Source organism: Glycomyces tenuis DSM 44171 (assembly GCF_000427885.1).
GTDB classification, from domain to species: domain Bacteria; phylum Actinomycetota; class Actinomycetes; order Mycobacteriales; family Micromonosporaceae; genus Glycomyces; species Glycomyces tenuis.
This window is the reverse complement of record NZ_ATYW01000004.1, coordinates 225216-280470: the sequence shown is the minus strand read 5'-3', so window position 1 is coordinate 280470 and position 55255 is coordinate 225216. Positions and strand designations below refer to the sequence as shown.

At 72.7% G+C, this 55255-nt stretch carries 51 protein-coding genes and 1 pseudogene (2 of these 52 only partly in view); 18 read left to right on the top strand and 34 right to left on the bottom strand.

The genetic code is table 11. The annotated features are described in order from the left end of the window. Positions 1–165, bottom strand: the start of a protein-coding gene (locus YWW_RS0108410) for an acyl-CoA dehydrogenase family protein (protein WP_035696361.1). The gene continues 1008 nt to the left of window position 1, outside the view; the window shows 165 of its 1173 coding nt (coding positions 1–165); the start codon lies at positions 163–165; its stop codon lies off the left edge, out of view. Between the two features lie 140 nt (positions 166–305). Between YWW_RS0108410 and YWW_RS0108405 the strand changes: the two genes are divergently transcribed. Next, entirely contained in the window at positions 306–731 is a 426-nt protein-coding gene (locus YWW_RS0108405; protein WP_026929782.1) for an acyl-CoA thioesterase, read from the top strand. Here the strand turns inward: YWW_RS0108405 and YWW_RS0108400 are convergent. The 12 genes and pseudogenes from YWW_RS0108400 to YWW_RS0108345 form a co-directional block, all read right to left on the bottom strand. Then, on the bottom strand, positions 721–2307 hold the full coding sequence (locus YWW_RS0108400; RefSeq protein ID WP_026929781.1) for an AMP-binding protein: 1587 nt from the start codon (positions 2305–2307) through the stop codon (positions 721–723). The two genes, YWW_RS0108405 and YWW_RS0108400, sit on opposite strands and share 11 nt — an antisense overlap. 23 nt (positions 2308–2330) lie before the next feature. Then, complete coding sequence (locus tag YWW_RS0108395; protein WP_026929780.1) at positions 2331–3539, bottom strand: acyl-CoA dehydrogenase family protein; 1209 nt, start codon at positions 3537–3539, stop codon at positions 2331–2333. Beyond that, a complete protein-coding gene (locus tag YWW_RS0108390) occupies positions 3539–4600 on the bottom strand; it encodes a phosphotransferase family protein (RefSeq protein ID WP_026929779.1) in 1062 nt (353 codons plus the stop codon). The genes YWW_RS0108395 and YWW_RS0108390 overlap by 1 nt, the downstream gene beginning before the upstream one ends. Positions 4601–4781: 181 nt before the next feature. Further along, positions 4782–5924 (bottom strand): annotated as a pseudogene (locus YWW_RS37955) (ABC transporter substrate-binding protein); the annotation flags it as partial. A 5-nt stretch (positions 5925–5929) separates the two neighbouring features. Next, positions 5930–6970, bottom strand: coding sequence for a branched-chain amino acid ABC transporter permease (locus YWW_RS29070; protein ID WP_035704198.1), 1041 nt, complete (start codon positions 6968–6970; stop codon positions 5930–5932). Continuing rightward, a complete protein-coding gene (locus tag YWW_RS0108375; protein WP_026929778.1) occupies positions 6967–7845 on the bottom strand; it encodes a branched-chain amino acid ABC transporter permease in 879 nt (292 codons plus the stop codon). The genes YWW_RS29070 and YWW_RS0108375 overlap by 4 nt, the downstream gene beginning before the upstream one ends. A gap of 10 nt (positions 7846–7855) precedes the next feature. Next, positions 7856–8572 carry an ABC transporter ATP-binding protein gene (locus tag YWW_RS0108370; protein ID WP_026929777.1) on the bottom strand — a complete coding sequence of 239 codons (717 nt, stop codon included), beginning with the start codon at positions 8570–8572 and terminating at the stop codon, positions 7856–7858. Beyond that, positions 8569–9318, bottom strand: coding sequence for an ABC transporter ATP-binding protein (locus tag YWW_RS0108365; protein ID WP_035696366.1), 750 nt, complete (start codon positions 9316–9318; stop codon positions 8569–8571). Before YWW_RS0108365 ends, YWW_RS0108370 begins: the two co-directional genes overlap by 4 nt. Before the next feature lie 112 nt (positions 9319–9430). Further along, positions 9431–10156, bottom strand: coding sequence for a glucose 1-dehydrogenase (locus YWW_RS0108360; RefSeq protein WP_026929775.1), 726 nt, complete (start codon positions 10154–10156; stop codon positions 9431–9433). Between the two features lie 60 nt (positions 10157–10216). Then, positions 10217–11188 carry a zinc-binding dehydrogenase gene (locus tag YWW_RS0108355; RefSeq protein ID WP_026929774.1) on the bottom strand — a complete coding sequence of 324 codons (972 nt, stop codon included), beginning with the start codon at positions 11186–11188 and terminating at the stop codon, positions 10217–10219. Between the two features lie 4 nt (positions 11189–11192). After that, complete coding sequence (locus YWW_RS0108350; RefSeq protein ID WP_026929773.1) at positions 11193–11780, bottom strand: TetR/AcrR family transcriptional regulator; 588 nt, start codon at positions 11778–11780, stop codon at positions 11193–11195. A gap of 12 nt (positions 11781–11792) precedes the next feature. Then, positions 11793–12533, bottom strand: a complete 741-nt coding sequence (locus YWW_RS0108345; protein WP_035696368.1) for an SDR family oxidoreductase — start codon at positions 12531–12533, stop codon at positions 11793–11795. Positions 12534–12647: 114 nt separating this feature from the next. Between YWW_RS0108345 and YWW_RS0108340 the strand changes: the two genes are divergently transcribed. Together YWW_RS0108340 and YWW_RS0108335 are read left to right on the top strand one after the other, a co-directional pair. Next, the gene (locus tag YWW_RS0108340; RefSeq protein WP_035696370.1) at positions 12648–13409 is read left to right on the top strand and encodes a Sir2 family NAD-dependent protein deacetylase; all 762 of its coding nucleotides are present in this window, start codon (positions 12648–12650) and stop codon (positions 13407–13409) included. An 83-nt stretch (positions 13410–13492) separates the two neighbouring features. Continuing rightward, positions 13493–14062 carry a dihydrofolate reductase family protein gene (locus YWW_RS0108335; protein WP_026929770.1) on the top strand — a complete coding sequence of 190 codons (570 nt, stop codon included), beginning with the start codon at positions 13493–13495 and terminating at the stop codon, positions 14060–14062. Between the two features lie 18 nt (positions 14063–14080). Here the strand turns inward: YWW_RS0108335 and YWW_RS29065 are convergent, their stop codons facing one another. Next, on the bottom strand, positions 14081–17272 hold the full coding sequence (locus tag YWW_RS29065; RefSeq protein ID WP_051325526.1) for an AfsR/SARP family transcriptional regulator: 3192 nt from the start codon (positions 17270–17272) through the stop codon (positions 14081–14083). A gap of 132 nt (positions 17273–17404) precedes the next feature. On the opposite strand from YWW_RS29065, the gene YWW_RS33890 reads away from it, so the two are divergent. Continuing rightward, positions 17405–18253 (top strand): hypothetical protein, encoded by an 849-nt coding sequence (locus YWW_RS33890; protein ID WP_155830020.1) that lies wholly within the window; start codon positions 17405–17407, stop codon positions 18251–18253. Between the two features lie 86 nt (positions 18254–18339). Here the strand turns inward: YWW_RS33890 and YWW_RS0108320 are convergent, their stop codons facing one another. Then, entirely contained in the window at positions 18340–18918 is a 579-nt protein-coding gene (locus YWW_RS0108320) for a hypothetical protein (protein ID WP_026929769.1), read from the bottom strand. Continuing rightward, positions 18915–19358 (bottom strand): hypothetical protein, encoded by a 444-nt coding sequence (locus tag YWW_RS0108315; protein ID WP_026929768.1) that lies wholly within the window; start codon positions 19356–19358, stop codon positions 18915–18917. Before YWW_RS0108315 ends, YWW_RS0108320 begins: the two co-directional genes overlap by 4 nt. 187 nt (positions 19359–19545) lie before the next feature. Here YWW_RS0108315 and YWW_RS0108310 point away from each other — a divergent pair, with 187 nt between their 5' ends. The 3 genes from YWW_RS0108310 (at position 19546) to YWW_RS29055 (ending at position 23038) form a co-directional block, all read left to right on the top strand. Then, entirely contained in the window at positions 19546–20775 is a 1230-nt protein-coding gene (locus tag YWW_RS0108310; RefSeq protein WP_026929767.1) for a sensor histidine kinase, read from the top strand. Continuing rightward, on the top strand, positions 20772–21374 hold the full coding sequence (locus YWW_RS0108305) for a response regulator transcription factor (RefSeq protein ID WP_026929766.1): 603 nt from the start codon (positions 20772–20774) through the stop codon (positions 21372–21374). Before YWW_RS0108310 ends, YWW_RS0108305 begins: the two co-directional genes overlap by 4 nt. 95 nt (positions 21375–21469) lie before the next feature. Continuing rightward, the gene (locus YWW_RS29055; RefSeq protein ID WP_051325524.1) at positions 21470–23038 is read left to right on the top strand and encodes a carboxylesterase/lipase family protein; all 1569 of its coding nucleotides are present in this window, start codon (positions 21470–21472) and stop codon (positions 23036–23038) included. Between the two features lie 57 nt (positions 23039–23095). Here YWW_RS29055 and YWW_RS0108295 read toward each other — a convergent pair whose 3' ends face one another. The 3 genes from YWW_RS0108295 to YWW_RS36830 all read right to left on the bottom strand — a co-directional run bounded on the left by YWW_RS0108295 (position 23096) and on the right by YWW_RS36830 (position 25055). Beyond that, the gene (locus YWW_RS0108295) at positions 23096–23641 is read right to left on the bottom strand and encodes a DoxX family membrane protein (RefSeq protein ID WP_026929765.1); all 546 of its coding nucleotides are present in this window, start codon (positions 23639–23641) and stop codon (positions 23096–23098) included. 236 nt (positions 23642–23877) lie between these two features. After that, positions 23878–24630, bottom strand: coding sequence for an RNA-guided endonuclease InsQ/TnpB family protein (locus tag YWW_RS36835; protein WP_245595381.1), 753 nt, complete (start codon positions 24628–24630; stop codon positions 23878–23880). Next, positions 24570–25055 carry a hypothetical protein gene (locus YWW_RS36830; protein ID WP_162181554.1) on the bottom strand — a complete coding sequence of 162 codons (486 nt, stop codon included), beginning with the start codon at positions 25053–25055 and terminating at the stop codon, positions 24570–24572. The genes YWW_RS36835 and YWW_RS36830 overlap by 61 nt, the downstream gene beginning before the upstream one ends. A 316-nt stretch (positions 25056–25371) precedes the next feature. On the opposite strand from YWW_RS36830, the gene YWW_RS33885 reads away from it, so the two are divergent. Beyond that, the gene (locus YWW_RS33885) at positions 25372–26853 is read left to right on the top strand and encodes an RICIN domain-containing protein (RefSeq protein WP_051325523.1); all 1482 of its coding nucleotides are present in this window, start codon (positions 25372–25374) and stop codon (positions 26851–26853) included. 67 nt (positions 26854–26920) lie between these two features. Here YWW_RS33885 and YWW_RS0108280 read toward each other — a convergent pair whose 3' ends face one another. Then, complete coding sequence (locus YWW_RS0108280) at positions 26921–27442, bottom strand: gluconokinase (RefSeq protein WP_026929764.1); 522 nt, start codon at positions 27440–27442, stop codon at positions 26921–26923. Positions 27443–27590: 148 nt separating this feature from the next. On the opposite strand from YWW_RS0108280, the gene YWW_RS0108275 reads away from it, so the two are divergent. The 5 genes from YWW_RS0108275 to YWW_RS29035 all read left to right on the top strand — a co-directional run bounded on the left by YWW_RS0108275 (position 27591) and on the right by YWW_RS29035 (position 34112). Then, entirely contained in the window at positions 27591–28607 is a 1017-nt protein-coding gene (locus YWW_RS0108275; RefSeq protein WP_211228481.1) for a hypothetical protein, read from the top strand. 3 nt (positions 28608–28610) lie between these two features. After that, the gene (locus YWW_RS0108270) at positions 28611–29096 is read left to right on the top strand and encodes a cupin domain-containing protein (RefSeq protein WP_026929762.1); all 486 of its coding nucleotides are present in this window, start codon (positions 28611–28613) and stop codon (positions 29094–29096) included. A 191-nt stretch (positions 29097–29287) separates the two neighbouring features. Further along, positions 29288–31243, top strand: a complete 1956-nt coding sequence (locus YWW_RS0108265) for a hypothetical protein (protein WP_026929761.1) — start codon at positions 29288–29290, stop codon at positions 31241–31243. 23 nt (positions 31244–31266) lie between these two features. After that, positions 31267–31617 (top strand): hypothetical protein, encoded by a 351-nt coding sequence (locus YWW_RS33880; protein WP_051325521.1) that lies wholly within the window; start codon positions 31267–31269, stop codon positions 31615–31617. Beyond that, positions 31614–34112, top strand: coding sequence for an Hsp70 family protein (locus tag YWW_RS29035; protein WP_051325520.1), 2499 nt, complete (start codon positions 31614–31616; stop codon positions 34110–34112). Before YWW_RS33880 ends, YWW_RS29035 begins: the two co-directional genes overlap by 4 nt. Before the next feature lie 123 nt (positions 34113–34235). On the opposite strand, the gene aceB is transcribed toward YWW_RS29035, so the two are convergent. Together aceB and aceA are read right to left on the bottom strand one after the other, a co-directional pair. Further along, positions 34236–35852, bottom strand: a complete 1617-nt coding sequence (gene aceB, locus YWW_RS0108250) for a malate synthase A (protein WP_026929760.1) — start codon at positions 35850–35852, stop codon at positions 34236–34238. A 37-nt stretch (positions 35853–35889) separates the two neighbouring features. Further along, positions 35890–37191: an isocitrate lyase gene (gene aceA / locus YWW_RS0108245; RefSeq protein ID WP_026929759.1), complete on the bottom strand. Its 1302-nt coding sequence runs from the start codon at positions 37189–37191 to the stop codon at positions 35890–35892. A gap of 137 nt (positions 37192–37328) precedes the next feature. Between aceA and YWW_RS0108240 the strand changes: the two genes are divergently transcribed. The 3 genes from YWW_RS0108240 (at position 37329) to YWW_RS0108230 (ending at position 40858) form a co-directional block, all read left to right on the top strand. Next, positions 37329–38852 carry a helix-turn-helix transcriptional regulator gene (locus YWW_RS0108240; protein WP_026929758.1) on the top strand — a complete coding sequence of 508 codons (1524 nt, stop codon included), beginning with the start codon at positions 37329–37331 and terminating at the stop codon, positions 38850–38852. 97 nt (positions 38853–38949) lie between these two features. After that, entirely contained in the window at positions 38950–39951 is a 1002-nt protein-coding gene (locus YWW_RS0108235) for an SDR family oxidoreductase (RefSeq protein WP_026929757.1), read from the top strand. Positions 39952–40015: 64 nt separating this feature from the next. Beyond that, positions 40016–40858, top strand: a complete 843-nt coding sequence (locus YWW_RS0108230) for an alpha/beta fold hydrolase (protein ID WP_026929756.1) — start codon at positions 40016–40018, stop codon at positions 40856–40858. Positions 40859–40864: 6 nt separating this feature from the next. On the opposite strand, the gene YWW_RS0108225 is transcribed toward YWW_RS0108230, so the two are convergent. Then, positions 40865–41233, bottom strand: coding sequence for a DUF6188 family protein (locus YWW_RS0108225; RefSeq protein WP_051325519.1), 369 nt, complete (start codon positions 41231–41233; stop codon positions 40865–40867). A 1-nt stretch (position 41234) separates the two neighbouring features. After that, positions 41235–41837: a hypothetical protein gene (locus tag YWW_RS0108220; RefSeq protein ID WP_026929754.1), complete on the bottom strand. Its 603-nt coding sequence runs from the start codon at positions 41835–41837 to the stop codon at positions 41235–41237. A gap of 719 nt (positions 41838–42556) precedes the next feature. On the opposite strand from YWW_RS0108220, the gene YWW_RS0108215 reads away from it, so the two are divergent. After that, the gene (locus tag YWW_RS0108215; RefSeq protein ID WP_026929753.1) at positions 42557–43558 is read left to right on the top strand and encodes a hypothetical protein; all 1002 of its coding nucleotides are present in this window, start codon (positions 42557–42559) and stop codon (positions 43556–43558) included. Between the two features lie 182 nt (positions 43559–43740). Here the strand turns inward: YWW_RS0108215 and YWW_RS0108210 are convergent, their stop codons facing one another. The 10 genes from YWW_RS0108210 to YWW_RS0108165 form a co-directional block, all read right to left on the bottom strand. After that, the gene (locus tag YWW_RS0108210) at positions 43741–44691 is read right to left on the bottom strand and encodes an acyl-CoA desaturase (protein WP_035696378.1); all 951 of its coding nucleotides are present in this window, start codon (positions 44689–44691) and stop codon (positions 43741–43743) included. A 125-nt stretch (positions 44692–44816) separates the two neighbouring features. Next, the gene (locus tag YWW_RS0108205) at positions 44817–45458 is read right to left on the bottom strand and encodes a LuxR C-terminal-related transcriptional regulator (protein ID WP_026929751.1); all 642 of its coding nucleotides are present in this window, start codon (positions 45456–45458) and stop codon (positions 44817–44819) included. A 26-nt stretch (positions 45459–45484) separates the two neighbouring features. Next, positions 45485–46777 (bottom strand): sensor histidine kinase, encoded by a 1293-nt coding sequence (locus YWW_RS29030; RefSeq protein ID WP_162145925.1) that lies wholly within the window; start codon positions 46775–46777, stop codon positions 45485–45487. A 67-nt stretch (positions 46778–46844) separates the two neighbouring features. Further along, positions 46845–47783 (bottom strand): glycosyltransferase family 9 protein, encoded by a 939-nt coding sequence (locus YWW_RS0108195; RefSeq protein ID WP_035696380.1) that lies wholly within the window; start codon positions 47781–47783, stop codon positions 46845–46847. Then, positions 47780–48463, bottom strand: coding sequence for an SDR family oxidoreductase (locus tag YWW_RS0108190; RefSeq protein ID WP_026929749.1), 684 nt, complete (start codon positions 48461–48463; stop codon positions 47780–47782). Before YWW_RS0108190 ends, YWW_RS0108195 begins: the two co-directional genes overlap by 4 nt. Positions 48464–48479: 16 nt before the next feature. Beyond that, positions 48480–49856, bottom strand: a complete 1377-nt coding sequence (locus tag YWW_RS0108185) for a PfkB family carbohydrate kinase (RefSeq protein ID WP_026929748.1) — start codon at positions 49854–49856, stop codon at positions 48480–48482. Further along, entirely contained in the window at positions 49853–50392 is a 540-nt protein-coding gene (locus YWW_RS0108180) for a D-sedoheptulose-7-phosphate isomerase (protein WP_342673568.1), read from the bottom strand. Before YWW_RS0108180 ends, YWW_RS0108185 begins: the two co-directional genes overlap by 4 nt. Positions 50393–50477: 85 nt before the next feature. Further along, positions 50478–51500, bottom strand: coding sequence for a glycosyltransferase family 9 protein (locus YWW_RS0108175; protein WP_026929746.1), 1023 nt, complete (start codon positions 51498–51500; stop codon positions 50478–50480). Then, positions 51497–52975: an HAD-IIIA family hydrolase gene (locus YWW_RS0108170; RefSeq protein ID WP_026929745.1), complete on the bottom strand. Its 1479-nt coding sequence runs from the start codon at positions 52973–52975 to the stop codon at positions 51497–51499. Before YWW_RS0108170 ends, YWW_RS0108175 begins: the two co-directional genes overlap by 4 nt. Further along, positions 52972–54609: a carbamoyltransferase family protein gene (locus tag YWW_RS0108165; protein ID WP_026929744.1), complete on the bottom strand. Its 1638-nt coding sequence runs from the start codon at positions 54607–54609 to the stop codon at positions 52972–52974. Before YWW_RS0108165 ends, YWW_RS0108170 begins: the two co-directional genes overlap by 4 nt. 153 nt (positions 54610–54762) lie before the next feature. Here YWW_RS0108165 and YWW_RS0108160 point away from each other — a divergent pair, with 153 nt between their 5' ends. Further along, a protein-coding gene (locus YWW_RS0108160; protein ID WP_026929743.1) for a glycosyltransferase family 2 protein crosses the window boundary here: on the top strand, positions 54763–55255 show its 5' portion. 398 nt of this gene lie beyond the right edge of the window; the window shows 493 of its 891 coding nt (coding positions 1–493); it begins with the start codon at positions 54763–54765; its stop codon lies beyond the right edge, outside the window.

The following is a 55255-nucleotide window of genomic DNA, read 5'->3' as shown; positions in this document are numbered from 1 at the left end:
GATGCCGGGGATGAGGTGGTGCGGGAACTCGGCGCGGTCCCAGTACTCGTCCGCGACGGGGCGGACCTCGCGCTCCATGAACTCGCGCAGCGCCAGCGCGGCCTCCCGTTCCACGGGCGTGAGCAGGTCCTGGAAGGCGTAGCAGTCGGCGTCCAGCAGCGTCATCGTCTCTCCGTTCCTCGCCGAGCCGGGCCGCACATTCCGACCGGTCGGTCTGTGTCTAGTATGCAACATTATCCGCATCGTCGGACCCAGCGTAGAGCGGGTCCGCGCCAATCGGGCACCGCCGCCCCGAAGGAGCTGCCATGACCGGCTACCGCCATCCGTTCCCGCTGCGCTGGAACGACAACGACCAGTACGGCCACATGAACAACACCGTGTACTACGAAGCGATGGACACGGCGGTGAACACCTGGATGATCCGCCACGCCGGCCTGGAGGTGTCAGGCCCGGTGATCGGGGTGGCGCGGGCGTCCTCGTGCGAGTTCCTCGCCTCGGCCTCGTTCCCCGAGGTCCTCGAGGTGGACGTGGCCGTCGCCCGGCTCGGGGGCACCTCGATCACCTGGGACCTGGCGATCCTGCGCCGCGGCGCGCCGGACCGGAGCGGGGCGCTGGCCCGCGGCACGTTCACGCACGTGTTCGTGGGCCGAGAGGACCGCCGCCCGGTCCCGGTCCCCGAGCCGATCCGCTCGGCGGTGACCGAGCGGCTCGAGGTCCACGCTAGGAAGTGAACCGGGCGACGAGCTCCCGCTTGAGAACCTTGCCGCTCGGACCCAGCGGGAGCTCGTCCACGACGTGCACCACCCGCGGGTACTTGTAGGCCGCGACCTTCTCCTTCATGTGGGCCACCACCGCCGCCGGGTCCACGGACGCCCCTTCGGCGGGGACGACGGCGGCGTGCACCTCCTGCCCGTGCGTCTCGTGCGGCAGCCCGAACACCGCGGCGAGCGCCACGCCGGGGTACGCGGCGAGCACGGCCTCCACTTCGGAGGGGTACACGTTGTAGCCGTTGCGGATGATCATGTCCTTCTTGCGGTCGACGATCGTGACGATGCCGTCGGCGTCGACGGTGCCGAGGTCGCCGGTGCGGAACCAGCCGTCCACGACGGCGGCCTCGGAGGCGTCGGGGCGGCCGAGGTAGCCCTTCATGAGGTTGTGCCCGCGCACGACGATCTCGCCGAGCGTGTCCGGCTCGGCGATCAGCTCGATCCGCCCTTCGGTCTTCGCCTCGGCGACGGCGACGTCCACGCCCCACATGGGACGGCCCACGGTGCCGGGCCGGATCGGCTCGAAGACGGTGTTGAAGGTGCACGAGGGCGAGGTCTCGGTCAGACCGTAGCCCTCGTGGACCTCGGCGCCGTAGGCCTCCTGGAACGCCTCCAGCAGCGCCGGGGGCAGCGCCGCGCCGCCGGAGACGGCGTACCGCAGCGGCGGGCGCTCGGGGTTGCGCGCGGCGGCGGCGACCATGCCGGCGAAGTTCGTCGGGACGGCCGTGAACGCGGTCGCCCCGTGCCGCACCAGGAGCTCCAGCGCCTCGTCGGGATCGAACTTCGGCAGCAGGATGATCGAGGCGCCGACGCGGAAGGCGATGTTGAGCACGGCCATCTGCCCGAAGGAGTGGAAGAACGGCAGGCCGCCGTAGACGATGTCGTCGGCTCGCATGTCGAAGGAGTCGATGAGGGAGCAGTGCACCTGCTCGATCATCGCCAGGTGCGAGCCGACGGCGCCTTTCGGCGTGCCGGTGGTGCCCGAGGTGTACAGGATCGTCGCGGCGGCGAGCGGGTTCATCGGGGTGTGGCGGACGATCGGGGTCGCCGCCTCCGCCTCGGCCTCCAGGCGCGCGACGGGCGCGCCGCCGAGCTCGAGCCCGTCAGGGGCCAGGACCGTCGCCAGCGGGACGCCCGCCCGCGCGGCGGCGGGGGCGGCCTCGGCGAGCATGGGCGCCGCGGCCACGACGAGGTCGGCCTCGGCGTCGGCGAGGACGAACGCGATCTCATCGGCCTTGAACAGCAGGTGGATCGGGACCACGACGGCGCCGAGGGACAGGGCGGCGTAGTAGACGCGCGGGAAGTCGGGCACGTTCGGGACGATCATCGCCACGCGCGAGCCGGGGCCGATCCCCCGCGCGGCGAGCGCGCCCGCGTAGGCGCGGGTCTGGTCCCACAGGGCGCCGTAGGGGATGGTGCGGCCCATGAAGTGCAGGGCGGGCCTCTCGGGGGCGCGGCGGGCGGTCTCGGCGAGGATGCTCGCGATCGAGAGGGTGCCGTAGCCGGGGCCGTCGACGGCGGTGTCGGTTCGGTGCGTCATGCTTTCCTCCAAAAGGGAGTCTTTCAGGATTGCCGCCGCAGCTCGGCCCTGCCGAGCGCGGCCAGGTGGACCTCGTCGGGGCCGTCGGCGAGGCGCATGGCGCGCGCGGCGGCGAACATCGCGGCCAGGGGCCGGTCGCCGGACAGCCCGGCGGCGCCGAACAGCTGGATCGCCCGGTCGAGGATGCGCTGCACGGCGCGGGGGACGGCGATCTTGATGGCCTGGATCTCTGTCATGGCGCGCTGGTTGCCGACGGTGTCCATGAGCCAGGCGGTCTTGAGCACGAGGAGGCGCAGGGCCTCGATCTCGATGCGGGCCTCGGCGGCCCAGGCGCGGACGGCGCCCTTGTCGGCGAGCGGCCCACCGAAGGCGACGCGCTCGGCCGCGCGGGCGCGGACGAGGTCCAGGGCGCGTTCGGCCATGCCGAGCGCCCGCATGCAGTGGTGGACGCGCCCGGGGCCCAGGCGCGCCTGCGCGATCGCGAAGCCGCCGCCCTCCTCGCCGAGGAGGTTCGACGCGGGCACGCGGACGCCGTCGAAGGCGATCTCGGCGTGGCCGCCGTGGTCGCGGTCGTCGTAGCCGAAGACGGTCAAGGGCCGCACCACGGTCACGCCCGGCGTCCCGCGCGGGACCAGGACCATCGACTGCTGCCGGTGCCGCGGCCCCGCCGGGTCGGTCTTGCCCATGACGATGAGCAGGGCGCAGTCGGGGTTCATGGCGCCGGTGGCGAACCACTTGCGGCCGTCGATGACGAACGCATCGCCGTCGCGGCGGATGCGGGTGGCGATCCGCGAGGCGTCCGAGGAGGCCACGGCGGGTTCGGTCATGCAGAACGCCGAGCGGATCCGCGCGTCCAGCAGGGGCTCGAGCCATTCGGACCGCTGCTCGGGCGTGCCGAAGTGGGCCAGCAGCTCCATGTTCCCCGTGTCCGGTGCGGCGCAGTTCATCGCGGCCGGGGCGAGCCTGGGGCTGCGCCCGGACAGCTCGGCGACGGGCGCGTACTGGAGGTTCGTGAGCCCGGCGCCGTGCTCCCCGGGCAGGAACAGGTTCCACAGCCCGCGTTCGCGGGCCTCTCGCCGGAGGGAGCGGACGGCGGGGCGAGTCGACCAGTCGTCCGCGGCGGCCTCCACTTCGGCCTCGAACACCGGCTCGGCGGGGAGCACGAGCTCGTCGACGAAGGCGCGCGTCCGCTCGGTCAACTCGGCGGTGCGCGCGTCGGGGGCGAAGTCCATCAGGCGTCCTTTCCGGCCGACGCGCGCGCCAGCCCCTCCTCGGCCAGCGGCGCGACGAGCGCGCCGATCCTGTCGAAGCCCTCGCCGACGGTCTGGCCGCCGGTGTAGCGGTAGTGGATGCCCTCGAGGATCACCGCGAGCTTGTAGCAGGCGAAGGCGCGGTACCAGGACAGATCGGGGACGGCCGTCCCGGAACGGGCGGCGTAGGCGTCCACGACCTCGTCGAACTCGGGGTAGCCCGCGCCGGGCGCGATCGCGCTCGAGGCGACCGGGCCGCCGGGCAGTTCGCGGATGTGCCAGTACATGCCGAGCATGCCGAGGTCCACCAGCGGGTCGCCGAGCGTGGCCATCTCCCAGTCGAGGACGGCGGCGACGCGCGGCGCGTCCGGCTCCCCGGCGACGATGAGGTTGTCGAGCCGGTAGTCGCCGTGGACGACGCCCGAGCGCCTCCCGCTCTCGGGCACCGAGCGCGCGAGGCGGTCCTGGAGCGCGTCGAGGGCGGGCAGTTCGCGCGAGCGGGAGGCGTCGTACTGCCGCCGCCAGGTCGCCATCTGCCGGTCGAGGTAGCCGCTGGGGCGGCCGAAGTCGCCCAAGCCGACCGCCTCGGGGTCGGCGGCGTGGAGCTCGGCCAGCACCTCGGCCAGTTCGAGGCCGAGCCGCCGCAGGCCGGAGGCCGTCCACTCCCGGTTCTGCGCGGGATCGGACAGCACCCGGCCGGCAACGTGCTCCATGACGAAGAAGTCCGTGCCGGTCACCTCGCCCGCCTCGGCGTCGTCGACGAGGTCGACGGTGGACGGCACGGGGACGACGCCCCGCAGCGCCGAGATGACCCGGTGCTCGCGGCGCATGTCGTGCGCCGTCGACAGGACGTGGCCCAGCGGCGGGCGGCGCAGCACGAGCGGCACGGCCGCGCCGTCCACCCGGTAGGTGAGGTTGCTGCGTCCGCCGCCGATGAGCGCGGCCGTCAGCGGGCGGCCGCGGGCCAGTTCCGGGTGCTCCCGAGTCAGCCACCGGCCCAGGCCGTCCACGTCGAGCCCGGGCGCCGCGGTCGACTTCGCCATGCGGTTTCCTTTCCAGTCGTGCGCCCCGGCGCTGCGCCGGGGCGCGGGTCACTCGCCGGAGTCCTCCGGCGGGGACGCCCTCGTTCTCGAGCGGCACCGGTTCGGCTTCGACGGGCGTCACCCGGCCCGCGTCGACGCTGTAGACGGCGTCCACGTAGTCCTGCACGCCCTCGTTCACGGCCGTGATGCCGACGCTGCGGTACGCGGCGTGGTCGTCCTCGCCGTAGGAGAGCGGCACGATGCCGTTGCCGAGCAGCTCGCCGGACTCGACGGCGGCGACGAGGGACTCGCGCGTGGGGTCCTCCCCGGCGGCGGCGAGCGCCTCGGCGAACAGGTAGCCCACGCTCATGCCGAAGACGGTGTTGCCGGTGAACGGCGCGCCGTCGTTGTACTCGTCGTTGATCTGCCGGAACAGCTCGACCCACGGGTCGTCGGCGCTGAAGGGCAGGTAGTTGACGCTGACCATGCCCTGGAGGAGCTGGGGTGCGAGGTCGTCGCCGAGGTAGCCGACGAGCGTGGGGTAGTCGCCGCCGGAGGAGGAGACGTACCACTGCGGGAACCAGTCGAGCTCGGCGGCGGTGCCGACGGCGAGCGCGGTGAAGCCGTTGATGGTGCCGAGCACGTTGACCTCGCAGCCGGCCTCCATCATGGCGCCGATCTGCGCGGAGACGTCCTCGTTGGAGGTGGAGTAGGTCTGGATCTCGGCGATCTGGTTGCCGCCGACGACGGCCTCGACGCCTTCGAGGATGCCCTCGCCGTAGTCGTCGTCCTGGCCGAGCACGCAGATCGCCGCGTCGGGGTGCTGCTCCATCGCGTACTGGGCGAGGGCGGCGCCCTCGGTGACGTAGTCGGCGTTGAAGGCGAAGGTGTTCGGGTAGACGCCGGGCTGGTTCCAGTTGAGGGAGCCGGAGGAGACGAACAGGTCGGGCACGCCCTGCTCGTCGAGGTAGTCGAGCACGGTGGTGTGGGTGGGGGTGCCGAGGCCGTTGACGATGGCGAGGACCTCGTCCTCGGTGACGAGCTCGCGCACGACATCCTGGGTGTTCGCGGGGTCGTAGGCGTCGTCCTTGACGATGTACTCGATGTCGCGGCCGTGGATGCCGCCGTTGTCGTTGACGTAGGCGAAGTAGGCCTCGGTGGCCGCCGAGATCGTGGAGTATCCGGCCGCGGCCGGGCCGGTGAGGGGCTGGTGGGTGCCGATGGTCACCGTGTCGTCGGTGACGCCGGGGGTCTCGTCCTCGTCGGGGGTGCTGCATGCGGCGGCGCCGAGGAGCGCCGCGGTCGCCAGGGCCGCGAGGGCCGCCCTGCTCTCGGGGGTGTGCATTCCGATCACCTCTCTGTGTTCGTGGAAAGCGCTGCGTCTTCGGAAGGGATTCGGTCCTTGATGGGTTTTCCGGTTCGGGTCCGGCCGGTGAGGAGGCTCGCGATGCCGCCGGGCCGGGCGAGGGTCACCGCGATGACGACCGCGCCGAAGAGGAGGACGGCGAGGTTCCCGGTGAGCCGCTGCCCGAGGTCGGCGGGGACGGCCTCGGCGGCGGTGTCGACCAGCCACGGCAGTGCGACGACGAGGACGGAGCCGATCGCGGCGCCGCCGATGCTGCCGAGCCCGCCGATGACGGCGGCGACCACGAGCAGCAGGGAGAAGGCGAGTCCGTAGCCGCCGGGCGCGACCTGCTGGGTGGCGATCGCCAGCACCGCGCCGCCGAGTCCGGCGGGGATCGCGCTCGCGAGGAACGCGCCCGTCTTGACCAGCGCCGGGTCCACTCCGGAGAGCCGGGCGGCGGTCTCGTCGCCGAGCACGGCCCGCATGCGCAGGCCCGCCCGCCCGCTTCGGAGGGCGACGAGCGGGGTCACGGCCGCCGCGCTGACGGCGATCGCGAGCCAGGCGTGCCACTGCTCGACCGCGATGAGGGCCGAGAGCGCCTCCGGCACCGGGAAGAACGGCGCGGGGCGGCCCTGCTCGCCGCCGAGCGGCAGGACGTTCGCCGCCGAGGGCAGGGCGATGACCAGGGCGAGGGTGAGCCCGGCGAGATAGGGGCCGCGGAGGCGCGCCGCGGCCAAGCCGAGCAGGAGTCCCAGGACGCCGGAGGCGGCCGCGGCGCCGCCGAGCCCGGTGAGGAGGACGAGCGGCCAGGGGGCGGTCTCCTCGACGGCGGTGGCCGCCGCGGCGTAGCCGTAGCCGCCCGCGGCCATGAGGACCGCGTGGCCGAGGGAGAGCTGGCCGGTGAGTCCGACCAGGACGGTCAGGCCGGCGACGGCGGCGAAGACGCCCGCGGCGGTGGCGAGCTGGTAGTTGCGGAAGGGGTCGAGTCCGAAGGTCGCGGCGATCGCGGCGAGGGTGATGAGCGCGGCGCGCAGGGTGAGTCTCATGCCCGCCTGGCCTCCTTCGGCGCGAAGAGGCCGCCGGGCCGCAGCAGGAGCACGACCATCAGCAGCGCGAGCACGGCCAGCGGGGCGGCCGAGGCCGAGACGTACCCGGTGACGAGGCCGGAGAGCACGCCGACGCCGATCCCGGCCGCGAGCGCCCCGAGCGGCGAGTCGAGCCCGCCGACCACGGCCACGGCGAAGGCGTTGACGAAGAGCAGGTCGGCGGCGTGCGGGTTGAGCCCGAGTTCGGTGGGCACCAGCAGGAGTGCGGCCAGGGCGGCCGTCGCCACCGAGAGCGTCCAGCCGAGGGTGACCATCCGCGGCACGCGCACCCCCAGGAGCCGGGAGGTCTCGGGGGCGAAGGCCGCGGCCCGCAGCCGCAGGCCCAGCGAGGTCCGGGTGAACAGCAGCGCGAGCGCGCCCATGACGGCCGCGGCGGTGACGAGGACGAACAGCTCGTAGGGGGAGAGCACGGGGACGCCGCCGATGACGAAGGGGCGCTCGGAGAACGGCGGGCGCATCGGCCGGTGCTCGGGCCCGAAGGCGATCGCGAGCCCGGACTGGAGCACCATCACCAGTCCGATCGCGACGATCATGCCGGGCAGCGGCGTCAGGTGCGGCAGTCGCCGCATGAGGCCGCGTTCGACGGCCGCGCCGAGGAGCGCGCCGATGGCGAGCCCGCCCGCGAGCCCGAGCCAGTACGAGCCGGAGGCGGCGGTCAGGGCGAAGGCGGCGTACACGGCGACCACCGCCATGGCGGCCTGCGCGAAGTTCACCACCCTGGCCGCGCGCCACACGATGACCAGGGACAGGGCGAAGAGCGCCAGGACGGCGCCGCGCGCCAGTCCGGTCGAGAGGAGGAAGACGAAGCGGTCCACTGGGCTCCTTTCAGAATCCGAGGTAGGCGTGCCGGAGGGCGGGGTCGGCGGCGAGGGAGGCGGCGGGCCGGTCGGCCACCGCCTCGCCGAGGGACAGGACCACGCCGCGGTCGGCGACGGACAGGGCGCCGGTGACGTTCTGCTCGGCGAGGAGCACGGTCAGGCCGGTGCGTTCGGCGGTGTCGCGCAGGACCCCGAGGAGCTGGGAGACCACGAGCGGGGCGAGCCCGAGCGAGGGCTCGTCGAGCAGGAGCACGGTGGGGTCGGCGACGAGCGCGCGGGCCAGGGCGAGCATCTGGCGCTCGCCGCCGGAGAGGGTGTGCCCGGCCGCGCCGCGGCGGCGGGCGAGCGGTTCGAACAGCTCGTAGGCGGCCTCGACGGCGCGGGTGCGGGCGGGGCCGCGGTGGCGCCACAGGGCGCCGAGGCGGAGGTTCTCCTCGACGGTGAGCTCGGCGACGACGCTGCGTCCTTCGGGGACGAGCGCGAGGCCGCGCCGCACCCGGTCCTCGGTGGACAGTCCGCTCAGGTCTTCCCCGTCGAGCAGGACCCGGCCGCCGCGGGCGGGCACGAGGCCGCAGGCGGCGCGCAGGAGGGTGGTCTTCCCGGCGCCGTTCGCGCCCAGCAGGGCGACGACGGCGCCGTCGGGGATCTCGAGGCTCAAACCGGCGATGACCGGGGCGCCGTCGCCGTAGCCGACGGTCAGCTCGTGGAAGGCGAAGGTGCTCATGGGGCGGCCTCCAGGCCGAGGTAGGCCTCTTCGACGGCGGGGTCCGATCGGACCTCGTCCGGTTCGCCGGAGGCGATGACCTTCCCGAAGTCGAGGACGACCACGCGGTCGGCGACGTCCATGACGAAGTCGACGTGGTGCTCCACGAGCAGGACGGCGCATCCGGCGCCCGCCACGGCGCGGACGGTCGCGGCGAGGGCGGCGATGTCGGCCTCGCCGAGGCCGCCGGCGGGCTCGTCGAGCAGGAGGAGGCTGGGTTCGGTGACGAGGGCGCGCGCGAGCGCGAGGCGTTTGCGCTCGGGGTACGGGAGCGTCCCGGCGGGGCGGTCGGCGGCCTCGGCGAGACCGAGCTCGGCGAGGGCGGCAAGGGCCCGCTCTGTCCGGCGGGCGGCGGGGCCGCCCAGGCTCGACAGCGGGACGAGGACGTTCTCGAGGACGGTCATCCGCTCGAAGAGGCCGAGCCCCTGGAGGGTGCGGGCGACGCCCGCGGCGAGGAGGCGGGTGGGCCGCGGCGGCGCCGAGCGGCCCGCGATCCGCACGCTCCCGGCCCGGGGGCGCACCAGGGCGCACACGGCGTTGAAGACGGTGGTCTTGCCCGCGCCGTTCGGTCCGATGAGGGCGACGGTCTCGCCGTCGCCGACGGCGAAGGAGACGCCGTCGAGGGCCGTCAGGCCGCCGAAGGCCACTTCGAGGCCGGTGACCTCGAGTCGGGGCACCGCGCTGCGGGGAGGGGTCGTGGTCGTCATCGTCGGGTTCGGCACCTCTTCGTGTCGGGGGGTAATGTCTGTCACTCTACATGAAATACCGACCGGACGGTATGTCACTGGCGCAGGGAATTCACCTCGCCGCGCCGACAACTCAGCGGTGCGGGACGCCCGCGGTCATGCCGCCGTCGACCACGAGCTCGGTGCCGGTGAGGTACGCCGAGGCCTCGCTCGCGAGGAACAGGACCGCCCCGGCCAGGTCGGCGGGGACGCCCGGGCGGGACAGCGGGATGACCAGCGCTTCGGGGTCGATCCGCGTCGTCATGTCCGTGGCGATGAAGCCGGGGTGGATCGAGTTCACCCTGATGCCCGAGGGCCCGAGCTCGACGGCGAGGGACTTGGTCAGCCCGCGCACCGCGAACTTCGAGGCCGTGTACCCGTGCAGGCGGGCACTGCCGCGCAGCCCCTCCACTGAGGAGACGTTGACGATCGAGCCGCGCCCGGCGGCCTTCATCGCGGGCACGACGGCCCGGCAGCCGAGGAAGGTGCCGGTGAGGTTCACCCCGATCACGGCGTGCCACTTCTCCAGCGAGAAGTGCTCGATCGGCGCGGCGTTGGCGATCCCGGCGTTGTTCACCAGCGCGTCGACGGCGCCGAAGGACTCGACGGTCTCCGCGACGACGCGGGCCCAGGCGTCCTCGTCGGTCACGTCGAGTTCGGCGAAGCGGGCGCCCTCCCCCAGCTCGGCGGCCAGCGCCTTGCCCTCGGCGGCGAGGACGTCGGCTATGACGACGCGCGCCCCGGCCTCGTGCAGGGCCCGAACGTAAGTCTCGCCGATGCCGCGCGATCCGCCGGTCACGACCGCGACGCGCCCGCTCATGTCCGCCACTGCCGCTCCTTCACCGCACCGTCGACGCGCATATATCCACAGTTGACATACTCATGACGCGACCCGCACCACGAGCCGCCCGGTCGTCGTCCCGCCCGCGAGCCGCTGGACCGCCGACGCCGCCGCTTCGAACGGCACGACCTCGCTCACCGCCGGGCGGACGACGCCCTCCTCGGCCAGATGCGTGAACTCCTCGTGCGCCCGGTCGACGAGCTCGGGGCGCCGCTGCTGGTACAGGGCCCAGTGCAGGCCGAGCACGCTGTAGTTCTTCACCAGGGCGTGGCCCGCGGGGACCGTCGGCATCTCGCCGCTCGCGAAGCCGACCACGACGATGCGGCCCTCGAAGGCGACGCAGCGCGTCGAGCCCTCGAACGCCGCGCCGCCCACGGGATCGAAGACGACGTCGGCGCCCCCGTGGTCGCGTTTGACCGCGGCCGCCCAGTCGTCCTCGCGCAGCAGGACCTTCCCGGCGCCCGCGGCCCGGGCGACCTCGGCCTTGGCCTCGTCGCCGACCACGCCGACCACCTCGGCGCCCGCCGCGGCGCCGAGCGCGCAGGCCGCCGTGCCGACGCCTCCGGCGGCGGCGTGCACGAGGAGGGTCTCGCCGCGGCGGATCGCGGCGCGGCGGTGCAGGCCGAACCAGGCCGTCTGGTAGGCGATGGTCAGCGCGGCGGCGGCCGCGTCGTCGAGCGAGGCGGGGGCGGGGCGGACCGCCCGGGCGGGCACCGTCGCGTACTCGGCCATCACGCCGATCTTCGATCCGACGACGCGCTGCCCTTCCGCCAGGCCGGTGACGCCCTCGCCGAGCGCGGCGACCTCGCCGCACAGCTCGATGCCGGGGGTGAACGGCAGTTCGGGGCGCTCCTGGTACCGGCCGCGGGCCAAGAGCACGTCGGGGAAGTTCACGGCCACGGCGCGGACCCGGACGAGGACCTCCCCCGGACCGGGCCTCGGCGCCTCGACCTCCCGGAGCGCCATCACCCGCTCGGGCTCGCCGTGCGCGGTGACGTGCCAGGCCCGCATCGTCTCAGCCATCGGTCCTCCTGATGCCGCGCAGGAACAGCTCGGTGAGCTGCTGGGCGACCTCGGTCTTGTCCTCGGGGCCCTCGGGCGAGTACCAGTGCGATAGGTAGTGGACGTCGGAGAAGAAGTGCGCGATGAGCACCGAGACCGGGACGTCGTCGCGGAGGGCGCCCTCGGCCTGGCCGCGGGCGATGAGCTCGGCGAACTCGTCGTGGTACTCGCGCCTGCGGCGCTTGACCTCGCGCTGCCGCTCGGGGGTGAGCATGTGCTGGCTGCGGAAGAAGACGGTGCCCTCGGGCAGGAAGTCGATGGAGGTGACGACGACGTCCTCGCACACGGCCCGCAGCACGTCCACGGCGGTGTCGCCGCCCTGCTCGATGATCTCGTCGAGCCGTCGCTTCTGGAGCGAGAGCATCCGCTCGTAGATCGCGAAGAGCAGGTCGTCCTTGGACGTGAAGTAGTGGTACATGGCGCCCTTGGTGACGCCCGCGGCCTTCACGATCTGCTGCACGCTGGTATTGGCGTACCCCTGGGCGGCGAACAGTTCGAGGGCGGCGCGGAGCACGTCGTCGGCGACGTTCGTGGTCTTCATGGTTCCCATCCTTCACCCCACCGGCCTGATGCTCGCGCCGCCGTCGACCTTCAGGGTCTGGCCGGTGACCCACGCGGCGTCGTCGGACAGGAGGAACGCGGCGGGCCCGGCCACGTCCTCGGGCACGCCGAGGCGGCCCAGCGGGTAGGCTCGGGCGACCCGCTCCTCGCGGCCCTCGTAGAGGGCCCTGGAGAGCTTGGTCTTCACGACGGCGGGCGCGAGGGCGTTGACGCGGACGGCGGGCGCGAGCTCCTCGGCGAGCTGGGCGGTCAGGTTGATCAGCCCGGCCTTGGAGACGCCGTAGAAGCCGATGTTGTCGCTGGCGGCGGTGCCCGCGATCGAGGCCGTGTTCAATACGGACCTGAGGTTCCCGGCGGCGAGGGCCTCGCGCGTCCACTCCAGTGCCGCGAGGACGTTGACCTCGAAGATCTTGCGGGCGACGTTCGCGTCGAGCTCCGCGAGCGGCCCCCAGGCGGGGTTGACACCCGCGTTGTTGACCAGGTGGTCGAGTCCACCGAAGCGCTCGACGGCGTGGGCGATGGCGGCGGCGCGGTGCGCGGCGTCGTCGGCCCGTCCGGCGACGCCGGAGGCGCGCGCTTCGCCGAGGCCGGCGACCGCCTCCTTCAGGGCGTCCTCGTCGCGTCCGGTGACGACCACCGAGGCCCCTTCGGACACCAGGCGCCGGGCGACGGCGAGGCCGATGCCCCGGCTCGCTCCGGTGATCAGGGCGACTCTGCCCGCGAATCGATCCATGCACAACTCCGTACCGTCTGGTCGGTTTGTAGATGACCTTATCACGTGCCCCGCGCCCGAGGGGCCGCCCGGCCCGCCGGGCCGAAGCGGTACCTTCGTGGAGTGACCGCCCCCATGACCCCCGAGGCGGAGGCCGCCCGCTGGCTCGAGAAGGCCGCCGCCGTCGCCGTGCTGACCGGCGCCGGGATCTCCACCGACTCCGGCATCCCCGACTTCCGCGGCCCCCAGGGCGTGTGGACGAAGAACCCGGCCGCGCAGTCCCTGTTCACCATCGAGAACTACCTGGCCGACCCCGAGGTGCGGCGCCAGGCGTGGCGGGCCCGGCTGGCCAGCCCCGTCTGGGAGGCCGAGCCCAACGCCGCCCACCGGGCCCTCGTCGAGCTCGAGGCGGACGGGCGCCTGACGGCGATCCTCACCCAGAACATCGACGGCCTGCACCAGCGGGCCGGCTCGGCGGCCGAGCGGGTCGTCGAGCTCCACGGCACCGCCCGATGGGCGGCATGCCTCGACTGCGGCGACCGCGCCCCCATGCCCGAGGTGCTCCCCAGGATCGAGGCGGGCGAGGACGACCCGTCCTGCCTGCGGTGCGGCGGGATCCTCAAATCGGCCACGATCTCCTTCGGCCAGCGGCTGGACCAGGACGTGATCGCCTCGGCCGTCAAGGCCGCCACCGAATGCGAGCTGTTCATCGCGATCGGCACCTCGCTGACCGTCCACCCCGCGGCCGGGCTGTGCGACTGCGCGCTCGAGGTCGGGGCCCGGCTGGTCATCGTGAACGCCGAGCCCACCCCGTACGACCGCTACGCGCACGCGGTGCTGCGCGAGCCGATCGGCGAGGTCCTCCCCCGCCTGGTGGCGGCAGTCAGGCGATCGTAAGAAAACCGTAAGGGCCGGGCGGCACGATGGTCTCATCAGGTCGACGGCACCGGGCCGCCGACGGGAACGCAAGGGGAACCGCCATGCGCAAGCTCATCGAATCCACGTTCGTGTCACTGGACGGCGTCATCAGCGACACCGACCCCTCCACGGCCTCCCGGGCCGAACCGCAGCACTGGGGCCAGCCGTACTGGGACGAGGACCACAACAACTACGCCGGGAAGCTGCTGGGCTCGGCCGGCGCCTTCCTGCTGGGCCGGGTCACCGGCGAGGCGTTCGCCGAGGCCTGGTCCACCAGGGAGGGACCCGAGGCGGAGGTCTTCAACAACACGCCGAAGTACATCGCCTCGCGGACCATCACCGAGATCGACTGGAACGAGGCCACCGTCCTCCAAGGCGACGTGGCCGAGGCGGTCGCGGAGCTCAAGGAGCAGCCGGGCAAGGACATCCTCAAGTGGGGCACCGGCGAGCTGGACCGCGCGCTCGTCGAGCACGGCCTGATCGACGAGTTCCACTTCTGGTACTTCCCGGTCGTCGTCGGCGCCGGCAGGCACCTGTTCGAAGGCGCCGGCTTCGACACCACCCACCTCAAGCTGGCCGACATCGAGCGCTTCGACTCCGGCATCGCCGTGCACGTCTACGTTCCCAAGTAGACCTCCGCCGCACGAGACTCAGGCCCGGTCCCCCTCCGCGAGGGACCGGGCCTCGTCGGCTCCGAGCCCGGTGCCGCTCGCGAACAGCTCGTCGAAGCGCGGCTCGGCGGCGCGGACGGCGGCGGTGATCCGCTCGACCTCGGCCCGGTCCATGTCGGACAGCGGCACCTCGGAGGCGCTCCGCATGGCCTCGGCGGCGCCCAGCAGCCGCGCGGCCGCCTCGGAGCGGCCGCCCAGCGCGAGCGCCTCGGCCATGCCCGTCAGCACCAGCGCCGCCTCGCGGCCCGAGCCCTGCCCGCGGGCCACGTCCCAGCTCCGGCCGTGCCATGCCAGGGCCGCGTCCGGATCGCCTCGCCGCGCGGCGAGGTGCCCCAGTTCGACCAGGACGATCGTCAGGTACATCGGGTGGCCGCCGTCGGTCCGCTGCTCGTCGGCGCGCTCGAGCAGCCACCGCAGATGCTCCTCCGCCAGGTCGAGCCTGCCGTCGCGCCGGGCGGCGAAGGCAAGGGTGATGGTGGCGAAGACCTCCACGGCCAGCGGCCCCTGCTCGGCCGTCAGCCGCTTCGCCTGCTCGGCGTGCTCGGCGGCGGCATGGAGGTCGCCGACCTGGAACGAGAGCCATGCCAGCCAGGAGAGCTGCCCGGCCACATCGGACCACAGGCCGAGGTCCTGGGCGAGGTCGAGGCCCTGGCGGGCGATCCGCACGCCCCCGGCGTAGTCGCCGGTCAGATCGGCCAGGCCGATCAGCCAGTCGCCGGCCTGGAGAGCGCCCCAGTCGTCGCCGAGCTCGCCGAAGAGTTCGGCGCTGCGGCGGGCGTCGCGTTCCAGGGCGGCCAGGTCGCCGTGGAAGTGCCCGAGCATGGCGCGGGTGCTCAGCGCCGCGGCCTCGCCCCAGCGGTCGCCTCGGGACCGCGACATGCGCAGCGCCGGCTCCAGCAGCTCCATCGTGACGGCCTCGTCGCCGAAGTCGATGACGGCGTTCGCCAGGAACCACGCGAGGCGGGTGTGCCCGTCCGGGTCCTCCGAGCCGTCGAGCTCGCGCGCCGCCGCCACCGCGAGCGCGGCCTCAGCCCGTCCCTGGAGGGCCGCGAAGGCGGTGTGCCAGGCCCCGGCGATGGCGCGGAGCGGTTCGGGCGCCTTGCCTTCGACGGCGAGCGCGGTCTCCAGGGCCCGGCGCGCCTCGGTGAGGCGGCCGCGCAGGTGCCAGTGCCAGACCAGGGCCACGGCGAGCCGCAGGGCGTGCTCGGCGGCGCCCTCGCGGCGGAAGGTCTCCAGGGCGGCGCGCAGGTTCGCGGCCTCGGCGTCGAGGCGGTGGAGCCACTGTCGCTGCTCGGGTCCGCGCAGGAGCGGGTCGGCGCGCTCGGCGAGGGCCAGGTAGTGCTCGGCGTGGCGGCGCCGCAGCGCGGCCTCCTCTCCGGCCTCGCGGAGGCGTCCCTGGCAGTAGGCGCCGACCGATTCCAGCAGCCGGAGGCGGCCATCGTCGCCGCGGGCCACCAGGGAGCGGTCCACCAGTCCCGCGACGAGGTCGAGCACCTCGGCCTCGGCGACGCCCTCCCCGGCGCACACCGCCTCGGCGGCGGCGAGGACGCACCCGCCGACGTGGACGGACAGGCGGCGCAGCACGGCGCGTTCGGCGTCGGTGAGCAGGTGCCAGCTCCAGTCGATGACGGCGGCGAGGGTGCGCTGCCGGTCGGGCGCGTCGCGCGGTCCGGTGCCGAGCAGGCCGAAGCGGTCCTGCGGCACGCGCAGGCGGGCGGCCAGCTCGTCGACGCCGAGCGCCGGGGCGCGGGTGGCGGCCAGTTCGAGCGCGAGGGGGATGCCGTCGAGGCGGCGGCAGACCTCGGCCGCGGCGGCGACGGTCCGCGGCTCGGCCCCGAGTCCGGCGCGGGCGAGGAAGAGCCGCACGGCCGGCGCGTTCGCGAGGCGCTCGGGGTCGTCGGTGTCGGGGAGTTCGAGCGGCGGCAGCTCGAAGCGGGCCTCGCCGCGCAGCCGGAGCGGTTCCCGGCTGGTGGCGAGCACGCGCAGTCCGGGAGCGGCGGCGAGCAGTTCGGCGACCAGGTCCGCGACGGGCTCGGCGACGTGCTCGCAGTTGTCGAGCACCAGCAGGGTCCGCCGGTGCCGCAGGGCCGCGGCGAGCCGTTCGCGCTCCGTCTCGGCGCTGCCCGGCGCGTCTGGGATGGACAGTGCGGACAGGACCGGCCCGGCCGCCTCGCCCGCCCCGTCCCACGCGGTCAGGTCGACCATCCACACGCCCTCGGGGCAGGCCTCGATCTGGGCTCTGGCGGCGGCGACGGCGGCGCTGGTCTTGCCGACGCCGCCCGGCCCGGTGAGGGTGACCAGCCGGCCGGCAGCGAGCAGTTCCCTGATGCGCCTGAGGGCGTGGTCCCTGCCGATCAGCTCGGTGACCGGGGCGGGCACGTTCGCGGCGGGGCCGACGGCGCGCGGCGGGGGCGCGGGCGGGTCCTCGGCGGGATCCGCGGCGAGGACGGCCCGGTGCAGGGCCGCCAGCTCGGGGCCGGGGTCCAGGCCCAGTTCATCGGCGAGGAGGCGGCGCAGTTCCGCGTAGCCGTCCAGGGCCTCACCGGTCCGCCCCGAGCGGTGGAGGGCCCGCATGTGGGCGGCGCGCAGCCGCTCCCGGTAGGGGTGCGCCGCCACGGCCTCGGCGAGCTCGCCGGTCAGTTCGCGGTGCTCGCCCAGTTCGAGCCGGGCTTCGGCGGAGGATTCGAGGGCGGAGAGCCGCTGCTCCTCCCATCTGGCGACGGTCGTGCGGGCGAAGGCCTCGTCGGCGAAGTCGGCGAGGGCGGGGCCGCGCCACAGGCCGAGGGCCTCGCCGAGCAGCGCGGCGCGCGTCTTCGGCTCGGCGGCCCGCCGGGCCCGGTCGGTCAGGGCGGCGAAGCGCAGGGCGTCCACCGCCTCGGGGGCGGTGCGCAGTGCGTAGCCGGGGGCCTGGGAGACGACGAGTTCGCGGCCTCCGGCCTCGGCCCCGGCCAGGGCGCGACGCAGCTGCGAGACGCGGACGTGGAGCGCCGCGGCCGGGTCGGCGGGCGCGGCCTCGCCCCACAGGTCCTCGACGAGGCGGTCGGCCGAGACGGGGCGGCCCTCGTGGAGGAGCAGGTCGGCCAGGAGCGCCCGGACCTTGCGGCCGGGGATCGCGACCGGTTCGCCGCGGTCGTTCCACACGGTCAGCGGCCCGAGAATTCCGAATTGCACGATCCCAGGCTACGAGCCCGCTCCGGCGGCGAAAAAGGGGGCGGATATGCGTCGCAAGCTGGCAATTTGTCGTACATAGGAACTAAAATTGGGGATAAGGGTGTACTCGAGGGGAAGAGGAGTTGCCTGCACATGGTTCAGATCGATTCTCGCGCGCCGGTGCCCGAGCCGGTCCGCGCACGCGCGTCCGCCGAGGCGGAGAGCGCCCTCCCGGCCGATCACGCCGACGCCGCCGACAAGGTCGGCGCGCTGGTGTTCCTGTCCGACGACGTCCACGTCACCACTGAGCGGGTGGCGCGGTTCTACGAGGTGCCGGTCGAGGACGTCCGGGGCCTCATCCGGCAGCACCGCAGGGAGCTCCAGGCCGCCGGGCTCACCGCTCTCCGCGGCGAGCGCCTGCGGGCGTTCAAGGGGCGGCACGCGGGCCGCCTGTCCGAGCACGACCTCCGGTCCTCGCAGCTGACGGTGTGGTCCCGCGGGGCCGTGCTCGCCGCCGGCCAGCTGCTGCCCGACTCCCCCGTGGCCGCTCAGGTGCGGCGGTTCCTGCTGTCGGCCGAGGAGTCGGCCGCCGTCGACCGCCGCCTGGAGACGGCGCGGTTCACGCGGTTCCAGGAGCGGGCCGACTACCGGGGCGTCCTGCACTCGCTGAAGCTGGGCGGCGCCGTCTCGGAGGACTACCGCCTGATCCAGAACACGCTCTACGCCGGGCTGTTCGGGATGACGGCGGCCGTCATCCGGGAGAGCCGCGTCCAGCGGGACGGCGACCGCAAACGCGACGGCTCGTTCACGGCCGCCTCGGCGCGGATCGCGAAGAACTACCTCACGGAGAACGAGCTGGAGCTGCTCGACAACGTGACGGTGACCATCAACGCCCAGTTGAACATCAAGTACCCGCGCGGCGCCACGGTCGACCAGATGCTCGGCGTCGTCTACAACGCCGTCGCCCTGTTCCGCCCCCGGATCCTGAGGGCCACCGCCTAGCGGCTCCCCGGGCGCGGCCCGGACGGCTCCGCTGCGGAGCCGTCCGGGTCGCCGACCCGCGGGCGGAACGGCGGCGGGTCGCACGGCTACGCCAGGAACACGAGCCCGGCCGCGACGATGACGTCGATGACGGCGCACGCCTCGGCGTAGGAGCGCGAGACGACCTTGTCGAGCCGGTGGTGGACGAAGTCCCAGACACCATGGGCCAGCCACGCCGCGGCGACGACGTACCGGGCCGCCTCCGAGTCGAGCGCCAGGGCGAGCAGCGTGAGCGCGCCGAACGCGACCATGCCGACGGCCTGGAGGCGGACCATGCCGTCCTTGAACAGCCGCCCGTCGACCGCGCCCCAGACCAGCACGACCGCGGCGAGGGCGCCGAAGACCAGCGAGGGCCGGACCAGGCCGATGAACTGGATCGCGGTCATGACGGCCGAGAGCGCCACGACCACCGGCCACGACCACCGGCGCAGGCCGAACTTCGCGATGAGCAGGTACTCGAGGGCCAGGAGCGGGATGAGCTCGCCGAAGGCCGTCACCATCTCGGCGTCGATCGCGCCGGAGCCGAAGATCAGCGCGCCGAACGCGAGGGCGATCGCGGTGGGCCAGCGCCGCAGGAGCCAGCGGCCCCGGCCGGCGCGTTCGCTTTGCGTCGCAGTGGTGCTCATGACGGCCGCCCGCCGTACTCGCCGCGGCGGCGCAGCATGGCCAGGAACATGAGCGGGAACATCGCGAGGTGCTCCAGGAGCATCGCGGTGTCCGCGCCGAGGGCGCCGAGCCGCACGAACGGGACGAGGACGAGCGCCGGGGCGATCATCACCGCGGCCATCTCCAGCGTGCCGGCCCAGCCGTGGCCGCGGACGCGCATCCAGACGACCATGCCGATCGACATGTCCAGGGCCATCTCCAGGATGGTCAGCTCGGGGTGGGTGGCCATGCCGTACTCGACGCCGGCCAGGGCCACGACGCCGCGGACGAGGCCGCCGAGGACGAACATCCCGGCGAGCATCGCGACGACCATCTCGACGTAGTGTATCAGGAAGCGCCGTTTGCCTTGGGCTCCATGGTGGTGCGTGTGGTGCGCCGGGCGGCGCTCAGTGGTCTGCATGGGAAACTCCTTCGTACGGGGGCGGGGTATCCGCCCGTTGCATCCACGGTCGCAGCCGCGCGGCGCCGCCAGTAGTGCCGAAAGCCGACGACTCGGCGTGGGCCGGTCACGGCGCCGGATGACATCTGTCATGCCCGCGTCGGGATCGGCCTGTCGCCTCCGGCGGTGAGCTGCGACAATGACTCGCGTGCAGGACACCGCGAGCGACCGGGCGACGGAGCTGACGGGCCTCCGCCGCTACACGTGGTGGATGGTCCCCGGCACCACCGCGTTCTTCCTGGTGTTCTTCGGCGCGGGCTGGGTCATGGACGAGAGCGTGCCGGTCTGGCTCCGGGCCGTCCGCGTGGCGGCCCTCGCCGCGGCCACCTGGGCGAGCGTGGTCCTGCTCAACCGGCGCATGGCGCTCAGGCCGAGGCCGCCGCTCGACCGCTCGACCATGTGGTGGCTGGTCACCGCGAACGCCGGATCGGCGGTCATCGGCGTGGTCTCGCTGGCCCTGCGCGACTACGGCATCTGGGCGGTCGTGCCCGCGACGACCGTGGCCATCACCGCGACGTTCCTGCGCCCCCGGCCGCGGCTGGTCCTGCTCGCCGCGGCGGCCGTCGTCGCCCCGCTCCCCGGCTGGATCATCAGCGTGGGCTCCGGCGACGACGGAGTGGTCCACGCGGCGCTGATGCCCCTGGGGCTGCTCCTGTTCATCGCCGTCATGGTGCTCGGCCCGCTGTGGGCCTGGGACATCGCCAGGCGGCTGAACGAGACGCAGCAGCTGGCCGCCGAGCTCGCCGTCAAGAACGAGCGGCTGCGCTTCGCGGCCGATCTGCACGACATCCAGGGCCACCACCTCCAGGTCATCGCGCTCAAGAGCGAGCTGGCGGCCCGCTTGGCGGAGGCCGACGCCGACCGTGCCGCCGCCGAGATGAAGGAGGTCCAGCGACTGGCCGTCGACGCGCTCGAGGACACCAGGGCGGTCGTGCGCGGCTACCGGCGCACCGCCCTCGACGACGAGTTCGCCAACGCCACCAAGGTCCTGGCCGCCGCCGACATCGACGCCGAGATGCACCTCGAGCCCGCGGCCGCAGCGGGCATCGACCGGCTCCCGCCCACCGCCCGGCACCTGCTGGGCCTGGTCATGCGGGAGGCCACCACGAACGTGCTGCGGCACAGCCGCGCCGCGCACGCCGAGGTCGACTACCGGATCGAGGACGGCGCCGCCCGGCTGCGGATCGCGAACGACGGCGCGGGCGAGGCGGACGGCGACGGCTCGGGCACCGGCCTGCGGGCCCTGGCCGAACGCCTGGCGGCCGCGGGCGGCGAGCTGACGTGGGAGCACGAGGGCGGCCGCTTCGCCGTCACCGCTTCGCTCCCGCTCGGCAGGACTCCCGGCAACACAGCGGACGATGCAATGGAGGCAAGGTGATACGGATCCTGCTGGCCGACGACGAGGACCTGCTCAGGGGCGCCCTGGCCTCGCTCCTGGCCCTCGAGGCGGACCTCGACGTCGTCGCCGAGGCCTCCACCTCGACCGACGCGGTGCGCCTGGCCGAACAGCACCGGCCCGACATCGCGGTGCTGGACCTGGAGATGCCGCCGGCCGACGGGCTCCGCGCCGCCGAGGAGATCCGCGCCGCGCTCCCCACCCGGATCGTCCTGGTCACCAGGCACGCCCGGCCGGGGGTGCTGCGCCGCGCCCTGGCCGCGGGCGTCAGCGGATTCGTGCCGAAGACGACGCCCGCCTCGCGCCTGGCCGAGATCATCCGCGACATCGCCGCCGGGAAGCGCTATGTGGACCCCGACATCGCCGCGTCGGCGCTGAGCGAGGACGACTGCCCGCTCTCCGAGCGGGAGCTGGAGGTGCTGCGGGAGACCAGGACCGGCGCCTCGGTCGGCGAGATCGCCGCGCGGGTGCACCTGGCGCCGGGCACCGTCCGCAACTACCTGTCGTCGGCGATGACCAAGCTCGGCGTCTCCTCCAGGCACGCGGCCGCGCACCGCGCCTGGGAGGAGGGCTGGATCTGAGGCCGCGGCGGAGCGGCGCCTACGCACAGCGGCGTAGCGCGGATACGCGCGCCCGCTGACGCCGCGAGCGGCCTTCGGCCGCAACCGTGGAGGGCATGAAGAGATCAACACCGTTCAAAGTCCTGGCGGTCCTCGCGGCCGCAATCGCAACGATCACGGTAGCCGGTGCCCCCTCCTACGCGGACGACCCGTCGCTCGTCGAGACCCCGAGCGGACTGCTCCAGGGCACCGTCGAGGAGGGCCACCGCACCTTCCTCGGGATCCCCTACGCGGCCCCGCCGGTCGGCGATCTGCGCTGGCGCGCCACCGAAGCGGTCGAGCCGTGGACCGGGGTGCGCGACGCGACCCGGCCGGGATCGCCGTGCCTCCAGGAAGGCTGGGAGGAAGGCGAGCCCGTCGGCGGCAGCGAGGACTGCCTGTACCTCAACGTGGACGCGCCGCTCGACGCCGACGGGCCGCTGCCGGTCATGGTGTTCCTGCACGGCGGCGGCCTCAACAGCGGCCAGGGAGTGCTGTACGACCCGGCCCGCATCGTCGAGCGCTCCGACGTCATCGTCGTGACGCCCAACTACCGGCTCGGCGCGTACGGCTTCCTGTCGCACCCCGACATGGACGACCCCTACGCGGGGAACTTCGCGCTCGCCGACCAGCAGGAGGCGCTGCGCTGGGTCGAGGAGAACATCGCGGCCTTCGGCGGCGACCCCGGCAACGTCACGCTGTGGGGCCAGTCCGGCGGCGGCTACGCCGTGTGCGCCCAGCTCGCCGCCCCGGGAGCGGAGGGCCTGTTCGACAAGGCGATCGTGCAGAGCGCCAGCTGCGCCAACCAGGTGCTGACCGAGGACGAGGCCGGGGCGAGGGGCGAGGACCTGGCCGAGGCGGTCGGCTGCGGCGACGCCGAGGACGCCATGGCGTGCCTGGCCGAGACCGACCCGGCCGAGCTGGTGCTGTGGCGCGCCGACGAGATCGCCCACGTCACGCGGCACCGCTCGGACTACCCGTGGTTCCCGGTGGCCGGCACCGAGGCGCTGCCGAGGCAGCCGATCGTGGCGCTGAGCCGCGGCGAGGCCGCCGACATACCGCTCATCCACGGCTCCACCAAGGACGAGGCGCGCATCGCCGTCGCCAAGACCTACGAGTGGCCGGGCACGCCGGTGACCGCCGAGCAGTACCCCGGCATCGTCGAGGACCTGTTCGGGCGCAGGGACGCGCGGACCATCCTGAACCTGTACCCGCTGGGCGATCACGAGACGCCGAGCCTGGCGCTGGCGACGCTGCTGACCGACTACGGCGGCCTGGCGGGCACCTGCTCGCAGGTGCCGGCGCTGGAGGCGGCCTCGTGGCACGCCCCCGTGTACTCCTACGAGTTCGCCGAGCCGACCGGCGAGGTCGCGGGAGACTTCCCGCTGGGGGCCAGGCACGGCGCCGACGACAGGTACTTCTTCGGCAACCGCTTCGCTCCGAACCCGCTGACCGGCGAGCGGCTGGAACTGGCCGACACGCTGACCGACCACTGGGGCGAGTTCGCCCGCACCGGCGACCCGGGCGGCGGGTGGGAGCAGTACCACCGAGGGAACGCGATGTCGTTCTCCACCGAGGCGATCGAATCGATCAGCATCGCCGAAGGGCACCACTGCGGGTTCTGGATCCCGCGCCTGTGGTGGTGACCGCCTGACACGGCGACGCCCCGCGCCGGGAGGCGCGGGGCGTCGTCTCGCGTCGCGTCAGCGCAGGATCGGGAGGCGGCGGACCAGCCCGAGGTCCTTCCACCAGCGTCCGAGGCCCCACCGGTCCCCGGCGCTCGTGATCGCCAGCGCGATCATCGCGACCATGTAGAAGACGTGGACGTCGACGATCGGATTGTCCTTGAGCGGCAGCATCGACATCCACATGCTCGCCATGAGCACCGTGCCGCCGATGGCGGCCAGGCGCAGGCCGATGCCGAGCGTGAGGGCGATGCCGAGCCCGGCCATGCCGCCCATGAAGAGCCACTCGGACCAGGCCTGATCGGACATGTTGCGGAACAGCTCGCCGAAGGAGCCGTCGCGGCTGGCGAGGAAGCCGGCCGTGGGGCTGGCGCCGTCGATCCAGGCCTGCCCGTCGGGTGTGGAGTATCCGAGGCCGAAGGTCTTGTCCAGGAAGGACCACAGGAAGACCCAGCCGAGGACGATCCTGACGACCGCGAGCGAGCGCGGGGGGAGGGCGGGCGCGGGAGCGTCCGGCTCGCGCAGCGCGGCGGTGGGAGTTGATGTTGAAGCGGTTGAAGCCATATGAAATCCCCTCGGGGTGCGGGACGACAGCGGGGATCACGGCGGCGGGCACCCCCTGTGGTGCCGACGCCTAGGGTTGGCCGTCGTCGGAACATGCCGTAGAAGCGCTCCCACTCTAACATAGAGAGACATCAATATCAAGTCCTGAGCCCCGACGGCGCACAAGAGCGCCGTTCTGGACGCCCTCCCAGAACGCCCGGAGACTATGCACGGCCTCGTCGGAGGCTTACAGTCGACTACTCCGGTCTGAAGATCCGGGGTTTGTCGCTCGTGTCCGCCGCTGGCCGCGGCGTGTCGGCGACAATAGGCTGGTTGACAACAGCCCAGGTCATACGTGCGCGGTCTCTGACGTTGACCGCGGCTACCTGGTCGGCGGCTCCAGCGAGCCCACACCGCCGACAGGCGAAATCATCACGGATCGGCCGGTTGGCCTTGGCGGTGTGCCCGCACCGCGGGCACCGCCGCGAAGTGTTCGCCGCATCGACGACCACGACCGGCACCCCGGCGCGTCTCGCCTTGTAACGAATGAACGCCTGGAGCTGATAGAAGGACCACGCGTTGAGCTCGCCTCGCTGGGCGGCTGGGAGCCGTACCCGGTCACGGATACCGGCAAGGTCTTCCATGCCGATGCCGCGTCCGGTGCGTTCAGCCTGTGCGACGAGCTGCTTCGATATTCGATGGTTGACGTCTTTGACCGCGCGAGCCTCCCGGCGGGCGCGGGCCTTGAGTTTCTTCTTGGCCGACTTGGTGGCCTTGACCTGCAACTCGGATCGGACCTTCGCCATGCGCTGGCGGTAGCGGCGCAGCCCGGCCCCTTCGTAGTTGTCGCCGTCGGATGCCGTGGCGATGTTGACGATGCCCATGTCGACACCGAGGAAGTCGGCCGGGTCCGTGTTCATCTCGGCATCGGGGACCTCGACCGTGGCGATCAGGTACCACTTGCCGCCGCGGAAAACCAGGTCCGACTCGCCCTTGCGGTACCGCTCCAGGGTCTTGAGCTGGTCGGGGTGACCGGCGAAGCGAATTCCGCGCTCCCGGCGCGGGCGTCCATCTGCCAGGAGAGGCACCGGTCGTCGAACGCCTGCGCCGCCTCGGGCCGGAATACCACCGGTTTCGCCGTCGCTTTCACGGCCCGCTTGCCTTGCAGCCGACCAGCCTTGATCAAACCGGCGATGGTCGCGTAGGCGTGGCAGGTTTTCTTGATGACCAGTTGCGCGATCTGCGAGCCGAGCCCGCGCTCCTTCAACTCGCTGTAGGTGTGCTGGCGCAGCGCGTACTCCCGTGGCAGGCCACGCGCAAAGGCCACAGTCGAGACCCAACTCGCCGCCTCGTTGGCCGCACGCAGGGTCCGCTCCAGCGCCGCCGCCTGCTCCGGCGACGGCAGCAGCTTCACGGCCACCACCTGCTTGCCCACGACCACAACAGTAACGACCAGGTACGACACGAGCAGCGCACAGAAGCCGACCAATGAATATGATCGCCATCACTACCCGTTCGCAGTCCCGCTCCGCAGGACCGCGAGCGAGGCGATCACCTCAGGTCCTCCCAGGACTGGAACCCCGGGAGCCGCCAGGAAACCTCTGAACCCTTAGCATAAGCATTGATATTTCTATGTGTATTGATATAACGGCGATCGAGGGCACCACCCGGCACGCCCGCGCGAGCGCCGCCGGTGCCCGCCCGGGCACCGACCTCATTGTCCCCACCCGAACGCACGCCTGGGAGCGAACATGCGACCGCGAACCCGACCACGACCGCACCGCCTCGCCGCCGCGCTGGCGCTGGCACTGGCCTCGGTCTTCCTCATCAGCCCGCCCGCCGGCGCCGCCGTCGACACCGGCACCTGGTACGTCCTGGAGTCCCGCAGCTCCGGTCTGGCGCTCGACATCGACGGCGCCTCCACCGAGCCCGGCGCCGGACTCATCCAATGGAACCGCACCGGCGCGGCCAACCAGCAGTTCCGCTTCATCGACGCCGGCGGCGGCTACTACCGCATCCAGGCCGGGCACTCGGGCCACGTGCTCGACGTCTACGACTGGGACACCGCGAACGGCGCCGAGGTCGTCCAGTGGAACGACCTGAACAACACCAACCAGCAGTGGCGCGTCACCGAGAACGCCGACGGCTACGCCACCTTCGTCAACCGCTTCTCCGGCAAGGCCCTCGACGTGTGGCAGCAGTCGGCCTCGGCCGGGGCCCGCGTCTCCCAGTACACGCCCACCGGCGCGGCCAACCAGCAGTGGCGGCTCGTGCCGGTCGACGACGGCTCCGGCAGCGCCGAGGACCCGTACGGCTACCTCTTCGCCTACATGAACGGCGAGGGCGGCGCGAACGGCGAGCAGGTCTACTTCGCGCTCAGCCGCGGGAACGACCCCCTCGCCTACGACGCGCTCAACGGCGGGCAGCCGGTCATGACCTCCGATGTGGGCGAACAGGGGGCGAGGGACCCGTTCATCGTCCGCTCGCCGCAGGACGGCAAGTACTACATGATCGCCACGGACCTGAAGATCCACGGCAACGGCGACTGGGACCGCGCGCAGCGCCACGGGAGCCTGTCACTGGTGGTGTGGGAGTCGACCGACCTGGTGAACTGGAGCTCGGCCCGCCTGGAGCGGGTCTCGCCGTCGTCGGCGGGCAACACCTGGGCGCCCGAGGCCTACTGGGACCCGACGCGGAACGCCTTCGTCGTCTACTGGGCCTCGAAGCTCTACAGCACCTCGGACCACTCGGACGACACCCATCACCGGATGATGTACGCGACCACCACCGACTTCCGGGACTTCAGCGAGGCGAGCGTGTGGGTGGACAAGGGCTACTCCACCATCGACTCGACCGTCGCCGAGCACGAGGGGACGTACTACCGCTACACCAAGGACGAGCGCAGCGGCACCTCGTGCGGCAAGTTCATCCTCTCGGAGACCTCGACGTCCCTGACGAACACGGACTGGTCCTTCCAGACCGAGTGCATCGGCTCGGGCGCGATCAGCCACGGCGAGGGCCCGCTGATCTTCAAGTCCAACACCGAGGACCGCTGGTACATGTTCATCGACGAGTACGGCGGCCGCGGCTACATCCCCTTCGAGACCACCGATCTCTCGAGCGGGCAGTGGACGCCCGTCTCGGGCTACAGCCTGCCCGGACGGCCGCGGCACGGCAGCGTCCTGCCGCTGACCTACGAGGAGTACCAGGCGGTCCAGAGCGCCTGGAGTTGAGCGGCGCCGCTCCGGGCGTCCCCCTGCTGTCGCGGCGGGGCGCCCGGGCGGCCCGCCGGAGCACGGCTCAGGCGGTCCCTTCGGGGGCGAGCCGCAGCTCCTTGAGGACCTCGTCGGTGATGTGCTCGGGCGAGTCGGCGACGTCGACGGTGATCCCCGGTTCGTCCTCGGCGAGCGGCTCGAGGTCGCCGAACTGGGAGTCGAGCAGCCGCGGAGGCATGAAGTGCCCCGTGCGCTCGCTGAGACGGGAGGCGATGACCTCGGCGGAGGCGCTGAGGTGGACGAAGAGGACGCGCGCGGAGGTCCGGCGGAGCATGTCGCGATAGGAGCGCTTGAGCGCCGAGCAGGTGACGACGGTGTTCCGGCCCGCCGCGTCCTGCTCGCCGATCCAGTCGCGGATGTTCCGCAGCCACGGCATCCGGTCCTGATCGGTGAGCGGCGTCCCCGCCTCCATCTTCGCGATGTTCTCCTCCGAGTGGTACTCGTCGCCCTCGGCCATGGCCCAGCCGAGCCGGTCGGCGAGCCGCTTCGCGATGGTGCTCTTGCCGACACCGGACACGCCCATCACCACCAGGCAGGTCGTCGTCATACGCCCCTCCTTGTCACCCTCTAGCGCGAAAAGGTATCACCAATCGCCCGGCACGGCGCCGTCGAACCGGTGGCGGCCGGCGCGGGGCCGGACGCGGCCGAGGCGGGTCCCCGGCGGCTCGCCGGGCCACGTTACGCTGTCCGGCGACGTGCCCGCCACCCGACCGGATCGGACCGCCATGCCCAACCACGACCCGGTGCCGCTGCCGCACTACGACGGCGCCGACCCGACGTCGGTCATCGCGGGCATCGAGACATGGACCGCCTCGAAGCCCATGCGCGAACTCCTCGACGAGTTCGGCGGCGAGGCGCCCGACGGCGTCGCGGCGAGGCTCGACTACCTCGACGCCTTCTCCGCGCGGCACTGGGACTTCCGGGCCGGACGCGAACGGTACGAGACCGACGCCGAGCGCCTCGACCCGGTCAAGGAGCGCACCGTCGTCGAAGCGGCGACCGCCCTGGGCCTCGGCGGCGTCACGGTGCCGCCCCGCGGGCGCTACACGCACCTGCTCGTCCTCGGCGGCCTGGTCAGCTCCTGCCTGTTCCGCACCAGGTTCGCGGCCGAGCTGCTCGCAGAGGGCACTGCGGCAGAGCGCGTCACCGGCGTCGGCGGCTTCCGGCCGCTCGGCGCGGCCGACGCCCGCCTCGCCGAGCTCGCCGGGTACACCGGCGGCGAGTACGAGGTCGACGCGATGGAGGAGGGCCTCCGGCGCGCCTTCGGCCTCACCGGCGCGCCCGCGGTCGAGCGGGAGGGCGATCCGGCCGCAGACCCCGGCCGCGCCTGGAAGGTCGCCGCCTACACCGCCGGCCCGCTCGCGGTCCAGGCCGTCGCCGCCCCGTCCTCCGACCCCGACCGCCGCCGGGCCGACACCGTCGACACCTGCCGGTTCTGGGCCGACCACGTCGCCGAGCTCGCCCCCGGCGACAGCGTCCTGGTCGTCACCTCGGCGCTGTTCGTGCCCTTCCAGCACTGCGACGCGGTCGCGCACCTGGGACTGCCCTACGGCGCCGCCGTCGACACTGTCGGCGTCGACACGGGGTCTCTTCCCGAGGCGCACTTCCGACGGGAGTACACCTCCAGCGGCTATCTCCAGGAGATCCGCTCGGCGATACGCTCTATGCGGCGCCTGCACGAGGCGGCGCTGAGGGCGAGCGAACGGAGCTGATCGATGTCGTATCCGGAGCCGAAGTACTTCGGCGAGACCGGGGAGGTCAGCGCGGTCATGCGGGCCGCCGACCACCCCGCGGAGCTGCTGTTCCGCAACGGCGGATCAGCCGACTACCTCGCCACCGGGGCCTCCACCGGCGGCAAGTTCGGCCTGTACCAGTGGAACATGGGCCCGGGCCGGTCCGGACCCGACCCGCACTTCCACAAGACGATCTCGGAGTCGTTCTACATCCTGTCGGGCACGGTGAGCCTGTACAACGGCGAGACGTGGATCGACGCGACCCCCGGCGACTTCCTGTACGTGCCCGAGGGCGGCGTCCACGGCTTCCGGAACGTCTCGGGCGAGCCGGCCTCGATGCTGCTGCTGTTCGCGCCGGGCGCGCCCCGCGAGGGCTACTTCGAAGGGCTCGCCACCCTCGGCGAGCTCAGCGAGGAGGAGCGGAAGGCGTTCTTCGAGTACCACGACAACTACTGGGTCGACGAATAGCCCTGCGCGTCGCTCACGAACGGCGCCGAGGTGACGGCCAGGACGCCCTCGCCGGGGCACGGCCCCGCACCGCTCCGCCACTGAGGACTGGCGCACGATTCCTATCCTGAACGCCTCGGGACCGGTCCCGCAGTGGCCGTGGGAGTCTCGAGACTCGCCGCCGTTACCGTCGCAGCAGAGCGGAGCCGGGCATGCAGGAGAGTCGGCGCCTTGACCACACTGGAATCGACCTGACCTCGATCGCGAGCGTCGACCTCTACCGGCGCAACGCCTTCCGGCTCAGCGGCCTGCCGGTGGACGCCGCGCCTCGGCAGATCCGCCGCCGCGCGAACGAGATCGAGGCCGCCGAGCGCCTCGGCGGCGAGCCCCCGCGGATCGAGGACATGCTGATGCGGGCCTCGCCCAAGCCGTCCGCCGCCGAGGTCCTCGCGGCCCTGCGGCGGCTGCGCGACCCGACGGTCCGCATCCTCGACGAGTTCTTCTGGCTGTGGCCCGAACCCGACCGGGAGCGGCCCGCGACCCTGACCGGCGCCAGGAACCTGTGGCACCGGATGCTCGGGGGCGACGACGCGCTCGACGCCGCCGTCGGCGCCCACAACCTGGCGATCGCCGATCATCTCCGCGCCGTCGAGGGCCGGTACGGGACCGAGCACATCGCCGCACGCTGGCAGACCGCCTACAAGCGCTGGCGGCGGGTGCTGGCCGAAGAGGAGTGCTGGAACTGGCTGGCGCGGCGCGTCGAGGCGACCGGCGACCCGCAGCTCAAGGCCGGGGCCGTCGCCGCGATCCGCGCGGGCCTGCCCGACGCGCTGCTCGGCGCCCACGCGCAGCTGGCCGTCTCGTCGGGGAGCACGGCCCGCACCGGCAAGCTCGTCGCCGCGGCGCGCAAGTCCCGGCTCGGTGACGACGCGATCGACCGCGCTCTGACCGCGGCCGTCCAGCCCGAGATCGCGCGCCTCAGGTCGCTCGCCGAGCAGGCGACCGAGGCGGCCGGGGTCCGCGAGGACTACTGGGAGGTCTGCGGCCCCGTGCTCGACGGCGCGAAGACCGGCCTGACGACGCTGCGGGCCGTCCTCGGCGACGACCATCCGACCGTCTCCGGCGTGGCCGACAAGCTCGCCACCGGGATCCGCCACTGCGTGGTCGCCGCCGTCAACCGCCTCGGCTCGGACGAGTCCACCGAGCGGCGCGACGACCTGCGGCGGGCGATCGACTGGCTCGAACGCGCCGCGAAGCTCGGCGGCGGGGTCGCGACCGATCGGATCGACGCGGACACGGCCACGATCACCTACAACCTCGTGATCGCCTGCTGCAACGCCGCGCTGCGCAAGCCCGCGCGGGCCCACTACCACGACCCGGCCGCGCAGCGGCGGCTCATCGAGGAGACCCGGGAGCCGCTGAAGCGCCTCAGGCGCCTGGAGGCCGACGCGCACGCTCGGTTGTGCGACGAGGTCGCCGGCACGTCGCTGGTGATCCTGGTCGACTTCGCCAACGGGCGGATCAGGTCCGGGGCGGACGCCTCGACGGTGCTCCCGGCGCTGCGCGGGGCGCTCGAACTCGCGAACGACCGGCAGCTGCGCGACCAGATCACGAAGGCGATCCGCGACATCGAGGCCGTCTCGCGGCCGGCCCCGGAGCCGTTCCCGCGCCACAGCGCCGACCCGTTCGCGCACCTGCGCGGCACCGAGCACGGACGCCTGCTCGAGGAGCTGGGCCTGGCGGACCGATTCGGTCAAGACCCTTATGGACAGTCGGTGCCGCGGTCCCCGCACTGCGTGCTGTGCGGCGCCGTCGCCCGCCACACCAGGGAGGTCCTGATGGCCAGGCTCGTGCCGGGCGCGCCCCGGCCCGACGTGCACCAGCTCGCCGTGCCGTGCTGCCACCGGTGCCTGCGCAAGCGCCTCGGCGTGACCCTCCTGCGGATCGTGAAGGGGCTGCTCTTCACAGCCGCGTTCACGCTGCTCGCGCTCGTGATGTTCATGTCCTCGCTGGCGCTGTCGGACGTCTCGTGGTGGATGTTCGGCATGGGCGTCGCGATCCTGCTGATCCAGTTCGTCCAGGAGCACCGCCAGTCGCGGCGCTCGCGCCTCGCGGAGGACCCCGAGGTGAACGTCATGCTGGCCGGCGGCTGGCTGATCGTCCGATGACCATCCACCAAGGAGGTTCCACCATGCCGGTCCCGATCGATGAGCGGTCGCTCGCCGAGGTCGCCACCGCGGTGTGGCGGCTGGGGAACAAGGTTCCCGACGGGCCGCTCCACCGGTACGTCCTCGGCGTCAGCGACGCGCTCGCCGCCGCCGGGGTCGAGGCCCGCGGCTACGACGGCGTCGCCTACGACTCGGGGATGCGGTTGCGCGTCCTCGCGTTCCAGCCGACCCCCGGCCTCGACGGCGAGCGGGTCCTGGAGACCGTCAGCCCCGCGGTCTTCGTCCGGGGCGAGCCGATCCGCCTCGGGGAGGTCATCGTCGGCATCCCCGAGACCGAGCCCGACCCCCCGGCCGACAAGGAGCAGGACGAATGAGCAGGACCACCATCGACTTCGGGATCGACCTGGGCACCACCAACAGCGCCATCGCCGTGCTGCGCGACGTGGGCACCGAGGTCCTCAAGAACAACGACGGCGACGAGACCACGCCCTCGGCGGTGTGGGCCGACCGGCGCGGGCGGCTCCACATCGGCCGCGCCGCGCGCGAGCGCAGCGAGTCCGATCCCGAGCACACCTGCGTCGAGTTCAAGCTGCGCATGGGCAAGGTCGACCCGGTCAAGACCCTCGCAGGGACGCCGATGACCCCCGAGATGCTGTCCGCCGAGGTCCTCAAGTCACTGCGCGCCACCGCCGCGAGCCGTCTCGGCGAGGAGGTGCGCTCCGCCGTCATCACCGTGCCCGCCGCGTTCGACCTCAGCGCCTGCGACGCCACCAGGCGCGCCGCCGAACTCGCCGGGCTCCGGTCCTCGCCGCTCCTGCCCGAGCCGGCCGCCGCGGCGCACAGCTACGGCTTCCAGTCCACCGACGAGAACGCCATGTGGCTGGTCTACGACCTCGGCGGCGGCACCTTCGACGCGGCGGTGATCCGGCTGCGCGACGGCGAGTTCTCGGTGGTGCGCCACGCCGGAGACAACTTCCTGGGCGGCAAGGTCATCGACTGGAAGATCGTCGACGAGCTGCTCATCCCCGAGGCCGTCCGGCAGGTCCCGGCGCTGAGCGGGCTCTCGCGGGGCGACGCCCGCTGGGCGGGCGCGGTCGGCAAGCTCAAGCGCAACGCCGAGATCGCCAAGATCGAATTGTCCATGCTGGAGAGCACGTGGCTCGAGCTCGAACTGGAGGACCGGCGCGGGCGGCGCCACGAGTTCGAATGCGAGCTGCGCCGCGCCGACGTGGAACGGCTCGCCGAGCCGGTCGTGGCCAAGTCCGTCAACCTGTGCAGGGACGCCCTGGCGGGGCTCGGCGTGGGGCCCGGCGACATCGAGAAGGTCATCATGGTCGGCGGCCAGACCGCCATGCCGTACCTGCGCGAGCGCGTCGCCGACCCCGTCGCCGGCCTCGGCATCCCGCTCGAGTTCGATCAGGACCCGATGACGGTGGTGGCCAGGGGCGCGGCGATCTTCGCGGGCGCGCAGCCGCTGGAGGCCGGACCCGAGGACGCGCCCGCGCCGGGCGGGTACACCGTCGAGCTCGAATACCCCAGGGTCAGTCCCGACCTCGACCCGGTCGTCATGGGCCGGGTATCCGGCGAGGACGGATCGCCGGCGGCGGGGCTCACCGTCGAACTGGTCGACCGCGAAGCCGACCCGGCCTGGCGCAGCGGCAAGATCAGGCTCACCGACCGCGGCCACTTCTCGACGAGCCTGTGGGCCACCAGGGGGCGGAGGCACACCTACGCGATCGAGCTGGCCGACGCCGACGGGACGCTCCTGCCGGTCAGTCCCGACCGGCTCACGTACACCGTCGGCGGCGTCGAGGAGAGCCAGACGCTCGGCACCACGATCGGCGTCGGGCTCGACGGGAATCGCATGAAGACGCTCATCCCGCAGGGCACGCCGCTGCCGACCAGGCAGGTGATCCCGCTGCGCACCACGGTGACCCTCCACCGGGGCGAGAGCGGCGGCATGATCCCGATCCCGGTCCTCGAGGGCGAGCACGCGCGCGGCGACCGCAACAGGCGCATCGGCAGGATCGAGATCCACGCCGGGCAGGTCTCCCGCACCGTCCCGGTCGGGAGCGAGGTCAAGCTGACCGTCGACGTGGACGCCTCCAGGATCGTCCGCGCCAGCATCGAGGTCCCGCTGCTCGACCAGGTCTTCGAGCACACGATCAACCTGAACACCGAGTCCGCGCCGAGCCACGCCGAGCTCGAGGAGCTGTCGGGCGTGGAGCTGGCGAGGCTCGCGGTGGTCCGCGACCGCCAGCGGGCGGTCGACAGCCCGCTGGCCGAGATCCACCTGGCGCGCATCGACGACGAGCGGTTGGCCGACGACGTCGTCACGCTCGTGGGGGCGGCCCGGGCGAGCCAGGACGAGGCGCTGGCCGCGCACAAGCGGATCATCGACCTGCGGATCGCGATCGACGCGGTCGAGGACGAGCTGCGCTGGCCGGAGCTGGTGGAGGAGGCCGAGGCCGTCACGGCGGAGGCGCGGGACCTCATCACCGCCCACGGCAGCGAGAGCGACCGGGAGAACCTGCCGCTGTACGAGCGGCGGATCGCGGAGGCGGTCGATTCGCGGGACCCGGATCTGCTGCGGCAGCGGATCGCCGAGCTCCAGGAGCACGTGATGCGCGTCCTCGACCGGGGTCCGGTGCTCCAGACGATGCTCTTCGCCGATCTGGCGCAGCGCCGTTCGGACATGCGCAGCCCGGCCCAGGCCGACCGCCTGTTCGAAGAGGGGCGCAAGGCGATCGACCGGGGCGAGCCGGAGCGGCTGCGCACGATCAATATGCAGTTGGGCGGTCTGCTGGACGATCCGGGCAGCGCCGCGGCCGGCATGCCGTGGAGCAGCGTCTCGGACCACTGGAGGTAGCCGAACGGCGCCGGGCGACTCGCGTCGCCCGGCGCCGGTGCGCCGTGTCGCACGGCGGCCGCTCGGGTCCCGGGCGCCAGCTGTCCGGGCGGGGCCGACCGGTGCGCGGCGGCTGGGACGCGGCTAGCCGAGGTAGCGCGCGTAGGCCGGCAGGGTCAGGAACGTCGGGTAGTCCTCGCCGAGCGCGCATTCGGTGAAGACCGCCAGCGCGTCGTCGAAGCGGTCGCCGTCGAAGCGCTCGAGCGAGGCGAACTCCTCCCGGACGAGTTCGGCGACCCATTCGCGGGTGACGACGCGCTTCGTGTCGGTGCACGCCTCGCAGTGGATCCACTGCCAGATCTGGGAGCGGGAGATCTCGGCGGTGGCCGCGTCCTCCATCAGGCCGTTGATGGCGGCGGCGCCGTCGCCCCGCAGCCAGGACTCGACGTAGCGGATCCCGACCTCGATGTTCGCCCTGATCCCCCGCTCGGTGACGTCCCCTTCGGTCGCGGCGACGTCGAGCAGGGCACGGGCGTCGGGGACGACGTCCTCGCGCAGCCGGTCGATCTGGTTGGGCAGGCCGCCGAGGTGCTCGTCGAAGACGTCCATGGCGACCGGGACGAGGTCCGGGTGGGCCACCCAGGAGCCGTCGAAGCCGTCGTCGGCCTCGCGGGTCTTGTCGGCCCTGACCTTCTCCAGCGCCGCGGCGTTCGCCTCGGGGTCGCGCCGGTTCGGGATGAACGCGGCCATGCCGCCGATGGCGGAGGCGCTGCGCCGGTGGCAGGTGCGGACCAGCAGCTCGGTGTAGGCGCGCATGAACGGCTGGGTCATGGTCACCCGGTCCCGGTCGGGCAGGACGAAGCGGGCGCCGCGCTCCCGGAAGTTCTTGATGACCGAGAAGATGTAGTCCCAGCGGCCGGCGTTCAGGCCCGAGGAGTGGCGGCGCAGCTCGTAGAGGATCTCCTCCATCTCGAAGGCGGCGGTGATCGTCTCGATGAGGACGGTCGCGCGGACGGTCCCCTGCGGGATGCCGAGCAGGTCCTGGGCGAGGACGAACACGTCGTTCCACAGCCGCGCCTCGAGGTGCGACTCGAGTTTCGGCAGGTAGAAGTAGGGGCCGCGGCCGAGTTCGACGAGGCGCTCGGCGTTGTGGAAGAAGTACAGTCCGAAGTCGACCAGGCTGCCGCTGATCGGGACGCCGTCGATCCTCAGGTGCCGTTCGGCCAGGTGCCAGCCCCTCGGCCGGACGATGACGGTGGGCAGGTCGGTCAGCCCCCGGCCGCTCAGGCGGTAGCTCTTGCCCTCGTCGGTGGTGAAGTCGATGCGCCGCTCGATCGCGTCGATGAGGTTGAGCTGGGAGCCGATCACGTTGGCCCAGCTGGGCGTCGAGGAGTCCTCCAGGTCGGCCAGCCAGCATTTCGCGCCCGAGTTGAGCGCGTTGATCGTCATCTTGCGGTCGCACGGGCCGGTGATCTCGACGCGCCGGTCCTCCAGGCCGGGCGCGAGCGGCGCGACCGACCAGGTGAGGTCGTCGCGGATCGCGGCGGTCTCGGGCAGGAAGTGCGGGTCGATCCCGTTCGCGATCTTGGTGCGGCGCTCCTGGCGGCGTTGCAGGAGCTCTTGGCGGCGGCCGACGAACGCGCGGTGCAGTTCGGCGAGGAAGTCCAGCGCCTTCGGCGTCAGCATCTCGTCTTGGCGTTCGACGGCGGGGCCGGCGACGGTCACCGCCTCGGCGGGGCGGGTCTCGGTGATGGTGTTCATCGGTGTTCTCCTTGCGTGGTGCGAGTGCCGGTGGTGGTCAGAACTGCCCGGTCTCGGTGGAGCCCGCCAGCGCCAGGGTGGAGCCGCTCGGGTTGAGCGCGCTCGTGACGTGGTCGAAGTAGCCGGTGCCGACCTCGCGCTGGTGCCTGGTGGCGGTGTACCCGCGTTCCTCGGCGGCGAACTCGCGTTCCTGGAGTTCGACGTAGGCGCTCATGCCGTCGCGGGCGTAGCCGTGGGCGAGGTCGAACATCGAGTAGTTGAGGGCGTGGAAGCCCGCGAGGGTGATGAACTGGAAGGTGAAGCCCATCGATCCGAGCTCGCGCTGGAACTTCGCGATCGTGTCGTCGTCCAGGTGGCGCTTCCAGTTGAAGGACGGCGAGCAGTTGTAGGCGAGCATCTGCTCGGGGTGCTCGGCCTTGACCGCCTCGGCGAAGGCGCGGGCCGCCTCGAGGTCGGGCGTGCCGGTCTCCATCCACAGCAGGTCCGCGTACGGCGCGTAGGCCTTCGCGCGGGCGGTGCACGGCTCCAGACCGCCGCGGACCCGGTAGTAGCCTTCGGCGGTGCGCTCGCCGGTGAGGAAGGGCGCGTCGCGCTCGTCGACGTCGGAGGTCAGCAGCGTGGCCGCCTCGGCGTCGGTGCGGGCGATGATGAGCGTCGGGACGCCCTCGACGTCGGCGGCCAGGCGGGCGGCGTTCAGGGTGCGCAGGTGCTGGGAGGTGGGGATGAGGACCTTCCCGCCGAGGTGGCCGCACTTCTTCTCGGAGGCGAGCTGGTCCTCCCAGTGGACGGCGGCGGCGCCGGCGGCGATCATGGCCTTCATGAGCTCGTAGGCGTTGAGCGGGCCGCCGAAGCCGGCCTCGGCGTCGGCGACGATCGGGACGAGCCAGTCGTCGACGGTCGAGACGCCTTCGGCGAACTCGATCTGGTCGGCGCGCATGAGCGCGTTGTTGATGCGGCGCACCACCTGCGGGACGGAGTTCGCCGGGTACAGCGACTGGTCGGGGTAGGTCTGGGCGGCGAGGTTGGCGTCGGCGGCCACCTGCCAGCCCGAGAGGTAGATCGCGCGCAGCCCGGCCTTGACCTGCTCGACGGCCTGGTTGCCGGTGAGCGCGCCGAGGGCGTGGGTGTAGCCGCCGGAGGCGGCGTCGGCGGTCAGCCGGTCCCAGAGCTTCTCGGCGCCGCGGCGGGCCAGGGTGTGCTCTTCGGTGACGCGGCCGCGCAGCCGCACGACCTCGTCGCTGCGGTAGTCGCGGGCGGTGTGCGCCCAGCGCGGGTGGGCGGCCCATTCGAGGGCCAGCCGCTCGGCGGCGAGGCGCTGCTCGTGTGCGATCTCGGACATCGTCTTCTCCCAAGGTCCCTGGTGACCCGCCCCGAGGCGGTCACTACTTGCAGGTAACAGCATTTTTTCCCGCCCTGACCGCGCGAGAAAGCCGTTCTCTGTGGAAAGATCGGCGGTTCTTCGCTAATAATGAAGAAATGGCAAAGAATTTTCCGGCGGGCGCGGAGCCGCCGGCGGAGCACCGGCCGTGGGGCGCGGCCGAGGCGGCGGCGCTGTCGGCCGACGAGGACACGGCCGTCGACCTCATCAGCCTCGGCAAGCAGATCCGGCACCTGCGCAAGCGGCGCGGGATGAGCCTCGACGGCCTCGGCGAGGCCGTGGGCACGGCGCCATCGCAGCTGTCGCTCATCGAGAACGGCAAGAAGGAGCCGAAGCTGTCGATGCTGCGGGCCCTGGCGCGGGCGCTGGGGGTCAGCTCGGACGAGCTGCTGGGGGCCGAGCCGCCGAACCGCCGCGTGGCACTGGAGATCGAGCTCGAACGCGCCCAGCGCAGCGAGCAGTACCGGGCGCTGAGCCTGCCCAGCGTGAAGCCGTCCTCGCGCATCCCGACCGAGGTGCTGGAGGCCCTCGTCGGCCTGCACCGCGAGGTGGACCGCCAGGTGAACCTGCACGCGGCCACACCGGAGGAGGCCAGGAGGGCGAACACCGAGCTGCGCCGCCGCATGCGGGAGAAGGACAACTACTTCGGCGACATCGAGGCCGAGGCCCGAGCGCTGCTGAGCCACGTGGACTACGCGGGCGGGCCGCTGTCGCAGCACCAGATCTCCGGCCTGGCCGCGTATCTCAGGTTCACCCTCCACCACGTCGACGACCTGCCGCACTCGACGCGCTCGGTGACCGACCTGCGCAACCGGCGGATCTACCTGACGCCGAACAAGGACTCCTCGCACGACCCGAGGACGGTGCTGCTCCAGGCGATCGCGAGCCACGTCCTGGAGCACGAGGTGCCGCAGACCTACCTGGAGTTCCTGGGCCAGCGCGTGGCGACGAACTACCTGGCCGCCGCGCTGCTGATCCCCGAGGCCAGCGCGGTGCGGCTGCTGCGGGAGGCCATGCGGGAGAAGGAGATCGCCGTCGAGGACCTGCGCGACAACTTCGCGGTGTCCTACGAGTCGGCCGCGCACCGCTTCACGAACCTGGCCACGCACCACCTCGGCGTCCGCACCCACTTCCAGAAGGTCCACAAGTCCGGGGTCGTCTTCAAGGCCTACGAGAACGACGACGTGGCCTTCCCGACCGACCCGACCGGGGCGATCGAGGGCCAGCCGGTGTGCCGGTACTGGACGAGCCGGCAGGTGTTCGACGTGCCCGACAAGTTCAACGCGTTCAACCAGTACACCGACACGGCCACTGGCACGTACTGGTGCACCGCCCGGACCGAGCGCGGGCCGGACGGGGAGTTCTCGCTGAGCATCGGCGTGCCGTACGAGGCGGCGAAGTGGTTCCGCGGCAAGGAGACGACCGCCAGGTCGGTCTCGCGCTGCCCCGAGCCCGACTGCTGCCGCAACCCGCCGCGCGAGCTGGCCGAGACCTGGGCGGGGCAGGTCTGGCCGACGGCGCGGGCGGCCTCCACGCAGTTCGCCGCCATGCCGCTGGGGTCCTTCCCGGGCGTCGACGAGACCGAGGTCTACCGCTTCCTCGAGCGGCATTCGCGCCGGTGACCGAGCCGAATCCATCCGGCACGCGGTGTAATCGGCGCCGGAGTCGGGTAATACCTCCCCGGCCCGGCCGGGCCGAGCACTCAGGGAGGGGAAGCACATGCGGATACGTGGGGCCGTGGTGGTCATCACCGGAGCGAGCAGCGGAATCGGGAAGGCGACGGCGCTGGCCTTCGCCAAGGAGGGGGCCTCGCTGATGCTGGCCGCCCGCCGGAAGACGGCGCTGGAGGACACCGTGGCCGCGTGCGAGGCGCTGGACGCCCCGGCGACGGCGGTGGAGGTCGACGTGACCGACGCGGACGCGGTGGACGGCCTGGCCGACGCCGCGGTGCGCCGCTTCGGCAGCCTCGACGTGTGGGTCAACAACGCGGCGGTGACGATGTTCTCGCCGTTCCTTGAGATGCCGCCCGAGGACCTGCGGCGGCTCGTCGACGTCAACGTGTTCGGCTACGTCAACGGCGCGCGGGCGGCCCTGCCCTGGATGCGCGAGCAGGGCTCGGGCGTGCTGATCAACGTCTCCTCGATCGCCACCGAGGCGCCCCGGCCCTACACCTCGGCGTACGACATGTCGAAGGCGGCGATCCGATCGCTGTCCGCGAGCCTCCGCGGCGAGCTGATGCTCGAAGGCGAACCCGGCGTCCACGTCTGCACGGTGCTGCCCGCCACCGTCGACACGCCGATCTTCGACCACGCCGCCAACCGCACCGGGCGCGCCGTGCGACCGATGCCGCCGGTGAGCAGCCCGCAGCGGGTGGCGCGCGCGATCGTCAAGACGGCGAAGTCGCCGCGCAGGGAGGTCCTCGCCGGAACGGGCGCGCGGCAGCTCGCGATGATGCGCAAGCGGGCCCCCGGTCTGACCGAGCGGCTCATGGCCGGGAAGGTCGACCGGCGGCACCTGTCGCGCAAGCGGTCGGCGGAGGACACCGACGGCAACCTCTACGAGCCGTCCGCCGAGGACGCCTCGGCCACGGGCGGCTGGGGAGGCCGGCGGCGCACCGCGCAGCGCGGGATCGCCATGGCGGCCGCCGCCGGACTCGCCGGGGCGCTGCTGTTCGGGAAGCTCCGGCGGGACCGCCTCACCCGGAACGAGAGCAGATGCTGAGCGGTCCTCACATGACGGCCGAGGAGCCGTCCGAGACGAGTGGGGCGGATGTGACAATGACGCCATGGCACCGACGTTCGTCCTCATCCACGGCTCCAACAGCAACTCCTTCGCCTGGGCTCCCCTGCAACGTGAGCTCGCACTGCTGGGGCACCGCTCGCTCGCGGTCGACCTGCCGGGGCACGGCTTCGAGGCGACCGTCCCGGCGGCCTACCAGGCCCCGCAGGACGCGGCCGCCTTCGCGGCCGCGCCGTCGGGCATCGCGGGGGTCACTCTGGCCGACAACGTCGAGCACGTGGCCGCCCTCCTCCGCCGGGTCCGCGAGCACGGGCCGGCGGTCGTGCTCGCGCACAGCCGCGGCGGCACCACGCTCACCGCGCTCGGCAATGCGCACCCGGACCTGATCGACCGGATGGTCTACCTGTCGGCGTGGTGCTGTGTGGACCGCACGCCCGGCGAGTACATGGAGCTGCCCGAGTACGCCCCGAGCGTGCTCGGGGAGACGATGGGCGTGCTCGCGGCGAACCCGGCCGAGCTGGGCGCCATCCGCATGAACTGGCGCACCGCGGACCCGGTGCACCTCGCGGCGCTGAAGAAGTCGATGCTGGCCGACGGCACCGACGACGAGTTCCTGACGTTCCTGAACTCGCTCCAACCCGACGAGAACCTCGACGCCGGAGGGCCCGAGGACCGGGCGGAGGCCGAGACATGGGGCCGGATCCCGCGCACCTACATCCGCTTGGCACGGGACACGTCCATGCCGGTGGAGCTCCAGGACCTGTTCATCAAGGAGGCCGACGCGCTCACGCCGGACAACCGCTTCGACGTCCACACGCTCGAGGCCGCCCACGTGGAGCCGCTGATCCGGCCCGCAGGGCTGGCCGCGATCCTCGCCTCGATGGCGTGAGCGGGATCACCGGTCGGGTTCCTCGGCGGCCCATATCGCCAGTTCCCCGCCGGGCATGCTGATGATGCGCTGCCCGGCGGGGCCGGTGACGCCCCACGATTCATAGTGCGGATCGGGCGGGGCGATCAATTCCGCGCCGTTGGTGAAGGCGAGTCGGAGCGAACCGTCTTCGACGGTGGCCTCCCGAAAGGTCAGACCTTGCAGCAGCGGCCCCAATGCGGTGACGTCCTCGGGCGCATCCCCTTTGAATCGGCGGGTGTCGTCGCCCGCATCGGTGAACGTCAATGCCGATTCCACGGTGATGGACCATTTCTCGCTGGTGTACAGGATGAGCGGAAACTGCTCCGATACCCGAGCGATGATCTGACCGTCCAACTCAACCTGTGTCATCGTGCCATCCCTGCGGTACGTCGTAGGTCCCGTCTTTCCGGACCGGTATATGGGTTTCGGATTGTGAACCGGGTTTGCCGTCGAGCCTTATGGGTTGATTGTGCTCATTGTAGAACCGTACGTAACCGTACGGGTAGTCCTCGTCGGGGTCCATGAGCCTGAGCATGTCGGCGTTGCCCTCTGCCCCCGGGCGCTGCCACACGCGGCCTTTGCCGTTCCTGGCAGGCGAATCCGTCCACGTCGGCGGGACACCGCGCGGGCGGCGGTCGCCTCTCCGCGGTGTCGACCGAGTGGAGGGAGCCGGGACGGAACCGCCCCGTACCGAGGTGCCGGTGCCGGCTCGGAGCGCCGCCGCCCGCAGCAGCAGTTGCTCGGTCCGCTCGGCGATGACGGCGACGACGCTCTGCCCGTCTTCGAGTTTCCGCCTGGCCGATTCGATGGCGGCGGTCTTGTCGGTCGCGCCCAGACTCGCGAATTCGTCTCGCAATTCGTCCGCGAGCGACAGCGCTATCGCGATGCCGGTGCCGACCTGGTCGACCCGTTCTTTCGCAGCGCCCATCGCGGTGATGAGCTCATCGATCGAGGCCATGGGTCTCCAACCGCCGAGGGCATTTCAGATTATCGCGATGCGGATCTGATGTGGCCCCCGAAAACCGTGATCGGCCGGAATTACCGCTGACTGTACAAGATCCGACAGATGGCGGACGCACACAAGGAACGGCCTCGCAGGCAGTCGCAGCGTCCTGATGCATCGTCCTTCCAGGATTAGCGCAATAGGTGGGCGTACGTCTGGTGAAAGGGACGCTTCTTGTTCGCGCACGGACGTTCCCGCGGCGATCCGGGGACCGATCTCCAATCGTGGCGGCGACGATGAGGGATCGATGGCGACGGGATGGGCAGTGGCCGTCCGGCCGTACTGGTCGAGCTTGGGAAGCAGCGGCGGCCGTGAGGCGGTGGCCGTGGTGGGTCGTCCCATCGCCCGCCGGGCCGGACGGGGCTCAAAACCCCGCCCGAAGCGATGAACCACGTCGCCGCCGGCCCCTGCACCCGCCCGCTCGAACTGCTCGACCTCGCCGGCATCGAACTCAGATGCGGATGGAGAAGCCCTGCACCCCGCTTGTTGCCGGTGTCGAGTAGCCTGTGCGCGATACGAGCACTCAACGACGAGGACGTATCGTGACAGTCCCACCCTTCCAGCACACACCACGACCCGGCGGGCCGCCATCAGGGCCCGGCGGGGCCTACGGGCCGGTCGCCGCGCCTGCGGGCCAACCGGTTCCCGGGCAGGGGCCGCCGCCGGAGACCACGATGTCCAAGCCCCGCACGGTCACCGGCATCCAGGTGATCCTGTGGACGCTCGGAGCGATCGCCGCGCTCGGCGACCTCTACTCAGTGGTCAACGTCGTCGACGCCGCGAATCCGGCGACGATCTTCGCGCTCGTCTTCGCCGTCTACACCACGATCCAATCGATCCTGGCCCCCATCCACATCGCGCGCGGCAAGCGCTGGGCCTGGATCTGGTCGCTGGTCAGCTCGATCATCGGCCTGCTCATATCACTGACCCTGATCTTCATCGCGTTGATCGATGCCGAGTCCTCGCTCGGCACGCTGGCGATCGGTGCCGTGCTGGCCGCGCTCTACGGACCGCTGTTCGGCCTGCTGTGCTCCGGCTCGGCCCGCCGGTGGATCCTCGTCCACCGCGTCCGATTCGGCACCGCGTACGCCGAGCCTGTTCCGGCTTCGACACTCGGCGTACCGCCGGGGACGGTCGTCGAGGTGGAAAGGCCCCGACCGGCCACGAAACCGAGGGCGGTGGCCTTCACGCAGGTCGCCATGCTGATCGTCGCGCTCTTCCCGCTGTCACTCGTCCCCCTGATCATCCAGGAGATTCGCAAGGAGAGGGAGTGGTCGCACTATGAAGAGCTCACGGTGGCAGAACACCTCGTCGACCAGTACCTGCCGTTGATGTACCTCATGGCCGTCCTGCTCGCGGCGTTCCTCATCCTGGCCGTCGTCTCCGTGAACGGACTGCGACGCGGCAGGTCGTGGGTCCGAGTACTCATCCGGATCTGGATCGTACCGCCGGCGGCATTCGGGACGCTCTTCATGTTCGCCATGATCTTCGATCCCGAAGACGGCGGCGGCTGGGTGGTCCTTATGGGGATCCTGCTGGGCATGGTCGGCGTGCCGGGGGTCGCCGTGTTCATACTGACCTTCACGAAGGGCTTCCGCAGCTGGACGCCAGGGTCGAGGATCCTGCTCGCCGTCCCCGGCGGCCCCGCGTCGTCGAAGCCGCCGCAGCCGTTCTGACCGCGAAGCGCGAGAGCGGGAGCTGCCGTGGTGCGTCCCCGGCGACGGGCGCGGCCTCCGGCGGTCACCGACCCGTTCGCGCGCCGCGGCGGCGAGTTGGCCGCGGCGGCGGGGCGGATCGGTGGTCTGCGCGGGCGTGCGGCGAGTACGCAGGAGCTCGGCGTGTGGTTGATCGGCGGTCTTTATTCGTTGGCGAGTTTCGCCAATCGCTCGGCGGTGGGCCATTTGACGTTCGTGACCCAGCCGGCCTTCTCGAACAGGCGGATGCATCGGGCCGAGGTGTCGATCTGGCCGCGCTTCACACCGTGCCGCGCGCACGAGGGGTCGGCGTGGTGGGAGTTGTGCCAGGACTCGCCGAAGGACAGCAGCGCCAGCGGCCAGAAGTTCGCGGCCTTGTCGCGGCTCTTGAACGGCCGCTCGCCGATCATGTGGCAGATCGAGTTCGTCGACCACGTGGTGTGGTGCAGCACCGAGACGCGGACCAGGCCGGCCCAGAAGAACGCGGTGAGCGCGCCCGTCCAGGACATGGTGATCAGGCCGCCGAGGACGGCGGGCATGAGGAAGGTCAGGATGGTCCACAGCCAGAACAGCTTGTCGACCGCCAGGATGTCCTTGTCCCTGAGCAGGTCGGGAGCGAAGCGCTCCTGGTTGCTGGTGTTGTCGCGCTGGAACATCCAACCCATGTGCGCGTGCCAGAAGCCCTTGGTGAGCGCCCAGGCCGAGGTGCCGAACAGCCACGGCGAGTGCGGGTCGCCCTCCTTGTCGGAGAACGCGTGGTGGCGCCGGTGGTCGGCCACCCAGTTGATGATCGGGCCCTGCACGGCCATGCTGCCCAGGATCGCGAGCGTGATCTTGAGCGGGCGGTTCGCCTTGAACGAGCCGTGCGTGAACAGCCGGTGGTAGCCGATGGTGACGCCGTGGCCGGTCAGTTCGAAGAACACGACCGCGAGGATCACGTCGGTCCAGCTGAGCAGGCCGGTGGTCCACGCGAACGGCACCGCGGCCGCCAGGGCGACCATCGGCACGATCAGGAAGAGGTAGACCAGCGACTGCCGCCCGGCGTCGCGCGGTTCGCCTTTGACGGGTTTGGGGCCCGTCGCCGTCTTGGTCCCCGTATCGGTCAGTACCGCCATGGCGCGCCCCCGCCCTCGAGTGGATCGATGCCTCAATCTTCGTCCGGAAAGGACCGGCGCGCAGTGGGTCGAAACGCCGCTTTCCGGACGGCTATGTCCCCCTGCTGCAGTGGGCTTATGCCTACCTAGTTGTCCTCCAGGTAGGCGAGGACGGCCAGGACGCGGCGGTTGTCGTCCTCGGACTGGCCGAGGCCGAGCTTGCGGAAGACGTTGGCGGAGTGCTTGCCGACGGCCTTCTCGCTGATGTACAGCTGCGAGGCGATCGCGGCGTTGGTGCGGCCCTCGGCCATGAGGCCCAAGACCTCCTGCTCGCGGGCGGTGAGCGCGTCGAGCCGGTTCTGCTGCTTGCCGAGCAGGCGGGCGACCACCTCGGGGTCCATGGCGGTGCCCCCGGCGGCGACGCGCCGCAGCGCCTCGATGAACTCGCCGACGTTCGAGACGCGGTCTTTGAGCAGGTATCCGACGCCGCCGCGGCGGTCGCCGAGGAGTTCGCGCGCGTACAGCTGTTCGACGTACTGGGAGAGCACCAGGATCGGCAGGGCGGGGATGGTGCGGCGGGCCTCGATGGCGGCGCGCAGGCCCTCGTCGGTGAAGGTGGGCGGGAGCCGGATGTCGACGACGGCGACGTCGGGCCGGTGACGCAGCAGCGCGGCGGTGAGCGCGGGCCCGTTGTCGACGGCCTCGACGACGGTGCAGTCGTGGGCTTCGAGCATCCGGGTGAGTCCGTCGCGCAGCAGCGAGTGGTCTTCGGCGAGGACGACGTCCATGGTGGTCCCTTATGGTGGTTTCGTGGTCAATCGGCGGCGCCGGCCGGGCCGGCCGCGACGGGGCTGGGCGCGCACGGGATCTTCATCGTCACGACCGTGGGTCCGCCGATGGGGCTGACCACGGCGAGCGTGCCGTCGAAGGCGGCGAGGCGCCGGCGCACGCCGTCGAGGCCTCCGCCGGGGGCGGCCGTGGCACCGCCCCGGCCGTCATCGTAGATCTCGACGATCAGCTCGCCGTCGACGTGTCCCACGAGGACGCGGACCTTCGTGGCCGCGGCGTGCTTGGTGATGTTGGTGAGGACCTCGTTGGCGGCGAAGTAGGCGGCCGCCTCGACGGGGGCGGGGAGCTGCTCGCGGAGCCGGTCGACGACGGTGACCGGCAGCGGGTGGTCGAGCGACATCGCGTGGAGCGCGCCCGAGAAGCCCCGGTCGGCCAGGACGGGCGGGTGGATGCCGCGCGCGAGGTGGCGGATGTCGTTGAGCGCTTCGGAGCAGGCCTCGCGGGCCTCGCCGACGAGTTTGGCGGCCTCGGCGGGCCGGGACTCGCTGAGCATCTCCTCGGCCATGCCGAGGGTCAGGCTGAGCGCGACGATGCGGGCCTGGGCGCCGTCGTGGAGGTCGCGTTCGATGCGGCGCAGTTCGGCGGCGGCGTGGTCGACGGTCTGGTCGCGCGATTCGCGCAGCGCGGAGACGCGGGCGGTGAGCAGCGCGTTCGCGGTGGGGCCGAGGAGTTTGGCGCCCAGGTGGGCGTACCAGCGCAGGAACAGCTCGCCCCAGCGCCACCAGGCCGCGCCGAAGCCGAGCGCGAGCGGCACGAGCAGCAGCGTCTTGGCGGGGGTGTCGAAGTCGTAGAAGCGCAGGTCGTTGACGGCCGGGTGGGAGGAGTCGAGGACGGTCGCCAGCAGCGGCGGCTGCACGAGGTAGTAGACGGCGAGGCCGAAGGTGCCGAGGTAGACGAGGTGGACCATGAGGCCGAGGGTGGCGTCGATGGCGAGCCAGGAGACGTCCCTCCAGGTGGCGCTCTCGCGGATGAGCGCGAGCGCCCGCTGGTCGAGCCTGGTCTTGGGCAGGGGTTTGTACGGCTCGGGGATGTCGATGCCGAGCTGCGCGCCGATGGTGCGGCGCTGGAGGTTGGCCCAGCCGCGGATGGTGAGGATGACGGCGACGGTGAGGGGGATGCCGACCCAGAAGACGACGAGCGTGCCGGTGAGGAGCGCGAAGACCAGCAGCGCGGCGGCGGCGACCGTGAGGCTGAACCGTCGGATCGACCAGCCCAGGAGGGCGATCCGTCGCGTTATCGGGTTGGTCGGCAGGGACATCACCATCAGCGTACCCGGACGCACCGGGCGTAAGCGGCGGCGCGAACGCTCCGAGCCGTTTCGGCGTTCAGGGGCCGTGGCGGCGGATCAGCTCGCGGCACCGTTCGAGCACGGCTTCCGATTCGAGTTCGAGCAGTCCGGGGTCGGGCCGGTCGCCGAGCGGGTCGCCGGTGCGTCCGGCCCACATCGCGACGTGGTGCGGTCTCCCCGGCGGCGGGCCCCACAGCGCGGGCGGGGTGGGCCCGAACAGCACCGCCGAGGGGGTGCCGAAGGCGGTGGCGAGGTGGGCGACACCGGTGTCGCCGCTGAGGAGCAGGCGCGCGGCGGCGACCGTGGCGGCGAGTTCGCCGAGTCCGGTCCGGCCGGCGAGGACCCGTTCCGGTTCGACGCCGGCGGCCTCGGCCACGGAGCGGGCGAGTCCGGTCTCGGCGGGACCGCCGGTGATGACGACGTCGTGGCCGTCGTCCCGCAGGTGCCGGGCGACCAGGGCGAAGCGCTCGGCGGGCCAGCGGCGGGCGGGCGCGGCGGCCCCGGGATGGACGACGACGGCGCCGCGGTGCGGCACCGGGCCGGGCGGCGGAGGAAGCGCGAGGTCGGTGGGGTCGGCGGGGATGCCGTACTCCTCGAGCAGGCGGCACCAGCGGTCGACTTCGTGCAGTTCGGGTCTCCAGGGGGCCCCGGGCACGTTCGGCACGGCGGGGTTGCGGTGCGAGATGAGGGCCGATGGTCCGGCGCCGAGCAGCTCGCGCAGGCTTTCGGGTCCCTCGCCGTGCAGGTTGACCGCCACCGACGGCGGCGCGGCGCGCCATTCGAGCCCGCCGAGGCCGGGCGTCGGGTGGAGCCGGTCGACGGCCTCGACGAGGTCGACGAGGCCGCGCAGCGGCTCGGGCGCGGCGAGGACGATCCGTCGGCCGTCGAACTCCTTGCGCAGCGCGCGCAGCGCGGGGACGGCGGTGAGGAGGTCGCCGACGCCGAGGGCCCGCAGGACCAGGACGGTGCCGCTCATGGCCAGGAGGTCTCCTCGGAGCAGCAGACGACCATCTCCCGCAGCTCGGAGCCGGGCGGCTGCCCGAGGGCGAAGAGGACGGCGCGGGCGACGTCGCGCGGGTCGTTGAGCTTCGCGTCCGGCGCGGGCCTGTACTGCTCGGGTCTGCCGTCGAAGAAGCCGGTGCGCATCCCGCCGGGGACGAGGAGGGTGACGCCGATGCGGCCGGCGGTCTCGGCGGCCAGTGCCCTGGTGAAGCCGACGACGCCGAATTTGGAGGCGCAGTAGGCGGTGGCGTCGGAGACGGCCTTGACGCCGAGCGTGGAGGCGCAGGTGACGACCTTGCCGCGGGTTTCGGCGAGGTGCGGCAGGGCGGCGCGGACGGTGGCGGCGGTGCCGAGCAGGTTGACCTTGACGACCTGTTCCCAGTCGTCGGCGGGGACGTCGGCGAGCGCGCCGCAGGCGTCGATGCCGGCGGCGGTGAAGACCGCGTCGAGGCGCCCGGCCTCGGTCGCGAGCTCGTGGACGGCTTCGGCGGTGGCCGCGGTGTCGGCGAGGTCGGCCTTGCGGTAGGGGACCTTCTCGTCGGGCGCCTTGCGGTCGAGGATCAGCGGTGTGCCTCCGGCGGCGAGGATCTCGGCGGCGGTGGCGGCGCCGAGTCCCGAGGCGCCGCCGGTGACGAGGACGTTGCCCGGCATCATTCGGTCTCCGTTCTGTTCAGGCGCGAGCGTTCATGGTCGCGATGAGCTTGGTCGTGGAGTGGCCGTCGAGGGTGGGGACGACGACGACTTCGCCGCCGTGCCGGTGCACGGTGTGCGATTCGGGGATCGGCCGGTCGGCGTAGTCGGCGCCCTTGACCCAGATGTGGGGCCGCAGCCGTTCGAGGAGCCGGGCGGGGGTCGGCTCGTCGAAGACGGCGACGGCGTCGACGACGGCGAGTTCGGCGAGGAGCCTGGCCCGGTCGGCGGCGGTGTGGAGGGGCCTGCCGGGGCCCTTGAGGTCTCTGACGGAGTCGTCGGAGTTCAGGCACACGACCAGGGCGTCGCCCATGGCGCGGGCGCGTCGGAGGAGGCTGACGTGGCCGGGGTGCAGCAGGTCGAAGCAGCCGCCGGTGGCGACGAGGGTACCGCCGTCGCACCGGATGCGGGCGGCCAGTTCGAAGGCGTCGGCGGCGACGGCGCCCGTGCCGGGTCCGGTCTCGGTGCCGTCGCCGTGGAGGGCGGCCACGCCGCCGGCGGCGACGAAGCGCGAGGCGGCTTCGACGGCGGCGGTGACGGCGCGGTGGGTGTCGCCGCCGGTCAGCAGGGCGTTCGCGGCGGCGGCGCTGAACTGGTCGCCGGCGCCGCAGGTGTCGATCCACCGCTCGGCGGCGACGGCGGCGTCGTCGGGCGGGGGGATCCGGGTGGTCTGCGTCGCGGTCGCCAGGGTGGCGCCCTGGGCGCCGCGGGTGACGGCGACGGCGTCGCTGGCGAAGACGCTCCGCAGGTGCTCGGCGAGCCGGCGGTGGTCGGCGGTGCCGGGCGCGAGCCGTTCGGCCTCGGCCTGGTTGGGCGTCACGAGCCGCAGACCGCGCACGGGCGGCGGCCCCGCGGGGTGGGGGTCCCACACGATCGGGACGGCGGGCGCCAGTTCGGCCAGGAGGCGGCGCAGGCCGGTGTGTTCGGCGACGCCGCGGCCGTAGTCGGCGACGAGGACGGCGTCGGCGCGGGCGAGCGTCATGGCGGCGGCGTCGTCGAGCTCGCCGGTGGGGGCGCGGCCGTCGCCGTGGTCGACGCGGGTGATGAGCTGGTTGCCGACGCGGATGCGGATCTTGCGGACGGTGGCGCCCTGGAGCGGCATGGCGACGAGGTCGACGTGCGGCTCGAGCAGTTCGCGCAGCCGCCGTCCGGCCCGGTCGTCGGCGAGCGCGGTGACGAGGCTGGTGCGCGGGGAGTCGCGGGCGGCGAGCAGGGCGGCCAGTCCGGCGGCGCCGGGGCGGCGGACCTCTTCGGCGGCGTCCACGACGGGCACGGGCGCTTCGGGGCAGAGCCGCTCGGAGCGCCCGTGGACGTCGATGTCGAGGAAGGCGTCGCCGACGATCACGAGCCGCTTCATGTCGCGCCTCCCGAGCCGGCGCCGATCGCGTCGTCGAAGGCGGCGCACAGGGCGTGGACGATCGCCAGGTGCGCCTCCTGGACGGTGGCGGTGGTCGCGGCGTCGACGGCGATGGCCTCGTCGGCGAGGGTGGCCAGCGGGTTCGGGGCGGGCCCGGTCATCCCCCAGACCATCAGCCCCTCTTGGAGGGCGGCCTTGGCGGCGGTGATGACGTTGTGGCTGGTGCCGCTGGTGGACAGGGCGATGAGGATGTCGCCGGGCCGCCCGTGCGCGCGGACCTGCCTGGCGAAGTACTCGTGTTCGCCGTAGTCGTTGAGGATCGCGGTGGCCGCCGAGGTGTCGGCGTGCAGCGCGATCGCCGAGAACGGCGGCCGGTCGGCGTGGAAGCGGCCGACCAGTTCGCCGGTCAGGTGCTGTGCTTCGGCGGCGGAGCCGCCGTTGCCGCAGGCGAGGAGCCGCCCGCCGTCGGAGAGGGTCCGCGCGAGGTGCCGGCCCCAGCGCCGGACGCGCGGCGCTTCGGCCTGGAGCTGCTCCATGGCGGCGCCGAGTCGGCGCCAGTGCTGCTCGGCGTTGCACGTGTCGGTCATGTTGTCCCTTCCTCTCTTCGTCGTCGGGCGGTGCTCAGGTTTCGACCGGGGCGGCCATGAGCGATTCGGCGGCCGCGAGGACGGTCTGGGGCGCCACCGTCTCGAGGCACGGGTGCCGGGTGACGGGGCAGTGCCGGGCCCGGGTGCCGCGGCACGGGGCGTGCTGGTCGCCGAGGAGCACGTGCGGCACCCGGTAGGGCCGCCACTGCTCCGCCGGGACGACGGGCGCGAAGAGGCTGACCACGGGGGTGGCGACGGCGGCCGCGAGGTGGGCGGCGCCGGTGTTGGGGGCGACGACGGCGTCGGCGCGGGCGATGACGGCGGCAAGGACATCCAGTGTGGTCAGTCCGCCGAGGTCGGTGGCGCGGCCGTGCGCGACGGCGGCGGTGAGGGGCCGCTCGGGGCCCGATCCGGTGACGACGACCGGGTGCCCGGCGTCGCAGAGCGCGTCGACGGCGGCGGCCAGGCGCGGCACGGACATGCGCCGCGCGGGGGCCGAGGCGCCGGGGTGGACGACGATGTAGCGCTCGGGCAGGCCGAGGTGGCCGGTGTCGGGCAGCGGCTCGGTGAGGGCCAGGCGGCCGTCGTCGCCTTCGGGCAGGCGGTACCCGGCCGCGCCCGCGAGGCTGAGCGCGCGTTCGGCTTCGGGGAGGGCGCCGGGGACGCGGTGGCGCAGGTCGAGCAGGGCGCCGGGGTAGTCCTCGCTGATCGCGCCGATCCACGGGAGGCCCGCGAGGCGCAGCAGCATCGCCGTCGGCAGCGGCGACTGGTGGAAGGAGGTGAGGATGAGCGCGGCGTCGAAGCGGCGGCGCGCGATGTCGCCGCGGATCGCGTCGATGTCGTCGCCGGTGACCGGCGGCGGTTCGGGGTCGATCCACGGCGCGCACCAGGTGAGGGTGTCCTCGGTGCCCGGCAGGAGCGCCGCGGCGGCGGCCCCCCGCGGTCCGGCGAGGACGGTGACCGAGGCGCCGGAGGCGGCGACGGCCCGCACGCACGGACCGGCGAGCAGGACGTCGCCGATGCTGTCCTGCCTGACGATGAGGACGCGGCCGCTCATGCGATGTCCCCCAACGCCAGGTTGACCGCCTCGCACAGGTCGGCGGCGACGGTGGCGCGGCGGCGGGCCATGGCGGTCTCGCTCGGCCGTGTGGCGTCGGTGGGCACCAGGATCGCCCGCGCGCCGGCGGCGAGGGCGGCGGTGACGTCGGCGCCGGTGTCGCCGATCATGACGCACTGTTCGGGGCGGGCGCCGAGCTTCGCGGCGGCGGCGGCGATCATGCCGGGCGCGGGCTTGCGGCACCGGCAGCCGTCCTCGGCGGTGTGCGGGCAGACCTTCCACACGCCGAAGGGCCCGAGGAGTTCGTCGACGCGGCGGTTGACCTCGCTCAGCTCGGCGTGGGTGATGAGGCCTTTGGCGATGCCGGACTGGTTGGTGACGACGCCGACGAGGACCTGGGCGGCCCGCAGGCGCCGCATGGCGATCTCGGCGCCGGGCATGGGCCGGACCTTCTCGGCGTCGGAGAGGTAGGGGCCGTCGGCGATGAGCGTGTCGTCGCGGTCGAACAGGACCGCGTCGGGCCGCGGCGCGGGCCGGTGCCGCAGGGCGCCGACCGCGCTCCAGAAGGTCGCCACGGGCGGGATGAGGGCGCTGGAGAGCGCCATGTCGGCGAGCTCGGCGGGGGTGCGCGGGCCGGGGGCCATGCGGTTCGCGGCGAAGCGGGCGGTCTGGACGCCCCATGCCGCGGCGGCGGCCGGGGCCCATCGGCGGCCTCGCAGCGCCCCGAGGGCCGCGGCGGTGCCGAGCGCGGTGGTCGCGAGGTGGCTGAGGAATCTGGCGGGCCTCTCGCCGGCGCGCTGGCGCCAGGTGTAGCCGTGCTTGGCCCGCATGAGGGCGTTGTCGGCGTTGCCGATCTGGTCGCGGACGCTCGCGAGGAAGCCTCGGTCTCGCGCCGGGTGGCGGGAGAGGCGCGCGCCGAGGCCGAGGCGCCAGCCGGCGTCCACGACCCGCAGCGCCAGGTCGGAGTCCTCGCGGAAGGCGCGGGTGAAGCGCTCGTCGAAACCGGAGACGGCCTGGAGGACCTCCCGCCGGTAGGCCATGTCGGCGGTGATCCAGCGGGACTCGGCGAGCGCGGCGGTGCCGCGTTCGGCGTCGGTGGCCCTTCTGTCGCCGGGAAGGGGCACCTCGATGCGGCCCTGGGAGGCGGCGTCGTCGTCGCCGAGCGGCGCGAGGTCGGCTTCGAGGTCGGCGAGCCAGGTGGAGGAGGGGATGACGTCGTCGTCGAGGAAGGCCGCCCATTCGGTGTCGGCGGCCCGCCAGCCGACGTTGCGGGCCGCGGCCGGGCCGCGGCCGTGGGATCGCATGACCTCGCAGGGGAAGGGGAGGTCCGGCAGGTCGAGCGGCGCTGGCCGGGGCCGGTCGTCGACGACGATCACCCGCCGGGGTGCGGGGCCCTCGGCGGCGGCCAGGGCGAGCAGCAGCGTGCGCAGGCTCGGCCTCACGACCGTGGGCACGACGACGGTGACGGTGCTCATCGGCGCCTCACGGTGAACGGGCCGATGGCGAGCAGGTCGATCGGCGCCGAGCCGAGGCATTCGAGGGCGTCCCTCGGGTGGTCGACCATGGGCCGGCCGGCGGTGTTGAAGCTGGTGTTGACCACGGCGGGCAGGCCGGTGCGGCGTTCGAAGCCGGCGAGCATCGCGGCCAGCAGCGGGTGGTCGGCGCGGTCGACGGTCTGGATGCGGGCGGTCCCGTCGACGTGGGTGACCGCGGGCAGGCGGCCTTGCCAGGCCGGGTCGACGTCGTGGACGAACAGCATGTACGGCGAGGGGATCGGGCCGCGCGCGAAGACCTCCGGCGCCCGCTCGGCGAGCACCATCGGGGCGATCGGGCGGAACGACTCGCGGCCTTTGACGGCGTTGAGCCGTTCGAGGTTCTCCTCGCGGCCGGGGTGGGCGAGCAGGGATCGCTGGCCGAGGGCGCGGGGCCCGTATTCGGCGCGGCCTTGGAACCAGCCGACGATCTCGTCGGCCGCCAGGGCGGCGGCGACGACGTCGGCGAGGTCGTCGGGGCGTTCGTAGAGCAAGCCGGCGCGGGTGAGCTCGGCCTCGATCGCCTCGTCGCTCCAGCCGCGTCCGAGCGCGGCGGTGCGCATCGGCTCGGGATCGTCGCCCAGTTCGGCGGCGATGTGGAGGGCGGCGCCCAGGGCGGTGCCGGCGTCGCCGGCGGCGGGCTGGACCCAGATGCGTTCGAAGGGGCCCTCGTCGTGCAGGCGGGTGTTGGCGACGCAGTTGAGGGCGACGCCGCCTGCGAGGGCGAGATTGGAGGCGCCGGTGCGCCGGTGCGTCCAGCGGGCCAGGTCGAGCAGGACCTCCTCGACGCGGCGCTGCACGCTCGCGGCGAGGTCGGCGTGGGCGGCGGTCGGTTCGGCGTCGGGCTCGCGGCGCGGCGCGAAGCGGTCCCAGTCGATCGGCTCGGTGCGGAATCCGCCGTCGCCGGTGGCGTGGACGGCCTCGGACAGCTCGGGCTCGAAGCGCGGCGTCCCGTAGGAGGCGAGGGCCATGACCTTGTATTCGTCGCTGGATCGGGCGAATCCAAGGTGCGCGGTGACGTCCTCGTAGAGCAGGCCGAGGGAGTGCGGGAGCCCTTGGGAGGCCAGTTCGACGAGCTTGCCGTCGATGTACTGCCCGGTGAGGTGGGAGGCGCATTCGCCACGGCCGTCGGCGACGATGACGGCGCAGTCGGAGGCGGCGGCCGCGAACGGGGCGGCCAGCGCCGCCGAGGCGGCGTGCGCCACGTGGTGCCGCACGAACACCACTTTGGACGCGTCGAGGCCGGGCAGGGCGGTGCTCAGGAACAGCGGCGCCCGCCTGGCGTAGGTGGTGCGCAGCGGCTCCCACTGCGGGTCGAGGCCCTGGCCTTCGTGGTCGACCGCGTCGGGGTCGTAGGCGTAGGCCACCGCGTCGAGCTCGCCGACGTCCACGCCGCCTTCGGCCAGGCACCAGGCCATGGCCTGGTCGGGCAGTTCCCAGGCGGCGAACGGGACGGGCCGTTTGCCGTGCTTGCGGCGGCTGAACCGCTCCTCCTCGGCCGCGGCGACGATCATCCCGTCGACGACCAGGGCCGCCGATGAGTCGTGGAAGACCGCGTTGACACCCAGAACCTTCACTTCAGCCCCCCGAGTTCACCGGACTCGCAAGATCGCGCGTCGCTTCGGTAGGCGGTAGCTACCCTGTGCCTTCGCTCGTAAACATCGGCCAGTTGAGAGCCGTTACGGCGATCGCGCAGGTGTGCGGGGCCGCGATCGGGGTATCCGCTTCTCATGTTCGACGAACGGACCAGTGTCGTGATCGCCACCAGGAATCGAGCGACCGAACTCAAGCGCAGCATTGTGGAGCTGTTGTCCTTGGATCCGACGCCGCAGGTGTTCGTGGTCGACAACGCCTCGACCGACGACACCGCGCCGCAGATGCGCGCTCTGGCCGCCGGCTGCCCGCACGTGCACTACCGTCGCCTGCGCGGCAACGAGGGCGCCGCGGCCAGGAACGTGGGCGTCCGCGCCGTCACGACCCCGTACGTCGCCTTCGCGGACGACGACTCGTGGTGGGAGCGCGGCGCGCTGACGCGGGCCGCCGACCTCCTCGACGCCCATCCGCGGCTCGGCCTGGTGGCCGCCCGCGCCCTCGTCGGCGACGAGGCCCGCCCCGACCCGTTCAACGAGGCTCTGGCGCGCGGCGCGCTCGGCACTCCTGAGGGGATGCCCGGTCCGGCCGTGCTCGGCTTCCTCGCCTGCGCCGCCGTCGTCCGCCGCTCGG

What these genes read in the sequence shown, in the direction of transcription:
- YWW_RS0108230 (WP_026929756.1), top strand. Translation starts at nt 40,016, where the DNA reads ATGGCACCGACGTTCGTCCTCATCCACGGCTCCAACAGCAACTCCTTC.
- YWW_RS0108335 (WP_026929770.1), top strand. Translation starts at nt 13,493, where the DNA reads ATGCGCAAGCTCATCGAATCCACGTTCGTGTCACTGGACGGCGTCATC.
- YWW_RS0108210 (WP_035696378.1), bottom strand. Translation starts at nt 44,691, where the DNA reads ATGGCGGTACTGACCGATACGGGGACCAAGACGGCGACGGGCCCCAAA.
- YWW_RS0108345 (WP_035696368.1), bottom strand. Translation starts at nt 12,533, where the DNA reads ATGGATCGATTCGCGGGCAGAGTCGCCCTGATCACCGGAGCGAGCCGG.
- aceA (WP_026929759.1), bottom strand. Translation starts at nt 37,191, where the DNA reads ATGTCCGAGATCGCACACGAGCAGCGCCTCGCCGCCGAGCGGCTGGCC.
- YWW_RS0108220 (WP_026929754.1), bottom strand. Translation starts at nt 41,837, where the DNA reads ATGGCCTCGATCGATGAGCTCATCACCGCGATGGGCGCTGCGAAAGAA.
- YWW_RS0108195 (WP_035696380.1), bottom strand. Translation starts at nt 47,783, where the DNA reads ATGAGCGGCACCGTCCTGGTCCTGCGGGCCCTCGGCGTCGGCGACCTC.
- YWW_RS0108315 (WP_026929768.1), bottom strand. Translation starts at nt 19,358, where the DNA reads ATGCAGACCACTGAGCGCCGCCCGGCGCACCACACGCACCACCATGGA.
- YWW_RS0108360 (WP_026929775.1), bottom strand. Translation starts at nt 10,156, where the DNA reads ATGAGCGGGCGCGTCGCGGTCGTGACCGGCGGATCGCGCGGCATCGGC.
- YWW_RS0108400 (WP_026929781.1), bottom strand. Translation starts at nt 2,307, where the DNA reads ATGACGCACCGAACCGACACCGCCGTCGACGGCCCCGGCTACGGCACC.
- YWW_RS0108350 (WP_026929773.1), bottom strand. Translation starts at nt 11,780, where the DNA reads ATGAAGACCACGAACGTCGCCGACGACGTGCTCCGCGCCGCCCTCGAA.
- YWW_RS0108390 (WP_026929779.1), bottom strand. Translation starts at nt 4,600, where the DNA reads ATGGCGAAGTCGACCGCGGCGCCCGGGCTCGACGTGGACGGCCTGGGC.
- YWW_RS0108405 (WP_026929782.1), top strand. Translation starts at nt 306, where the DNA reads ATGACCGGCTACCGCCATCCGTTCCCGCTGCGCTGGAACGACAACGAC.
- YWW_RS0108295 (WP_026929765.1), bottom strand. Translation starts at nt 23,641, where the DNA reads ATGGCTTCAACCGCTTCAACATCAACTCCCACCGCCGCGCTGCGCGAG.
- YWW_RS0108270 (WP_026929762.1), top strand. Translation starts at nt 28,611, where the DNA reads ATGTCGTATCCGGAGCCGAAGTACTTCGGCGAGACCGGGGAGGTCAGC.
- YWW_RS0108170 (WP_026929745.1), bottom strand. Translation starts at nt 52,975, where the DNA reads ATGAGCACCGTCACCGTCGTCGTGCCCACGGTCGTGAGGCCGAGCCTG.
- YWW_RS29070 (WP_035704198.1), bottom strand. Translation starts at nt 6,970, where the DNA reads ATGAGACTCACCCTGCGCGCCGCGCTCATCACCCTCGCCGCGATCGCC.
- YWW_RS0108265 (WP_026929761.1), top strand. Translation starts at nt 29,288, where the DNA reads ATGCAGGAGAGTCGGCGCCTTGACCACACTGGAATCGACCTGACCTCG.
- YWW_RS0108395 (WP_026929780.1), bottom strand. Translation starts at nt 3,539, where the DNA reads ATGGACTTCGCCCCCGACGCGCGCACCGCCGAGTTGACCGAGCGGACG.
- aceB (WP_026929760.1), bottom strand. Translation starts at nt 35,852, where the DNA reads ATGAACACCATCACCGAGACCCGCCCCGCCGAGGCGGTGACCGTCGCC.
- YWW_RS29030 (WP_162145925.1), bottom strand. Translation starts at nt 46,777, where the DNA reads ATGTCCCTGCCGACCAACCCGATAACGCGACGGATCGCCCTCCTGGGC.
- YWW_RS0108185 (WP_026929748.1), bottom strand. Translation starts at nt 49,856, where the DNA reads ATGAAGCGGCTCGTGATCGTCGGCGACGCCTTCCTCGACATCGACGTC.
- YWW_RS33880 (WP_051325521.1), top strand. Translation starts at nt 31,267, where the DNA reads ATGCCGGTCCCGATCGATGAGCGGTCGCTCGCCGAGGTCGCCACCGCG.
- YWW_RS0108365 (WP_035696366.1), bottom strand. Translation starts at nt 9,318, where the DNA reads ATGACGACCACGACCCCTCCCCGCAGCGCGGTGCCCCGACTCGAGGTC.
- YWW_RS0108320 (WP_026929769.1), bottom strand. Translation starts at nt 18,918, where the DNA reads ATGAGCACCACTGCGACGCAAAGCGAACGCGCCGGCCGGGGCCGCTGG.
- YWW_RS0108355 (WP_026929774.1), bottom strand. Translation starts at nt 11,188, where the DNA reads ATGCGGGCCTGGCACGTCACCGCGCACGGCGAGCCCGAGCGGGTGATG.
- YWW_RS0108240 (WP_026929758.1), top strand. Translation starts at nt 37,329, where the DNA reads ATGGCAAAGAATTTTCCGGCGGGCGCGGAGCCGCCGGCGGAGCACCGG.
- YWW_RS33890 (WP_155830020.1), top strand. Translation starts at nt 17,405, where the DNA reads ATGGTTCAGATCGATTCTCGCGCGCCGGTGCCCGAGCCGGTCCGCGCA.
- YWW_RS0108215 (WP_026929753.1), top strand. Translation starts at nt 42,557, where the DNA reads ATGTCCAAGCCCCGCACGGTCACCGGCATCCAGGTGATCCTGTGGACG.
- YWW_RS0108180 (WP_342673568.1), bottom strand. Translation starts at nt 50,392, where the DNA reads ATGGAGCAGCTCCAGGCCGAAGCGCCGCGCGTCCGGCGCTGGGGCCGG.
- YWW_RS0108175 (WP_026929746.1), bottom strand. Translation starts at nt 51,500, where the DNA reads ATGAGCGGCCGCGTCCTCATCGTCAGGCAGGACAGCATCGGCGACGTC.
- YWW_RS0108205 (WP_026929751.1), bottom strand. Translation starts at nt 45,458, where the DNA reads ATGGACGTCGTCCTCGCCGAAGACCACTCGCTGCTGCGCGACGGACTC.
- YWW_RS0108280 (WP_026929764.1), bottom strand. Translation starts at nt 27,442, where the DNA reads ATGACGACGACCTGCCTGGTGGTGATGGGCGTGTCCGGTGTCGGCAAG.
- YWW_RS29035 (WP_051325520.1), top strand. Translation starts at nt 31,614, where the DNA reads ATGAGCAGGACCACCATCGACTTCGGGATCGACCTGGGCACCACCAAC.
- YWW_RS0108370 (WP_026929777.1), bottom strand. Translation starts at nt 8,572, where the DNA reads ATGAGCACCTTCGCCTTCCACGAGCTGACCGTCGGCTACGGCGACGGC.
- YWW_RS33885 (WP_051325523.1), top strand. Translation starts at nt 25,372, where the DNA reads ATGCGACCGCGAACCCGACCACGACCGCACCGCCTCGCCGCCGCGCTG.
- YWW_RS0108340 (WP_035696370.1), top strand. Translation starts at nt 12,648, where the DNA reads ATGACCCCCGAGGCGGAGGCCGCCCGCTGGCTCGAGAAGGCCGCCGCC.
- YWW_RS0108190 (WP_026929749.1), bottom strand. Translation starts at nt 48,463, where the DNA reads ATGATGCCGGGCAACGTCCTCGTCACCGGCGGCGCCTCGGGACTCGGC.
- YWW_RS0108235 (WP_026929757.1), top strand. Translation starts at nt 38,950, where the DNA reads ATGCGGATACGTGGGGCCGTGGTGGTCATCACCGGAGCGAGCAGCGGA.
- YWW_RS29055 (WP_051325524.1), top strand. Translation starts at nt 21,470, where the DNA reads ATGAAGAGATCAACACCGTTCAAAGTCCTGGCGGTCCTCGCGGCCGCA.